The organism is Nonomuraea sp. NPDC049400 (assembly GCF_044466425.1).
Lineage (GTDB): Bacteria > Actinomycetota > Actinomycetes > Streptosporangiales > Streptosporangiaceae > Nonomuraea.
Window position 1 is genome coordinate 1 of record NZ_JBITMP010000029.1, and the last position, 55,104, is coordinate 55,104.

General features: G+C 69.9%; 56 protein-coding genes and 1 pseudogene (1 of these 57 only partly in view). 24 read left to right on the plus strand and 33 right to left on the minus strand.

The features are described 5' to 3' along the window. Positions 1-155: 155 nt before the first annotated feature. The 3 genes from ACIBVN_RS36190 to ACIBVN_RS36200 all read right to left on the minus strand — a co-directional run bounded on the left by ACIBVN_RS36190 (position 156) and on the right by ACIBVN_RS36200 (position 5,406). A complete protein-coding gene (locus ACIBVN_RS36190) occupies positions 156-1,715 on the minus strand; it encodes an ABC transporter permease (protein ID WP_397144300.1) in 1,560 nt (519 codons plus the stop codon). After that, the gene (locus ACIBVN_RS36195; RefSeq protein WP_397144302.1) at positions 1,716-2,609 is read right to left on the minus strand and encodes an ATP-binding cassette domain-containing protein; all 894 of its coding nucleotides are present in this window, start codon (positions 2,607-2,609) and stop codon (positions 1,716-1,718) included. Positions 2,610-2,706: 97 nt separating this feature from the next. Beyond that, positions 2,707-5,406: a LuxR C-terminal-related transcriptional regulator gene (locus ACIBVN_RS36200; RefSeq protein ID WP_397144304.1), complete on the minus strand. Its 2,700-nt coding sequence runs from the start codon at positions 5,404-5,406 to the stop codon at positions 2,707-2,709. Between the two features lie 201 nt (positions 5,407-5,607). On the opposite strand from ACIBVN_RS36200, the gene ACIBVN_RS36205 reads away from it, so the two are divergent. Both ACIBVN_RS36205 and ACIBVN_RS36210 read left to right on the plus strand, forming a co-directional pair. After that, complete coding sequence (locus ACIBVN_RS36205) at positions 5,608-5,901, plus strand: Lrp/AsnC ligand binding domain-containing protein (RefSeq protein WP_397144306.1); 294 nt, start codon at positions 5,608-5,610, stop codon at positions 5,899-5,901. 254 nt (positions 5,902-6,155) lie between these two features. After that, positions 6,156-7,331 (plus strand): pyridoxal phosphate-dependent aminotransferase, encoded by a 1,176-nt coding sequence (locus ACIBVN_RS36210; protein ID WP_397144308.1) that lies wholly within the window; start codon positions 6,156-6,158, stop codon positions 7,329-7,331. A 96-nt stretch (positions 7,332-7,427) separates the two neighbouring features. On the opposite strand, the gene ACIBVN_RS36215 is transcribed toward ACIBVN_RS36210, so the two are convergent. Further along, entirely contained in the window at positions 7,428-8,312 is an 885-nt protein-coding gene (locus ACIBVN_RS36215) for an SDR family oxidoreductase (RefSeq protein ID WP_397144310.1), read from the minus strand. A gap of 2 nt (positions 8,313-8,314) precedes the next feature. Further along, the gene (locus ACIBVN_RS36220; protein ID WP_397144312.1) at positions 8,315-9,211 is read right to left on the minus strand and encodes an EamA family transporter; all 897 of its coding nucleotides are present in this window, start codon (positions 9,209-9,211) and stop codon (positions 8,315-8,317) included. A gap of 90 nt (positions 9,212-9,301) precedes the next feature. Between ACIBVN_RS36220 and ACIBVN_RS36225 the strand changes: the two genes are divergently transcribed. Continuing rightward, positions 9,302-9,826, plus strand: coding sequence for a MarR family winged helix-turn-helix transcriptional regulator (locus ACIBVN_RS36225; RefSeq protein ID WP_397144314.1), 525 nt, complete (start codon positions 9,302-9,304; stop codon positions 9,824-9,826). A gap of 292 nt (positions 9,827-10,118) precedes the next feature. Here the strand turns inward: ACIBVN_RS36225 and ACIBVN_RS36230 are convergent, their stop codons facing one another. After that, the gene (locus tag ACIBVN_RS36230) at positions 10,119-11,339 is read right to left on the minus strand and encodes a cytochrome P450 (protein ID WP_397144316.1); all 1,221 of its coding nucleotides are present in this window, start codon (positions 11,337-11,339) and stop codon (positions 10,119-10,121) included. Positions 11,340-11,530: 191 nt separating this feature from the next. Between ACIBVN_RS36230 and ACIBVN_RS36235 the strand changes: the two genes are divergently transcribed. Beyond that, a complete protein-coding gene (locus ACIBVN_RS36235; protein ID WP_397144318.1) occupies positions 11,531-11,659 on the plus strand; it encodes a hypothetical protein in 129 nt (42 codons plus the stop codon). Here ACIBVN_RS36235 and ACIBVN_RS36240 read toward each other — a convergent pair. Both ACIBVN_RS36240 and ACIBVN_RS36245 read right to left on the minus strand, forming a co-directional pair. Next, positions 11,649-12,041: a nuclear transport factor 2 family protein gene (locus tag ACIBVN_RS36240; protein WP_397144320.1), complete on the minus strand. Its 393-nt coding sequence runs from the start codon at positions 12,039-12,041 to the stop codon at positions 11,649-11,651. The genes ACIBVN_RS36235 and ACIBVN_RS36240 overlap by 11 nt on opposite strands. Positions 12,042-12,158: 117 nt before the next feature. Next, positions 12,159-12,740 carry a TetR/AcrR family transcriptional regulator gene (locus ACIBVN_RS36245; protein WP_397144322.1) on the minus strand — a complete coding sequence of 194 codons (582 nt, stop codon included), beginning with the start codon at positions 12,738-12,740 and terminating at the stop codon, positions 12,159-12,161. A gap of 109 nt (positions 12,741-12,849) precedes the next feature. Between ACIBVN_RS36245 and ACIBVN_RS36250 the strand changes: the two genes are divergently transcribed. Then, positions 12,850-13,929: a Gfo/Idh/MocA family protein gene (locus ACIBVN_RS36250; RefSeq protein ID WP_397144324.1), complete on the plus strand. Its 1,080-nt coding sequence runs from the start codon at positions 12,850-12,852 to the stop codon at positions 13,927-13,929. Between the two features lie 476 nt (positions 13,930-14,405). Continuing rightward, entirely contained in the window at positions 14,406-15,173 is a 768-nt protein-coding gene (locus tag ACIBVN_RS36255) for a maleylpyruvate isomerase family mycothiol-dependent enzyme (RefSeq protein WP_397144326.1), read from the plus strand. Positions 15,174-15,238: 65 nt separating this feature from the next. Here the strand turns inward: ACIBVN_RS36255 and ACIBVN_RS36260 are convergent, their stop codons facing one another. Together ACIBVN_RS36260 and ACIBVN_RS36265 are read right to left on the minus strand one after the other, a co-directional pair. After that, positions 15,239-15,628 (minus strand): PPOX class F420-dependent oxidoreductase, encoded by a 390-nt coding sequence (locus ACIBVN_RS36260; RefSeq protein ID WP_397144328.1) that lies wholly within the window; start codon positions 15,626-15,628, stop codon positions 15,239-15,241. A gap of 240 nt (positions 15,629-15,868) precedes the next feature. Then, a complete protein-coding gene (locus tag ACIBVN_RS36265; protein WP_397144330.1) occupies positions 15,869-17,371 on the minus strand; it encodes an MFS transporter in 1,503 nt (500 codons plus the stop codon). A gap of 116 nt (positions 17,372-17,487) precedes the next feature. Between ACIBVN_RS36265 and ACIBVN_RS36270 the strand changes: the two genes are divergently transcribed. Beyond that, positions 17,488-18,108 (plus strand): TetR/AcrR family transcriptional regulator, encoded by a 621-nt coding sequence (locus tag ACIBVN_RS36270; RefSeq protein ID WP_397144332.1) that lies wholly within the window; start codon positions 17,488-17,490, stop codon positions 18,106-18,108. 148 nt (positions 18,109-18,256) lie between these two features. Here the strand turns inward: ACIBVN_RS36270 and ACIBVN_RS36275 are convergent, their stop codons facing one another. From ACIBVN_RS36275 to ACIBVN_RS36290, 4 genes and pseudogenes are all read right to left on the minus strand, one after another. Beyond that, positions 18,257-19,114 (minus strand): LLM class flavin-dependent oxidoreductase, encoded by an 858-nt coding sequence (locus tag ACIBVN_RS36275; RefSeq protein WP_397144334.1) that lies wholly within the window; start codon positions 19,112-19,114, stop codon positions 18,257-18,259. Between the two features lie 98 nt (positions 19,115-19,212). Then, entirely contained in the window at positions 19,213-19,836 is a 624-nt protein-coding gene (locus ACIBVN_RS36280) for a DsbA family protein (RefSeq protein WP_397144336.1), read from the minus strand. Positions 19,837-19,953: 117 nt separating this feature from the next. Then, positions 19,954-20,274, minus strand: a complete 321-nt coding sequence (locus ACIBVN_RS36285; RefSeq protein WP_397144558.1) for a hypothetical protein — start codon at positions 20,272-20,274, stop codon at positions 19,954-19,956. Positions 20,275-20,341: 67 nt separating this feature from the next. Then, positions 20,342-20,626, minus strand: a pseudogene (locus tag ACIBVN_RS36290) (class I SAM-dependent methyltransferase); the annotation flags it as partial. 470 nt (positions 20,627-21,096) lie between these two features. Between ACIBVN_RS36290 and ACIBVN_RS36295 the strand changes: the two are divergent. Both ACIBVN_RS36295 and ACIBVN_RS36300 read left to right on the plus strand, forming a co-directional pair. Next, entirely contained in the window at positions 21,097-21,996 is a 900-nt protein-coding gene (locus ACIBVN_RS36295) for an alpha/beta fold hydrolase (RefSeq protein WP_397144338.1), read from the plus strand. Next, positions 21,993-22,853: a MerR family transcriptional regulator gene (locus ACIBVN_RS36300; protein ID WP_397144340.1), complete on the plus strand. Its 861-nt coding sequence runs from the start codon at positions 21,993-21,995 to the stop codon at positions 22,851-22,853. The genes ACIBVN_RS36295 and ACIBVN_RS36300 overlap by 4 nt, the downstream gene beginning before the upstream one ends. A 233-nt stretch (positions 22,854-23,086) precedes the next feature. Here the strand turns inward: ACIBVN_RS36300 and ACIBVN_RS36305 are convergent, their stop codons facing one another. After that, positions 23,087-23,617, minus strand: coding sequence for a pyridoxamine 5'-phosphate oxidase family protein (locus tag ACIBVN_RS36305; protein ID WP_397144342.1), 531 nt, complete (start codon positions 23,615-23,617; stop codon positions 23,087-23,089). 146 nt (positions 23,618-23,763) lie between these two features. Then, the gene (locus ACIBVN_RS36310) at positions 23,764-24,660 is read right to left on the minus strand and encodes a maleylpyruvate isomerase N-terminal domain-containing protein (RefSeq protein WP_397144344.1); all 897 of its coding nucleotides are present in this window, start codon (positions 24,658-24,660) and stop codon (positions 23,764-23,766) included. Between the two features lie 129 nt (positions 24,661-24,789). Between ACIBVN_RS36310 and ACIBVN_RS36315 the strand changes: the two genes are divergently transcribed. Beyond that, positions 24,790-25,476, plus strand: coding sequence for a winged helix-turn-helix transcriptional regulator (locus tag ACIBVN_RS36315; protein ID WP_397144346.1), 687 nt, complete (start codon positions 24,790-24,792; stop codon positions 25,474-25,476). A gap of 343 nt (positions 25,477-25,819) precedes the next feature. On the opposite strand, the gene ACIBVN_RS36320 is transcribed toward ACIBVN_RS36315, so the two are convergent. Continuing rightward, positions 25,820-26,515 carry an SDR family NAD(P)-dependent oxidoreductase gene (locus ACIBVN_RS36320; protein ID WP_397144348.1) on the minus strand — a complete coding sequence of 232 codons (696 nt, stop codon included), beginning with the start codon at positions 26,513-26,515 and terminating at the stop codon, positions 25,820-25,822. A 79-nt stretch (positions 26,516-26,594) separates the two neighbouring features. Here ACIBVN_RS36320 and ACIBVN_RS36325 point away from each other — a divergent pair, with 79 nt between their 5' ends. After that, complete coding sequence (locus ACIBVN_RS36325) at positions 26,595-27,011, plus strand: winged helix-turn-helix transcriptional regulator (protein WP_397144350.1); 417 nt, start codon at positions 26,595-26,597, stop codon at positions 27,009-27,011. 174 nt (positions 27,012-27,185) lie between these two features. Here the strand turns inward: ACIBVN_RS36325 and ACIBVN_RS36330 are convergent, their stop codons facing one another. Beyond that, positions 27,186-28,637, minus strand: a complete 1,452-nt coding sequence (locus ACIBVN_RS36330; protein ID WP_397144352.1) for an MFS transporter — start codon at positions 28,635-28,637, stop codon at positions 27,186-27,188. A gap of 99 nt (positions 28,638-28,736) precedes the next feature. On the opposite strand from ACIBVN_RS36330, the gene ACIBVN_RS36335 reads away from it, so the two are divergent. Beyond that, positions 28,737-29,210 carry a MarR family winged helix-turn-helix transcriptional regulator gene (locus tag ACIBVN_RS36335; protein ID WP_397144354.1) on the plus strand — a complete coding sequence of 158 codons (474 nt, stop codon included), beginning with the start codon at positions 28,737-28,739 and terminating at the stop codon, positions 29,208-29,210. Positions 29,211-29,239: 29 nt separating this feature from the next. Here the strand turns inward: ACIBVN_RS36335 and ACIBVN_RS36340 are convergent, their stop codons facing one another. Next, on the minus strand, positions 29,240-29,533 hold the full coding sequence (locus ACIBVN_RS36340) for a hypothetical protein (RefSeq protein WP_397144356.1): 294 nt from the start codon (positions 29,531-29,533) through the stop codon (positions 29,240-29,242). Between the two features lie 291 nt (positions 29,534-29,824). On the opposite strand from ACIBVN_RS36340, the gene ACIBVN_RS36345 reads away from it, so the two are divergent. From ACIBVN_RS36345 to ACIBVN_RS36355, 3 genes are all read left to right on the plus strand, one after another. Beyond that, entirely contained in the window at positions 29,825-30,295 is a 471-nt protein-coding gene (locus tag ACIBVN_RS36345; protein WP_397144358.1) for an ester cyclase, read from the plus strand. A gap of 196 nt (positions 30,296-30,491) precedes the next feature. After that, positions 30,492-31,388, plus strand: coding sequence for a helix-turn-helix transcriptional regulator (locus ACIBVN_RS36350; RefSeq protein ID WP_397144360.1), 897 nt, complete (start codon positions 30,492-30,494; stop codon positions 31,386-31,388). Further along, positions 31,369-32,274, plus strand: a complete 906-nt coding sequence (locus ACIBVN_RS36355) for an arginase family protein (protein ID WP_397144362.1) — start codon at positions 31,369-31,371, stop codon at positions 32,272-32,274. Before ACIBVN_RS36350 ends, ACIBVN_RS36355 begins: the two co-directional genes overlap by 20 nt. Positions 32,275-32,400: 126 nt before the next feature. On the opposite strand, the gene ACIBVN_RS36360 is transcribed toward ACIBVN_RS36355, so the two are convergent. The 7 genes from ACIBVN_RS36360 to ACIBVN_RS36390 all read right to left on the minus strand — a co-directional run bounded on the left by ACIBVN_RS36360 (position 32,401) and on the right by ACIBVN_RS36390 (position 37,270). After that, positions 32,401-33,027 (minus strand): hypothetical protein, encoded by a 627-nt coding sequence (locus tag ACIBVN_RS36360; protein WP_397144364.1) that lies wholly within the window; start codon positions 33,025-33,027, stop codon positions 32,401-32,403. After that, positions 33,024-33,734: an RNA polymerase sigma factor gene (locus ACIBVN_RS36365; protein WP_397144366.1), complete on the minus strand. Its 711-nt coding sequence runs from the start codon at positions 33,732-33,734 to the stop codon at positions 33,024-33,026. Before ACIBVN_RS36365 ends, ACIBVN_RS36360 begins: the two co-directional genes overlap by 4 nt. After that, on the minus strand, positions 33,724-33,960 hold the full coding sequence (locus ACIBVN_RS36370; protein ID WP_397144368.1) for a hypothetical protein: 237 nt from the start codon (positions 33,958-33,960) through the stop codon (positions 33,724-33,726). Before ACIBVN_RS36370 ends, ACIBVN_RS36365 begins: the two co-directional genes overlap by 11 nt. A 197-nt stretch (positions 33,961-34,157) precedes the next feature. After that, positions 34,158-35,582, minus strand: coding sequence for a hypothetical protein (locus ACIBVN_RS36375; RefSeq protein ID WP_397144370.1), 1,425 nt, complete (start codon positions 35,580-35,582; stop codon positions 34,158-34,160). A gap of 130 nt (positions 35,583-35,712) precedes the next feature. Then, a complete protein-coding gene (locus ACIBVN_RS36380; RefSeq protein ID WP_397144372.1) occupies positions 35,713-36,552 on the minus strand; it encodes a hypothetical protein in 840 nt (279 codons plus the stop codon). Further along, positions 36,552-37,106, minus strand: a complete 555-nt coding sequence (locus tag ACIBVN_RS36385) for an RNA polymerase sigma factor (protein WP_397144374.1) — start codon at positions 37,104-37,106, stop codon at positions 36,552-36,554. The genes ACIBVN_RS36380 and ACIBVN_RS36385 overlap by 1 nt, the downstream gene beginning before the upstream one ends. An 11-nt stretch (positions 37,107-37,117) precedes the next feature. Next, the gene (locus ACIBVN_RS36390) at positions 37,118-37,270 is read right to left on the minus strand and encodes a hypothetical protein (RefSeq protein ID WP_397144376.1); all 153 of its coding nucleotides are present in this window, start codon (positions 37,268-37,270) and stop codon (positions 37,118-37,120) included. A gap of 124 nt (positions 37,271-37,394) precedes the next feature. Here ACIBVN_RS36390 and ACIBVN_RS36395 point away from each other — a divergent pair, with 124 nt between their 5' ends. Further along, a complete protein-coding gene (locus ACIBVN_RS36395) occupies positions 37,395-38,540 on the plus strand; it encodes a serine hydrolase domain-containing protein (protein WP_397144378.1) in 1,146 nt (381 codons plus the stop codon). Positions 38,541-38,603: 63 nt separating this feature from the next. Here the strand turns inward: ACIBVN_RS36395 and ACIBVN_RS36400 are convergent, their stop codons facing one another. After that, positions 38,604-39,572: a nucleoside hydrolase gene (locus tag ACIBVN_RS36400; protein WP_397144380.1), complete on the minus strand. Its 969-nt coding sequence runs from the start codon at positions 39,570-39,572 to the stop codon at positions 38,604-38,606. A 242-nt stretch (positions 39,573-39,814) separates the two neighbouring features. Further along, entirely contained in the window at positions 39,815-41,191 is a 1,377-nt protein-coding gene (locus ACIBVN_RS36405) for a serine hydrolase domain-containing protein (protein ID WP_397144550.1), read from the minus strand. 157 nt (positions 41,192-41,348) lie between these two features. On the opposite strand from ACIBVN_RS36405, the gene ACIBVN_RS36410 reads away from it, so the two are divergent. After that, positions 41,349-41,636, plus strand: a complete 288-nt coding sequence (locus tag ACIBVN_RS36410) for an AbrB/MazE/SpoVT family DNA-binding domain-containing protein (RefSeq protein ID WP_397144382.1) — start codon at positions 41,349-41,351, stop codon at positions 41,634-41,636. 11 nt (positions 41,637-41,647) lie between these two features. After that, positions 41,648-42,832, plus strand: coding sequence for a DUF418 domain-containing protein (locus ACIBVN_RS36415; RefSeq protein ID WP_397144384.1), 1,185 nt, complete (start codon positions 41,648-41,650; stop codon positions 42,830-42,832). A 55-nt stretch (positions 42,833-42,887) separates the two neighbouring features. On the opposite strand, the gene ACIBVN_RS36420 is transcribed toward ACIBVN_RS36415, so the two are convergent. Then, positions 42,888-44,345, minus strand: a complete 1,458-nt coding sequence (locus tag ACIBVN_RS36420; RefSeq protein WP_397144386.1) for an MFS transporter — start codon at positions 44,343-44,345, stop codon at positions 42,888-42,890. 69 nt (positions 44,346-44,414) lie between these two features. Between ACIBVN_RS36420 and ACIBVN_RS36425 the strand changes: the two genes are divergently transcribed. Beyond that, positions 44,415-44,867 carry a MerR family transcriptional regulator gene (locus ACIBVN_RS36425; protein WP_397144387.1) on the plus strand — a complete coding sequence of 151 codons (453 nt, stop codon included), beginning with the start codon at positions 44,415-44,417 and terminating at the stop codon, positions 44,865-44,867. 82 nt (positions 44,868-44,949) lie between these two features. Here ACIBVN_RS36425 and ACIBVN_RS36430 read toward each other — a convergent pair whose 3' ends face one another. Then, a complete protein-coding gene (locus tag ACIBVN_RS36430; protein ID WP_397144388.1) occupies positions 44,950-45,945 on the minus strand; it encodes a helix-turn-helix transcriptional regulator in 996 nt (331 codons plus the stop codon). Positions 45,946-46,046: 101 nt separating this feature from the next. On the opposite strand from ACIBVN_RS36430, the gene ACIBVN_RS36435 reads away from it, so the two are divergent. The 5 genes from ACIBVN_RS36435 (at position 46,047) to ACIBVN_RS36455 (ending at position 53,621) form a co-directional block, all read left to right on the plus strand. Further along, the gene (locus ACIBVN_RS36435; protein ID WP_397144390.1) at positions 46,047-46,625 is read left to right on the plus strand and encodes a DinB family protein; all 579 of its coding nucleotides are present in this window, start codon (positions 46,047-46,049) and stop codon (positions 46,623-46,625) included. A 183-nt stretch (positions 46,626-46,808) separates the two neighbouring features. Next, a complete protein-coding gene (locus ACIBVN_RS36440) occupies positions 46,809-48,326 on the plus strand; it encodes an alpha-N-arabinofuranosidase (protein ID WP_397144392.1) in 1,518 nt (505 codons plus the stop codon). Beyond that, positions 48,323-50,593 (plus strand): alpha-L-arabinofuranosidase C-terminal domain-containing protein, encoded by a 2,271-nt coding sequence (locus ACIBVN_RS36445; RefSeq protein WP_397144394.1) that lies wholly within the window; start codon positions 48,323-48,325, stop codon positions 50,591-50,593. Before ACIBVN_RS36440 ends, ACIBVN_RS36445 begins: the two co-directional genes overlap by 4 nt. Beyond that, complete coding sequence (locus tag ACIBVN_RS36450) at positions 50,590-52,617, plus strand: TIM-barrel domain-containing protein (protein WP_397144396.1); 2,028 nt, start codon at positions 50,590-50,592, stop codon at positions 52,615-52,617. The genes ACIBVN_RS36445 and ACIBVN_RS36450 overlap by 4 nt, the downstream gene beginning before the upstream one ends. 8 nt (positions 52,618-52,625) lie before the next feature. Next, positions 52,626-53,621 (plus strand): LacI family DNA-binding transcriptional regulator, encoded by a 996-nt coding sequence (locus ACIBVN_RS36455; protein ID WP_397144398.1) that lies wholly within the window; start codon positions 52,626-52,628, stop codon positions 53,619-53,621. A 199-nt stretch (positions 53,622-53,820) separates the two neighbouring features. Here the strand turns inward: ACIBVN_RS36455 and ACIBVN_RS36460 are convergent, their stop codons facing one another. The 3 genes from ACIBVN_RS36460 to ACIBVN_RS36470 form a co-directional block, all read right to left on the minus strand. Next, entirely contained in the window at positions 53,821-54,477 is a 657-nt protein-coding gene (locus tag ACIBVN_RS36460) for an HAD family phosphatase (RefSeq protein ID WP_349457589.1), read from the minus strand. After that, the gene (locus ACIBVN_RS36465) at positions 54,474-54,677 is read right to left on the minus strand and encodes a hypothetical protein (protein ID WP_397144400.1); all 204 of its coding nucleotides are present in this window, start codon (positions 54,675-54,677) and stop codon (positions 54,474-54,476) included. The genes ACIBVN_RS36460 and ACIBVN_RS36465 overlap by 4 nt, the downstream gene beginning before the upstream one ends. Positions 54,678-54,761: 84 nt before the next feature. After that, positions 54,762-55,104 carry the end of a pyridoxal phosphate-dependent decarboxylase family protein gene (locus ACIBVN_RS36470; protein WP_397144402.1) on the minus strand. 857 nt of this gene lie beyond the right edge of the window, so only the last 343 of its 1,200 coding nucleotides appear in the window; the start codon falls outside the window, past its right edge; the stop codon is at positions 54,762-54,764.

Below are 55,104 nucleotides of genomic sequence, written 5' to 3' on the forward strand. Positions count from 1 at the left end.
CGAGGTTGGTGATCAGGCCGGTGAGATATCCGCCCGCGAAGCCGGTGCGGCGCCCGCCCTCGCGGGGCGGGCGGGTGGAGACGGTGGTGAGCGCGCAGCCCGCGGGCATGTACGCGATCCCGCCCGATGACCGAATCATCGGGCGGGATCGCGGCTCAGGTGAGGTTCCTGCGCTTCAGTACGGCGAGGCCGGCGGCGGTGAGAACCGCGGTGAGGCCGGTCATGATCGCGGTGGGCGTGGCGGTGAAGGGTTCGCCGGAGACGACCATGGGCAGGTTGGGGTACGGCACGAAGTACTTGGCGATCCAGTAGTCGATGCCGAAGATCGGTCCGAGCACCTCGCCGAAGAGGTTGACGAACAGGAACGCCGCCCACGAGATCGCCGCCGCCCCCTTGGGGAACAGGCCGAAGGCCAGGATGCCGACCCCGGCCATGACCCACGTCGCGGGGATCTGGACGAGAGCGCCCGCGAGCACCTTGCCGGGCGAGCCGGCGACCAGGCCCATGGTCAGCCCTGCGACCAGCAGGATCAACGCGCTGCCCGCCAGCGCGAACAGCAGGTGGCCGGCGGCCCAGCGCAGGCGGTGGACGGGGGCGGACAGCAGGAGCTCGGCTCGGCCGGAGGTCTCCTCGGTGCGCAGCCGCAGCAGTGTCAGCAGCGGGTAGAGGGCCGAGACGTAGCCGAGGCTGAGCACGATCAGCCACAGGTAGGCGTCGGTCATGGTGGCCTCGGGCGAGGCGGTGTAACGGCGGAAGAACTCCTGCACCGCGGCCCCCTGGCGGGCGACCTCCTCGATGGAGGCGGCCAGGGCGCCGAAGACCAGGCCGGCGACCGCGTACCCGATGGTCCAGCCGCCGAGCAGGCCCCGCTGCAGGCGCCAGGCCACGCTCAGCGAGCTGCGCAGCCGTACCGATCCGGCCGGGCCCGGGCGCTCCGGGATCAGGCCGTGGCCGAGGTCGCGCCGTACGCGCAGCCGGCACGCCAGGGCGATCGCGGCGGCGGAGCAGGCCAGGCTCAGCAGCAGCACGGCCAGGTCGTTGGCGCCGTACGGTTTGACCAGGTGTGACCAGCCCTGCGGGGATAGCCACTTGAGCACGGTGAGGCCGCTGCCGTCGGAGACGAAGCGCAGCGTGTAGCTGAGGCCCAGGCCCAGCCCGGCGACCCCGATCGCGGTGCGCGCGGTCTGGGTGAGCTGGGCGGCCAGGGCGCCGATCGCGGCGAAGACCAGGCCGGCTGCCGCGATGGCGGCGCCGAAGGCGAGGGAGCCGGCACCGTCGGCGCCTGCCTTGACCATGGCGGCGGCCGTGATCAGACCGGCCAGTACGGCGGAGCCGCAGGCGACGGCGAGTGCGGCGGTCAGCGGTGCGAGGCGGCCGATGGCGCCGGCGCCGACCAGTTCGCCGCGGCCGGATTCCTCATCGCCCCGGGTGTGCCGGATGACGGTGAGGATCATGATCAGGCCGAGGATGGTGTAGATGGCGTCGGCGTTCTTCCAGACCGCCATGCCGGCGAGCGTGGGCGAGAAGACCTCGCCGGCGAAGGCGGTCAGCGCCCTGTTGGCCGCCATTTCCTGCGCAAAAGACGAAATGTCGGGAATCTCGGCGTAGCGGGTCAGCTGCCCGGCAGCCAGCGTGGCGAGAAGCAGCAGCCAGGCCGGGGCGATGAAGCGCTCGCGGCGCAGAATGAGCTTGGTCAGGATCCAGGCGCCGTTCATCTACTTCACTGCCTCGGACTCGTAGTGGCGAAGGAACAGGTCTTCCAGCGAGGGCGGCTGGCAGGTCAGGTTGCGCACGCCGACCCGGACCAACTCGGCGAGCGCCGCGTCGAGCCGCGTCTGGTCGACCTCGAACTCGATCCGGTTGCCGTCCACCCGCACGTTGTGGAGGTCGGGCATGCGAGCCAGGCCGTTCGGCTCGTGGGCCAGGTCGGCGGTGACCCGGGTGCGCACCAGGCCGCGCAGTTGCGTGAGGGTCCCGGACTCCACCGTCCGCCCCCGGCGGATGATCGTCACCTGGTCACACAGTGCCTCGACCTCGGACAGGATGTGGCTGGACAGCAGGACGGTACGGCCGCGCTGTTTCTCCTCGGCCACGCAGTGCTGGAAGATCGCCTCCATCAGCGGATCGAGCCCGGAGGTCGGCTCGTCGAGGATGAGCAGCTCGGCGTCGGAGGCGAAGGCGGCGATCAGGGCGACCTTCTGCCGATTGCCCTTGGAGTAGGTCCTGGCCCGCTTGCGCGGGTCCAGCTCGAAGCGCTCCAGCAACTCGGCCCGGCGGCTCGCGTTCAGGCCGCCGCGCAGCTTGCCGAGCAGGTCGATCACCTCGCCGCCGGTCAGCGACGGCCACAGGCTCACGTCGCCCGGCACGTACGCCAGCCGCCGGTGCAGCTCCGTCGCCTCGCGCCAGGGATCCCCGCCCAGCAGTGTGGCCGTGCCGGAGTCCGCCCGCAGCAGGCCCAGCAGGGTCCTGATCGTGGTCGACTTGCCGGCTCCGTTCGGCCCCAGGAAGCCGTGCACCTCCCCGGCTCGCACGGTCAGGTCCAGCCCGTCCAGAGCCCGGGCCCGGCCGAAGGACTTGACCAGTCCCGCCACCTCGATGGCCAGCTCCATCGCTTCCACACTCCTCGTCTTGCGTTGTTGTCGCAGGACAAGAAGGTAGAAGCGCGGATCTTGCCGGGGTATCGGGCATGTGCCCTAATTGGCGTCCCTAGAGGGGCAGCCGGGCGAGCTCCGTCCGGGTCGAGATGCCCAGCTTCGGAAATGCGCGGTAGAGGTGGTGCCCGACCGTCTTGGGGCTGAGGAACAGCTGGGCGGCGATCTCCTTGTTCGTCGCGCCGGTCGCGGCCAGCCGTACGACCTGCAGCTCTTGGGGTGTGAGCTGGGCGAGCAGGTCAGGCGCGGCCGGCGCGGAGCTCTCGCCGGCCGCCCTCAGCTCGGCGCGGGTGTGGTCGGCCCACGGGGTCGCGCCGAGACGCTCGAACCGCCCCAGCGCCTCGCGCAGGTGCCCGCGCGCCTCGGTCTTGCGCCGCTCGCGCCGCAGCCACTCGCCGTACAGCAGTTCGGTGCGAGCCCGCTGGAACGGCCGCGCCTCGCCCTCCAGCTCCAGCGCCTTCTCGTAGATCGCTCCGTCGCCGGTCAGCAGCGCGCGGCACCGCAGCACGAGCCCGTCCTCCCACGGGAGCCGTACGGTAGCCGCCCACCGCTCCAGCCGGGCCAGCGGCTCACGGGCGCGCTCCGGGCGGCCCAGCCGTACCGCCGCCTCCACCTGGTCGGGTGCGAAGTGTACGGCGGGCCCCACATGCACGATCGGCCCGCGGGTTGCTGCTTCCAAACGATCCAGCACCGCCTCGTGACGGCCCCGCCCGAGGTCGAGCAGCGCCAGGGCCCACTCGCACCAGGCGGCCATGAGCGCGTTGGCGTGCGCGGGGAAGAGGCGAAGGTTGCGTTCGGCGAGCTCCCTGCAGCGTTCGTCGTCGCCGCTGACGGCGGCCAGGTACGCCAGGAGAGCCTCGGCGTGTGCCACTCGGCTGGGCTGGCCGGTGTCCTCGGCGATCCGCAGCGCCTCGGCGGCCGACCCGGCCGCGTCGCGATACCGAGCCAGGTTGATCTCTGCGGTCGCCAGCGTGCAGAGTACGGCGGGGAGCCGGCCGATCATTCCGCCGCTACGGCATGCCTCCGCCAGCCCCGCCATGATGTCGCGCGTGTCGTCGAAGTCGCCGGTCAACAGGGCCTGGAGCGCCACGTTGAGCTGGAGCGCGGGCGGCCCGGACCGGCCATGGGCGACGTGCTCGCGCAGCAGCGTCACATTCTCGGCAGCCTCGTCCGAATACAGTTTCAGCGCACCGCCGATGGAGTCGACCAGTTTCTGCCTGAGCGGATCGGGCGGCAGTTCGCACAGCAACCGGTAGGTCTCCGCGACACGTCCAGGATCGCCGGCCGACCAGGAGGCCCGCGCCGCGTCGGTCAGCATCGCGGCGGCCGCGTCGGCATCGAGCGGCGCGACCTGCTTGGCCGCCGACACCAGGACCTCGTGCACCGTACGCAAGGAGCCGTGCTCGAACTCCACGCGGCCCCGCACGGCGGCGATCCGGGCCAGCTCGCGCGGGTCCCCGGTGAGCCTGAGCGCCTGTCCGGCCAGATGCCTGGCACGGTCGGGCTGCCCCGCGTCCACCGCGGTCTCGGCGGCCGTCACCAGCCGCCGTACCCGCGCCCCGTCCTCGGGCGTGAGCCGCGCCGCCCGCTCCAGCGCCGCCACGGCGGCGGCGTGACCGGAGCGCTCCCTGGCCCGTACGGCTGCTGCCTCCAACGCCGCGGCGACCTCCTCATCCGGACCCGTCGTCGCCGCCGCCCGGTGCCAGGCGGCACGGTCCGGATCGTCGGCCAGCGCAGCCGCGAGCGCGGCGTGCGCGGCCAGGCGCTCGGTGAACGGCGAGCCCCGGTAAGCGGCCGCCCGGATCAGCGGATGCCGGAAGGCGACCGACTGATCCGAGACCGTGACCAGCCCTTCGCTCTCGGCGGCCACCAGCGCCTCGGCCGCCACCCCGAGCTCCGCCATGCCGCGCAGCGTCGCCGCCAGCGCGCCGCTCTCCTCCGCCGCCGCGACGAGCAACGCCGTACGGGTCGGCGCGGGCAGCTTGCCGATGCGCCGCTGATAGGCGTCCTGCAGCCGGGTGGGCAGCGGCAGCGGCCCCAGGTCGTCCATCTCGGCCCGCGGCAGCTCGCACAGGGCCAGCGGGTTCCCGTCCGCCTGCGCGAGCACGCGATCCCGTACGTGGCCAGGAAGATCGGGAGCGTACTCGGCCAGCAGCTCACGCGAGGCCACCGGATCCAACCGCTTGAGCACCACCTCGGGCACGCCGGGAAGCACGAACCCCTCCCGCGCCGCGAACAGCAGGAACACCCCCTCCGCCGCCAGGCGCCGGGCCACGAACGCCAACGCCTCGGCCGACGGGCGGTCAAGCCACTGGGCATCGTCCACCAGGCACAGCACCGGCCCTTCCGCGGCCACCTCCGCCAGCAGCGACAGCGTGGCCAGCCCCACCAGGAACCGGTTGTCGCCACCCGGCGCGGTCAACCCGAACGCCGTACGCAACGCCTCAGACTGAACCGCGGGCAGCGCGGGCAGACACCGCATCGCGCCTGACAGCAACATCTGCAGCGCCGCGAACGGCAACTCCGCTTCGCTCTCCACGCCGGTGCAGGTCAACACCTGGAAACCCGGGGTGGCGCCGGCCCATCGCAGAAGCGCGGACTTCCCCCCGCCCGGCTCTCCCAAGACGATCGCGGCCCCACCCCGCCCTGCCGCGGCATCGGCAAGCAACCGCCCAAGCTCCGCCGTCTCCCGGTCCCGCCCGTACAACATCAGGTCCTCCACGGTCACTAGGGATGCCGGGGAGAATCGTGCCATCGTCCAGCGGAACCATGACCCCCGCCCCTCCCAGCGCCCGCATTTCGCGCGCGGATGTGGGGGCGGGAACCCGTGTCCCGCCGCGGTCCCCGTCCCGGACTGACCCTCGACCGGATCGCCGATGCCGCGATCGAGATCGCGGACGCCGAAGGCTCCTGAACGGTATCGAGGCCCTCATCGCCCGACGCGAGAAAGGGCTGAATGGTGATCGAGGTCAAGCGCGCCGCCGACTTGGGCGAGAGTCACCGCAGGGCGATCGCCGGGATCTTCGTCGACGCCTTCGAACAGGCGGTCGCCGCCGTCCCTCACGTCCTGCAGGCTCAACGGCTCTTCGGCGACCCCGACCTGCTGCGCGTCATCACCCGCGACCTGCCCGCCTTCCAGCAGCTCGACGACGACCGTCTGGCCACCCTCCCCGGCGTCCAGCGCCTCAGCTCCACCCTCGTCATGAAGAGCGACGTCGACAACCGGCGAGCGCGTCCCCGCACAAGATGATCCCCCAAAACAATCAGGACAAGACGGGAGAGTTAGGAACACTGTCGGGCGAAATACGCATAAGCTTCCCTCCCGTTACGGCGAACGGAGGAAGGACCGATCCCGCTCTGCGCTTCATGGCCGCCGCCAGACTGCTCCTGCTGCAGGCAGCACGGCCGGGGGAGCAGCGTGCGTGACACGCTTCCACCGGAGCAATCAAGGAGAGCCATGGCAGACGACATGAACCCACGCGCGAGCGAGCTGGAGGTCGTGGCGTGAGGATTTCGCAGCGTGCGCGGGCTGTCGCCCCGTTCTTCGCCATGGAGTTCGGCAAGCACGCCGCGATGCTGGAGTCCCAGGGACACCACGTCGTCAAGCTCAGCATCGGTGAGCCGGACTTCGGCGCGCCCCCGGCCGTCCTGAACGCGCTGCGCGAGGTCATGGACGGAAGGCCGATGCCGTACACGGCGGCACTCGGGCTGCCCGAGTTGAGGCAGGCGATCGCGCGGTTCTATCGGAACGAGCACGGCGTCGAGGTCGACCCTTCCCGGGTCATCGTGACCGCGGGAGCCTCGGCCGCCCTGGTGCTGGCCACCGCCGCACTCGTCAACCCGGGCGACGAGGTGCTCATCGGAGACCCGTCATATCCCTGCAACCGGCAGATCGTCGAAAGCTTCGGCGCCCACGTCACGCTCATCCCCGCCACCGCCGAGACCCGCTTTCAACTGGACGCGGCCTCGGTGAAGCAGAGCTGGACGGACAGGACTCGCGGGGTCATGATCGCTACCCCGTCGAACCCGACCGGCACCTCGGCCCCGGCCGACGAACTCGCGGCGATCAGCGAACTCGCACGCGAGCGGGACGCATGGCGCATCGTCGACGAGATCTACCTCAACCTGAGCGACCACGACGACCAGGGCCGCCCACCTCGCAGCGTGCTGTCGTTCGACCCCGACGCCATCGTCATCAACAGCTTCTCCAAGTACTTCGGCATGACCGGTTGGAGACTCGGCTGGTGCGTCGTTCCGGAGATCCTCGTTCCCGCGATGGAGCGCCTGGCCCAGAACTACTTCCTCTGCGCGTCCGCCCCCGCGCAGCATGCCGCTCTGGCCTGCTTCTCCGCTGAGTCCCTCGCGGTCTGTGAGGCCCGCCGCGCCGAGCTGGCCGAGCGGCGCGCACTCGTCCTTGAGGGCCTGGCGCGGATCGGACTGCCGGTCCCCGTCCCGCCCGACGGCGCGTTCTACGTGTACTTCGACGTCAGCCGCACCGGGCTCACCTCCTGGCAGTTCTGCGAGCGAGCGCTGCAGGAGGCGCACGTCGCCCTCACCCCGGGCAGAGACTTCGGCGTCCACACCGCCGAGACACACGTCCGACTCTCGTACGCGGCGTCAACGGATGAACTTCGCGAAGGGATCGACCGGCTTGGGAGGTTCATGGCCACCCTTCGATGAGCGCAGAGTGGCGAGCCGCGCCCGGCCGGAGGCTGCCGGTTCTGTGCAGACGAAGAGCTGCCCGCACGGCTCGGCCCGTGTGCGCCTGTGTCGGGTTCAGTTGTCGTCGGCCGAGGTGAAGGCTGCGGCGTGGTCGCGGACGAAGTCGGCGATGTCGCGCGGAGGGCGGCCGAGAAGGCCGGCGACCGTATCGGTGGTGAAGTCCCCCCAGCCGGAGACATACGCCTGCGCGTACTCCTCGAGCATGTCGGCGATCCATTGCGGAACGCCGTAGCCGAGCAGTGTCTTGCGCTTGGCGTCGTCGCTGACCGGCAGGTACGTGACGGACCTGCCGAGAGCCAGACTCAATTGGCCGGCGACCTCGTCGAACGTCAGCGAGCGCGGGCCGGTGAGAGTGTACGTCTGGCCGTGGTGGCGGTCCGGGTCGTCGAGGAGCACCCGGGCAGCGCACTCGGCGATGTCGCGTACGTCGATCATGCCGAGCCGCGCCGAGCCCATGTTCAGCGAGAACGTACCGGTGGCGGAGATGTCGCCCGACTCGTTCAGCAGGTTCTGCATGAACCAGTGTGGACGCAGGATCGTCCAGCGCATGCCGCACCGTTCGGTCTCCCGGTCGGACAGCGCGTGCAGCCTGCCGCTGCGGTTCGGCGCGTCGTGTTCCGCGCCGACGACGGACAGGCGAACGATGCGCTCCACGCCGGCTTGGCGTGCGGCCCACACGGCGTTCATGTTGTTCTCCGCCGCGCGCGGGCCGTTCGGGGTGAGCAGCCACACGTCGTGCACGCCCTCGAAGGCGGGCGGCAGCGACCGGGCGTCATCGAGGTCACCGACGAAGACCTCGGCGCCGTGCCGGCGCGGGCCGTCCGCTTTGGACTCTTCGCGGACGAGCGCACGAAGGTCCACAACGGTCCCTCGCAGCGCATTCATCAGTGCGGTGGACACGGTTCCGGTGGCTCCGGTGATCAGTACGGTGCGCGACATGCTCATTCTCCTTTGGCGGTGACGGGAACACGGACAAGATTGCGAACGAGGCCGGGCGGCAACTGCGCGGCGGCGATGGCGGTCAGCGCGAGCACGAACCCGACACCCTGCCACTGCGTCAGGGATTCGCCGAGGAACAGCCAGCCCAGGATCGTGGCGACGATGGGGGAGAGCAGGGCGAGGAACGACACGGCGACCACAGGCAGCTTGCCGATGCCCTGGAACCAGACCAGGTAGGAAAGCAGGGCGCCGACCACGGACAGCCACGTGTAGCCGCCGATCGCACGAAGATCCAGTCCGGGCGGGAGTCCCTCGAACGCGAGCGCGAGCGGGAGGAGCACGAGACCGCCCGCGGTGAGCTGCCAGCCGGCGATGGTCGCTGCGCCGGCGCCCTCCGGACGTCCCCAGCGTTTGGTCAGGACGATCCCGCCGGCCATCACGCCGGCAGCCGCGATGCCGGCCAGGATGCCGAGCAGGTCGAACGTGAGCCGCCCGCGCAGGACGATCAACCCGACGCCCACCACGCCGACCAGGCCCCAGCCCAGCCGCCAGCGTGTGGGCCTCTCGTTGAGCAGCAGGAACGCCAGGCCGACGACGATCAACGGCTGGACGGCGGTGAGGGTCGCCGCGATGCCACCCGGCAAGCGGTAGGCGGCGACGAACAGCAGCGCGAAGAGTGCGCCGATGTTGAGGGTGCCGAGCAGCAACGAGCGCCACAGCCATTTGCCGTGCGGCACCTTGCGCGTGATGGCGAGCAGGATCAGCCCCGCCGGCAGCGCGCGGATCACGCCGGACACCAACGGGTGACCGGACGGGAGGAACTCGGTGGTGACCAGGTACGTGGTGCCCCAACTGGCCGGCGCGAGCGCGGTGAGCGCGGTACGCGACAGTATGTTCATGAAGACCTCTCAACGTTGAAATGTTCAACGCTGCAGACGGTACGACAAGTGGTACCTTAACGTCAAACAGTTCAACGCTGAGGAGTTCTTATGGTGCGAGATGCCGTCGACCTCATCGTGGAGCAGTGGGCTCACGCCCGCCCGGACCTCGATGCGTCCCCCATGGGGGTTCTCGGCCGCCTCTCCCGGGTGACCCGGATCGCCGAGCGCGAGCTCAAAGCGCTCTTCAGCGAGTTCGGGCTGGAACGGGGCGAGTTCGACGTTCTCGCCACCCTCCGGCGCGCCGGCTCACCCGACGGCATGACCGCAGGCATGCTGGCCCACCACTCGATGGTGACCTCGGGCGCCGTCACCAACCGGCTCGACCGGCTCGTCGCCAAGGGCTACGTCACGCGCGACGTCGACCCCGCCAACCGGCGTACCGTCGTCGTCGCCCTCACGCCCGCCGGCCGCGAGCTCATCGACCGCGCCGTCGCGGCTCACCTCGAGAACGAACGACGCATCCTCGCCGGGCTCGACCGGCACCAGCAGGACGACCTCGCCGCAACCCTGCGCACCCTGCTGCTCAGCCTCGGCGACGAGGCGAGCGACGACAGCGCAGCTGACGACGCCTGAGCCTCCGGAGTCCTTCGCCGTACCCGAGCAGTGGTGATCACGAGCAGCACCGCGTCGCGACCTTCTGCCCGGGCGAAATCGTGGCCGCGCTGATCGAGGGCGTCACCTCGCGACGGCAACTGGGCAACCCTCTGCGTACCTAGTTCGGTAACGGGGAACGTCCGCAGGTTTGATCGTCCCCGTGACCACCGGCGAGCACGCCGAGCGGTTCACAGGGCGTCTTGTTCCCGTCCGGCTCTGCTGACGCCGGCGGCCCGCCCGTCCCGGAAGGAGGGCGGGCCGCGGGCACTGATCAGCCGAAGCGCAGCGGTAGCGCGTCCGGGCCCTGGATTCCGATGGGGCCTTGCCAGGTGATCGTGCCCACAACGGAGGGCGGGCCCAGCCGTGCGGCGAGAATGGGGAGCGCCTCACCGATCTCGACGCGGGCGAGAGCCGAGCCCAGGCAGTGGTGCGGGCCCGCGCCGAACTGCAGCGGGGGATTGTCCCTGACGGCCGTGATGTCGAATTGATCGGCGTTCTTGTACGCACGCGGGTCGCGCTGGGCGACGTTCACGCACATCACGAGGAACGTGCCGCGCTCGATGTGCAGTCCCTCGTAGTCGAAGTCCTCGGCGGCGAACCGGTAGATGGTGCCCGCCGAGGGAAGCCAGCGCATCACCTCTTCGACGGCTTGTGCCGCCAGCTCCGGCCGCTGCCCCAGCAGGGTCCACTGGTCGGGGTGCTCGGAGAAGGCGACCATGGCGTTGGCGAGCTGGTACCGGGTGTTGTCCTGGGCGCCGAACACGAGCGTGACCAGGAGGTTGCGCAGCTCGTCCTTGCTGACGCGGCCGTCGTCGGCGTGGTAGGCCGCGACCAGGGCGGAGCTGAGGTCGTCGGTGGGCCTGGCCGACTTCTCCTCGATGAGGAAGTCGGCGTAGCCGTTCAGGCCGCGTACCGCGGCTTCCACCCTGGCGACGACATCGCCCCCGGCTGCGAGGCTGAAGATCAGGCCGATGTCTCTGGTCCAGGTGCCGAAGACGTCGTAGTCCTCGGGCGGTACGCCGAGCAACCGGCACATGACCGCCAGCGGCAGCCGGGCGGCGAAGCCCTCGACGAACTCGCACGCCTTGTCCGACGCCAGGCCCTCGGCCAGTTGCTCGACCTGCGCCCGGATGAACGGGCGCAAATTCTCCACCGTGCGTGCGGTGAACGCCTTGCTCATCAGACGGCGCAGGCGGCGGTGATCCTCTCCGTCGTGGTTGACGATCATCGGTACGAACCACTCATAAATCGGACCGTCGAAGATCCCGTTCGTCTCCAGGTACCGCTTGCCGTTGTGGTCGAGCCTCCGGTCGCGTAAGAGGTTGTTGGCGTGCTCATATCGCAGCACGAGCAGGCCCAAGGGGCTTGTCGCGTACCAGCTTTCCGCTTGGGCCGCGAAGACCTCGGGCGCGCCGAAGTCGAAGGCCGGATCCAGGACATCGAGGAATGGCACGTTCTGGGGAGTGGGTTCCTGGCCCACGGATGTCGACATGTCATCCTCCTGTTGAGATGGGCGTACCGTCCACACTCTCCCGGCATCGCAGCGAAAAGAAGTAACGCGCTACGCATTCTTTTGAGTCATGGCCATCCGTGACCGCTCGGGCCACGGCTGGGGTGCGGGAGGACTCGGTAGTGTGATCTGTCGCATCCGCCCTGGGAGGTCCTCTGGACGCGGTGCAGGTCATGACGTTCATGGCGTACGGGATGCTGCTCGACAGCAGCGCCGCGCTGGAGCTTGCGGAACTCGACGTCGTCACCGCGGCGCCCCAGGAACATGAACGACATGTGCTCGAGCGGGGGATCAAGCCTTGATCGCGGTGCCCTGAGCGGAGACGAGGCGCCAGGCGCCGTGGGCGTCGGCGGCGTAAACGTGGGTGTAGCGGCTTCCGGCGCTGAACGTGGCGCCGTCGGGGTTGGTGAAGTTCATGCCGGTACGCCCGACGACGATGCCCACTGTGCCGATGACCCGGACGATCGCCTCGTCCGGGAACGAGTTGATCCGCGGGAACCGGAGGGAGCCGGAGGCCACCAGGTCGAGCAGGATCCTCCTGTCGGCGACGGCCCCGTCCTCGACCCCGACCAGGACGAAGTCGTCCGCCAGCAGTTCCTCCAGAACGGCGAGATCGCTTGCCACCAGGGCGTCGAAGAAGCTCTGGTCGTGCTTGAGGAGGGTGACCCGGTCCAAACTGCTCATGTTGCGACGGTAGACGTTGACGTCGGTGACAAGGTCAAGTCACACCCATCCCACAGCAACGACGGACATCGTCGAAAGCTCCGATGCAGCCCCTGCGGCAGTTGCCGAGCGCTGGGTTCAGTCCGGAAGGAGGGTGCGCAGGGCGAGGTCGGCGATCTCGCGGAGTTCCTCGTGCGGGCGGCCCGCGGCCGCTTGGACTGCGATGCCGTCGGTGATCGTGTGGACGAGCCGGGCGAGGGTGGCCGGGTCGTGGCCGGCGGGCAGGTCGGGAGCCTGCTCAAAGCGCCGCCGCAGAGCCGCCTCCCCAGCCATGCGGCAGGCCAGGGCCAGTTCGCGGACGGAGGCGGCATCGGGGCCGCACGCGTGGACGGTGCTCACACTCAAGCAGCCCTGGGGCGTGTGCGCGCCGGCGGTCAGCTCGACAGCCCCATGGATGAGGCGCTCGATGACCTCCCGGACGGTGGTGGCCTCCAGTGCGTCGCCCGCGAACGCCCCCGGACCCGTGACATAGCGGTCGAGGGCCTTGGCGAACAGCTGCTCCTTGTTGCCGAACACCGCGTAGAGGCTCGGCTTGTTGATGCCCATCACCGCGGTCAGGTCCGACAGGGAGGTGCCCTCGTAGCCCTGCCGCCAGAACAGCTCAAGGGCGCGGTCGAGCGCGACGCCGGGATCGAAGGCACGGGGGCGTCCTCCGGGCATGCCGTTCCTCCTCACAGTTTTATACCTATCGGTACGTTACCTCTTGATTCCGTGAACCCGCCTGCCCTATTTTCATACCGTGCGGTACATAACTAGAGGGGTCGGTGACGTGATCAGGACCGGAGTGGTGGGAGCAAGCGGGTGGGCCAGGCATTCCCATCTGCCCGCTTTGACGGCGCTGGCCGAGTACGAGGTCACCGCGGTGGCGACGACACGCCAGGAGAGCGCGGAGCGAGTGGCGGCCGATTACGGCGTGCCGCTGGCGTTCGCCGATCCGGGCCTGCTCATCGCCCACGACCAGGTGGACCTCGTCGTGGTGTCGGTGAAGGCACCCGAGCATGCCAAGCTGATCAGGGCCGCCCTGGAGGCGGGCAAGCACGTACTGTCCGAGTGGCCGTTGACCGTGGACCCCGCCGAGGCGGCCGAACTGGCCGATCTCGCCTCGGCCGCCCGAGTGGTGCACGCCGTGTGCCTGCAGGGCTGCCACTCGCCGGACGTGCGGTTCGTCGCCGACCTGGTCGCCGACGGCAGGATCGGCCGCCTGGAGTCAGCGATCATGGTGGCCTCCGGCGGCCCGCTCGGCGGCGCGACCATCGCTTCCGAACTCGCATGGAGCACTGAACCCGCGGGCGGCACATCGGTGCTGACGATCATGGCGGGGCATTTCCTGCCGACGCTGGAGCAGATGGCGGGCCGGCTGGTGGAGGTCACGGCACGACTTCCCCGCCTCCACGACCAGGTCGCCGTCGCCGGAACCGGGCAGACCGTCGCCAACCGGGTGCCCAGCCAGGTGCTGCTCCATGGGCTCCTCGACAGCGGCGCCACCACCTCGGTCGTGGTGCACGGGGGCAGCCAAACCCCCGACGGGTTCTTCGTCAAGCTCGTGGGCTCCGAGGACACGCTGACCGTCACGCAACCCCGACCGGGCGCCTACATGCACTGGACCGACTGGGACATCCGATCCGGCAGCGGCGAGCGCGTGGCCGTCCCCGACGCGTACCGGACCGTCCCCTTCGACCCGGCGGCCGGACCGGTGGCCAACGTGGCGGCGCTCTACCAGCAGTTCGCCCGGGCACTCGCCGAGGGGCGCCCCGCCTACCCGGACTTCCACGCCGCCGCGCGTCATCACCGGGTACTCGCGGCGATCGAACGCACCGCGGCCAGTGGCGGCACGGAGCAGATCTCATGATCGGCCCCGCTCGGCGCGGCGCTTGGGCTCGCGAGGATGGTGCGGCCGCCCGGCTCGACCCACCGATGCGCGATCGGCAGGTATGTGACTGAGCGCGGCTTCGGGTCGTTGGTCGCGGCGTCGAAGCCGAAGACCGCGCCGTCGAGGCTGACGCCCTTCTCGTCGCCTTCCCACAGCAGCGCCGCAGCACGTCGATGGCCTCGTCGGTACGTCGTCCGCGTGCGCTGAAGTCGACTCCCGTCGCTTCGGCTTCGCCGGGCAGCGCGCCCAACCCCACGGTGAGCAGCCGCATCCGTCCCTTGGACCGACTGCTTCCGCACGACGCGCGTGCCAGTGGCGCTTGACCTTGACGCCGGTGTCAAGGGATAACCTCGCTGGCTGACACGAATGCGAGACCGGCGATGGATCCTGGAACAAGCCGCTTGACCGGCGTCGGGATCCAGACCGGCGATTGGGGAGAGGTGCCGTCAGCTCTCGTGACTCGTCTGACATATGAGCAGTACTGCGATGCGATCGAAGCCGTGGACGCGCGCTTCGTCGAACTGATGGCGGGTTCCGATCTGGAGACGCCGGTGCCCACCTGTCCTGGCTGGACGCTCGCTGACCTGACCACGCATCACGGCACCACCCACCGATGGATGGAGCACCTGGTACGCCATCGCGTGACCGAGCGCGTCTGGTCCCGAGACGTACCGCTCGACCTGCCTCAGGACACGGCGGCCTACCCGGCCTGGCTGGCCGAAAGTGCGGAACTGTCGCTGCGCACGCTCCGAAGCGCCGACCCCGATGCCCCGAACTGGACTCACGGGGCCGACCAGCATGTGCGGTTCTTCCCGCGCCGTCTGCTGTGTGAGGCGATCATCCACCTCACCGATGCCGAGCTCGCTCTGGGACGCACTCCACACATCACCCCTGACATCGCCGCCGACGGGATCGATGAGTTCCTTGAGAATCTGCCGTACTACCCGTGGATCGCTGAACCCGTGAGCCGGCTGAACCGCGATGGTGAGACGCTGCGGTTCTCCTCCACCGACACCGATGACGGATGGCTGATCACGCTCGGGGACGGCTGCACCTGGGAAACCGGTGTCGGCGACGCTCATGCGACGGTCGCCGTACACGGGTCCTCCGGCGATCTGCTGCTGCTGATCTACGGGCGGCTCCGACCCGGCGACGCCGAGCGCTTCATCGTCACCGGGGACGGCGAACTGCTCAGCTCGTGGCTGGGTGCCACGGCGTTGTGAGATCGAGGTTGAATCGTACGCGCTGCGCGGCTCCTGCTCAGGTAGCCCCTTGTCCGCGCAAGCTTTCACACCTTGCGGCTCGACCGAGGCCCGTCCAACCCCCAAGAGATGATTTTGATGGGAGTGATCGTGATGATCTCCCGCGAGAAATACGGCACCGGCGGCTCGTGGTCGGTCAGGGCCACCGCCGAGCCACGGATCTCGATGCCGCGCACCACCCACGGCTCCAGCGAGGCCAGGTCGTCGACGGCGAACGACACAGTGCTGCCCTGCTGGACATTCCTGAACTTCTTGGACGCCCCCAGCGCGTGCCCGCCGATGGTGATCGTGCCCGAGGCGGCGTCCACGAAGAACCCCACAGGGTTGTTCTGGACTTTGCCGGTCGGAGAGACAGTGGCCAGACGGCCAAGGTGCTGACCGGTCAGATAGTCGAGTTCTGCCTGCGTGAAGATCATGAAGCAAGTGTGCAACCTTGACACCGACGTCATTCAAACCCGGCCGGGACAACTTCCGAGGACACGGGGCGACGGTCGGCCCAAGTGGCGCGGCGCCCGCCTCCACCCCGCTGCCCGCCGGCCAGGAGCAGTTGCTCGCCGAGTACGCCGCAGCCGGCGAGGCAGCCGATCGGCTGCCGCACCGGTCGAAAGCGCGTCAAGACGACAACACAGCGAGATCAGTGACCCCGAGACGCCTGGTCAGGCGACCTTGGTGGGCAGTGGAGAATCGTCGGGGGCGCGGGTCGCGGCGATGTCTCGGCGTGGCGGGGCCAGTGCGGCGGCGATGGCCACCGCGCCGACCGCGCACACAACGGCTGTTCCGTACAGCGCGATGTGCAAGGCATGGGTGAATCCGGCGGCCAATGCGGCCGGGTCGCCGCCGGACAGGTTTCCCGCGGCGACCTTGGCGGCCAGTTCGGGAGAGCCGACGCGGGTGCCGATCAGGCTGACCAGGACCGCACCGAACACGGCGATGACGATGGCCTCGCTGCCGATGCGCATGGTGTTGAGGAACCCGGTGGCCATTCCGGCGCGCTCGGGCTCGACCAGGCTCATCGCCGTTCCGTCACCCACGCCGAACGACACCCCGGCGCCCAGGCCGATCAGCAACAGCGGCCCGGCGATGACGGCGACGGGGGTGGCGGGTCCGATCACGGTGAGCCACGCGTTACCGGCGGCGAACATCGCCAGGGACGCCGTGATCAGCACACGGGCCGACACGCCCCGGTTGACCAGCCCTCCGGCCAGCGGCGGGGCCAGCAGTACCGGTCCGGTCATCAGCAGTAGCACCGTCCCGGCGCGCTGGGCGGACAGGCCGCCCGCGCCGACCAGATAGGTGGGCAGGTACGTCAGCAGCGTCACGAAGCCGAAGGTCGTCACCACCGGCACCATGCACAGCGCCAGGAACCGGCGGTTGCGCACCAGCGACAGATCCAGCAGCGGGGCGGCCGACCGCGCCTGCAGGACGACGAAGACCGCCAGCAGCCCCACCCCGGCGGCCAGCAGCGCCAGCACGCCGAGACTCGACCAGCCCCAGTCCGGGCCCTGGACGGCACCCAGGACCAGCGCGCCCAGCCCGGCGACGAACACCACCGCACCCATCATGTCCAGCCGGGGACACTGCCGGGCACGCGACTCGGCGACAAATCCGACACCAGTCAGCGCCACGACCACCAGGACCGCGTGCAATCCGAAGGCGGCACGCCAGCCCAGCGCGCTGACCAGCCAGCCCGACAGGGTCGGCCCGACCGCCAGACCGAGCCCGGCGGCACTGCCGAGCGCCGCGAACGCGCGGGTGCGCGCTGCGCCGTCAAAGGTGGTGGCCAGGATCGCGCCGCCGCTGGCGAACACTCCGGCCGCGCCGATGCCCGACACGGCGCGAGCAATGTCCAGCAGGGCGATGCCGGGGGCGGCTGCTGCGGCCAGCGAGCCGATGGCGAACAGCCCCGCGCCGGCCGCGAAGGTGCGGCGGCGTCCCACCAGGTCGGCCGTGGACCCGGTGACCAGCATGAACGAGGCGAACGTCAGGTTGTAGGCGTTCATGACCCATTGCAGCGACGCGCCTGCGGTGTGCAGGTCGGCGCCGATGTCGGGCAACGCCACGGCCGCTCCGGAGATGGACATCGGTACGGCGGCGAAGGCCAGCAGCACGATTGCCAGCGTGATCGCCGGACGGGAGCGTGCAGTGGGATCGGTTGTCACGAGTTCGGGGCCCTTCGGAGGATGTTCGACAGCCACAATCGGCCACCAAAGGGACATTGCCACTGAGTGGCATTATCTGTCAAAGCGCAACAGCCTCTGGGTGGTAACCTCGTGATGTGAGTGATGATCTGCGTGACCTGCCGCTACGCGAACGCAAGAAGATGCGCACTCGCCGAGCCCTGGCCGAGACCGCACTCCGCCTGTTCACCGAACGTGGATACGACGCCACCACGCTGGACGATCTGTGCGATGCCGTGGAGGTGTCCAAGCGCACCTTCTTCCGCAATTACCGTTCCAAGGAGGATGTGGCGCTCGCCGCCGACAGCGACCTGTGGTCGGCCTATCTGGACTACGTGGCCGCCCAGGAGATGAACGGCCCGCTGATCGAGGCGCTCCGCGTGGCGTTGGACACCACCTTGAGCACCATGGACCCCGACTGGGATCGCCGCTTCCTGGCCGCCCGCGAGTTGTCCGAAGCCGTCCCCGCGCTGCAGGCGCACAGCCTGGGCTACTGCCAGGACACCACCCGGGCCCTGGTCAAGGTGGTGAGTGGCCGGTCCGGGACCGACGTCGAGGAGGTGCGCCTCCGTCTGACCGTGGAGATCTTCGTGGCCGCCTGGCGCACGGCCTCCCTGCGCTGGACGGCGCAGGGCGGCCACGGTGGCCGCGACACGTTGACCAAACTGGTCGAGGAGACCTTCGCCGAGATCCCCGCCGCGCTCGCGTCCTCCGCCTAGCGATCCCTCGTCATCTCGGCAAGGGCTCCGACCACACCGGTCTCAACGCCAGAGACGTACGCCACCGCGACGAGAAGTGGGGCGTCCAAACCGTTGCAGCACGGGCGAGGCGGCCATCAGCCGGAAACCTCGCCCGTCTCGATCTTTGCTACAGCCCGATCACATCGGCCAGGAGGTCCACCTGCCCGGGATCGGGATCGTTCCCCATGAAGATCAGCTCATCACAGCCGATCCGATCGAACTCGGCGATCGCGGCGGTGATCTGCTCCGGTGCGGTGTATGCGATGGAGATGCCGTACTGCGCGTACTCCTCGCCGGCAAAGGCGTAGTACGAGCCGATGGCATCAGAGATCGTTGCCTCGGCATCAGGCCCGAGCGCGTACATCACCGACGCCACCAGGCGCGGAGAGCCGGCTCGGCCGGTTTCGGCCCACGCCTGCTGGATGTGGGGGGCGAAGTCCTGCACGTCCTGGACGGTCGCGTCTCCGGCGATCCATCCGGTCCCGTGGGAGGCGATGCGGCGCAGGGTCGCCTTCGAGTTGCCGCCGAACAACAGAGGCGGTCCGCCGGGTGTGGCCGGCCGAGGGCCGACGGGGTCACCGGGTGCCGAGGACCCCGCGAGCCGATCCAGGAGCTGGTCGAACTGCTTTCCTCTGGTGCTGTAGTCGACCTCGCTGAGGACGAAGTCGTCTTCCCGGGCGCCCGGGGCGAGCCCCAGCTGCAGGCGGCCGGGACCGGCGAGCTGGTCCAGCGTGGTGACGGCCTTGGCGAACAGCGCATGGTTGGCGCGCAAGGGCGCGAGAAGCACGCTGGTCAGCAGCCGGATGCGCGAGGTGGCGCCGGCGGCGGCAGCCAGGGTGATCAGCGGCTCCGGGGTCGACCAGGCCAGGCGGTCGCTGACGCTGAGAGTGGAGAAGCCGCGCGCCTCCGCGCGGCGTGCCCACTCCACCAGGGCCGTGCCGTCGGTCCACCTGCCATGGCCGGGCAACCCGATACCGATGTCCATCGCGAGTGCGATTCCTTTCCCCGAAGATAAGTCGTGTACGGAGGTGTGACCGGATCGGCGTCAGCCGACCCGGTCAGGCGTGGCCGGTACGTGCCGGGCTAGCCGGTCGGGCCGGGCTCCAGTAGCCGGTGCAGGTCGGCGACGGGCTGGACTCCGGAGATCGGCGGCAGGCCGTCGATCACCAGGCTTGGGACGCCCGTGATGCCGTGCTCGGCCGCGCGGCGGCGGTCCGCCCGTACCTGTTCGGCGTAGTCGTCACCGGTCAGCACGGCGTGCACCTCATCGGTGTCCAGGCCGGCTTCGCCGCCCAGGCGCTGAAGGACCTGAAGGTCCGCCACGTTCAGCCCCTGGGTGTGGTACGCGTGCAGCAGCAGCTCCATCATCTGATCGGCTCGGCCACGGTCGGCGGCCAGTTTGACCAGCCGGTGCGCGTCGAAGGTGTTCACCGGCCGGGCCAGATGCAGATTCAGCTCCAGGCCCTCCGCAGAGCCCAGCGCCCGGATCCGGGCGATCCGGGCAGGCGCCTGGTCGCCCCACCATCCGGCCATCGCCTCGGCGGCGGTCGGGCCGGGGATCCGGCCTTCCTCCGGTGCGAGCTCGTAACTGCGCCAGACGATCTCTACGCTGTCGCGGTCGGCGTGCATCGCCAAGGCTGCCGACAGGCGTCTTTTGCCGATGTAGCACCACGGGCACAGCACATCGGCGTATATCTCCAGCTTCATGAAGTCCTTTGAAAGTGATTGTGGTTGTTGCGCCACAGGTGTTCGCCTCAACCCGCATCGCGCACAAGCTCCTCACGCTCGAGTGCGGGGCAGGTCCCGGTTGCCCATCCTGCAATCTCAACTGCGGTTGAGGTCAACCACGGGCCGCCTGGCGACCAGCACCTCGGCCGACAGTTCCTGTTCCCACCGGCCTGCCGGGTTGTCGGCGAGCAGCGCCTGCCGCAGCTTCCTGACGAAGGCGGGCAGCCGGTCGCCGAGCCGGGCGGGCGAGCTGTAGGAGTAGGAGAGCTGGAGCCCGATCAGCCCGTCCACGTCCCAGGTCAGCCGCCGCGTGACAACCCGGGAATCCAGGTGGCAGAACGGCGAGGCGACCAGCACGACCGCGCCGCCCCGCGGCAACAACTCGTCCAGCTGCGCCAGGACCGCCCTGCGGTCCATCCAGTGGAATCACCACATGATCGAACGCCGGCAGCGCCCGCAGCGCGATCGAGTCGCCGTGCAACCAGGCGATGTTGGTGACGCCCTTGGCCAGGCGCCTGCCCTCGGCGAGCATCGCCCGCGCCGGGTCCACGGCGAGCACCGCCTTAACCCGACGGGCCAGCGGGATGGCGATCGTGCCCGGGCCGCAGCCGAGGTCCACCCGGCTGTCCGCCCCGAGCGTTGCCGCCAGGTGCTCGATCACCGCCTGACCGTAGCCCGGACGGTATCTGGCGTAGTACGGCGCAGCGCCCCCGAACAGGTCCTCCACGGGTGGACCATAGACAAGCTCAGCAGGGGTGGATGCGGGCATCCCGTACGCCCGTCTCCGTGCGCGGGCGGCGCGCACTGCCCGGCGGGCCTGCGGGGTCCGCCCTTGGGGCACTCCGTCGCCGTGGACCAGGAGTTCGCGCTCGTCGATGCCGGTGCCGAGCTGGCCCGACCAGGACGGTCAGGACGACCGCATCGGCCGGGGCTCGGGGGCACGTACGGGGGGTGCCGATGCGCGATGCGGCCCACGACCGGCACGTGCGGTTCATGGGGGAGGGGCACGGCATGATGATCGCGGGCCCGCGGCACGTCCCCGAATGCCGTACGGCATCGCCAGGACCAGCGAGCGGACCTTCCTGGTGCTTGCGTCACTGCGCCGGTCGCGGGACTTTCGTTTCGTGCAAGCCGGCGGGGAGGATGGTTCGGCAGCGTCCCGGGACGCTACGGATCGGTGTTGCCCGCGGGAGGAGGACCGTTGACCCTGACGCAGGGTCAACCTCTCAGCATGGTGGCATGACGAAGAAGCCAGTGCGGTTGGGGGTCGGCGGGCAGCGCAAGTCGTACGGCGACCACGACGACGATGGCGAGCGGGCTGAGAGAGGCGGCAGGACGATGCGGCACTTCATGGTTCACCACGACGGCGTCACGATCCCGGTGTCCCGCGGTGGCCGGGGACGACCGCTGGTCCTGTGCCCTGGGTTGAACTCGACGCAGGCCGACCTGCACGAGCTGGCCGAGCTGCTGCGGCGCGACCACGATGTGATGACCTTCGACCTGCGGGGCCATGGTCTCGCCTCGGCCGCCGACCGGTACTCCTTCGAGGCGTTCCTCGGTGATCTGGTCGCCGTGATGGCGGAGCTGGGACGCCTCGACCTGGATGCGGCGCCCGTGCTTGTGGGCTACTCGTTGGGCGCGGACCTGGCCGTGCGCTATGCCTCCGAGCATCCTGGTGCTGTCGCCGGACTGGTTCTCATCGATGGGGCGAATCCGGTGCCCGAACCGTTCATCACCGAGGACGTTCTGCCGGAGTTCCGTGCAATGTGGGAGGACTTGGCGAGGCAGCAGGAGGCTGAGCGGGTCAGCGCGCGCCAGGTGTTGCTCACCGCTCAGGAGATTCTCGAGCTGAATGTCGAGATCGATGTCGTTCGGTCCGGGATCCTTGACTGGTACCGGAAGATCGAGCGGCCCATCAGCGTGATCATGTCGACCTCGATGGCCGGCGTCGGCGGCGAAGGGCATGCGCCGCGGTTCAATCAGAACTGGCGTGCCGGCGTCGAGCGGCTTGTCCGCGAGCAGCCGCACATCGCCATGTCCTGGCTCGACGCCGACCACCGGCTGGTCTTCACCCACGCCCCGGAGATCGCCCAGATCATCCGGAGTGTACAAGGCCCAGTGGGCCAGGCGACTTCTTGAGCAACTCCTGGGAGGCCGGTCCGATGCTGACCATCGGCGAGCTGGCGTCGTACGCCGGAGTGACGGTGCGCGCGGTGCGGCACTATCACGCCAAGGGGCTGCTGCCGGAGCCGGAGCGGGACCGCTCCGGCTACCGCCGGTACGACGCCGGCGCCGTGGTCGAGCTGATCAGGATCCGGACCCTCGCCGAGGCCGGGGTCCCGCTGGCGCGGGTGCGGGAGCTGCTGCAGGCCGACGCGGAGGAGTTCGCCGCGGCGGTCGCGGACATCGACCGGCGGCTGCGGGCGGAGATCCGGGAGCGGCAGCGGCACCGCGAGCGGATCGCCCGGCTTGCCGCAGGGGACAGCCTGGCGCTGCCACCGGAGGTGGTCGAGTTTCTCGACCGGCTGCGGGCGCTCGGCGTCGACGAGCGGATCGTCCAGGTCGAACGCGACGGCTGGATCCCGCTGGCCGCGCACTCACCCGAGTGGGTCCCGGAGTGGGTGGCACGCAAGCGGGAGCAGCTCGCCGACCCGCAGCTCGTCGACTTCTATCTCACCCTGGGCCGGGCCCTCGACCGGACCGACGACGACCCGCGGCTGGTCGAGCTGGCCGACAAGCTGGCCGCGTACATCACGCGGATGGCCGACGAGCAGGGCGATGACTACGTCGACGATGCCGACATCGAGCCACCGTTCGTCAAGCTGATGGACACACTGGCGTTCGACGCCGCGCCACCCGCCCGCCGGCTGATCGAGCTGCTGAAGCAGCGAGGCTGGACCGGCTGGACCAAACTCGAGCGCGTGGACCCACCGCGAGGTGCGCCCAGAATACGGCCGGAAGACACCGCGGCGGGGCGCTCCCCGCGTCAGCGGTGACCGCGGGAGTGGATGATCGTCCGGGGCCCCACCTTCGCCCTCCCCAAGTTCCAGGCAGCCTCGGAGCGCTCGGCAAGCTCACCCAGAGACGCATGAGCAAGCCCGCCTGCGGGGCCCGCCGCCACAGGTGGTGCGGGCCCCGTACGGAACGGCGGAGGCCGCCGCCTCCGCTCCCTCCATGGCAGGAGGGTCAGCGCGAAGCGCATCCGTTCCGATGGAGTCCCTGCTGCGGGTCAGGACTGGGACGCCGCAGTGAGCTTCGCGATGTCGGGGGCGTAGACGGCCATCCAGTGCGGATGCAGCCGGTAGTAGACCACCTCGTTGTCCCAGTCGAAGGAGTCGTCGCCGTAGAAGTCCTTGAAGTAGGCGCGCAGGTCTGGCCAGTCCGGGGCCGGCTCGCCGTCCTGGGGGTTGAGGATCTCCACTGTGCCGTGCGTGAACACGCCCAGATCCTCACCACGCATGTACGCGGCGCTGACGGCGGGGCGGGCGGCGAGATGGCGGGCCTTGGCTGCGCCGCGCGCCGTGCCGAAGTGCCACTTTCCGTGCAGGAAGTGCCCGTCCACACCGCTGATCCGCGGCTCGCCCTTCGCCGTCACGGTGGACAGGGCGAGAGTGCACATGCCGGTCAGGATCTGGGTGAGCTGCTCCGCGGTCAGTGTGCGCTCGGTGTTGATGATCGAGCGGAGGTGCGAGGTGGAGCGGGAGAGTGAGGTATCGAGGAGAGCCTGGAGCTCTTTGAGCTCTTCTGGCGTTTCGCGCATTGAGGTCCTTGTCCATCCGTTGGGCCCGGTCCACGTCAGCCGTCGACGCCGACCGATGAGACCATGCTCGACCCAAAACCCGACACCTTGTGTCCTATTTCTTTCTCCGTCTGGGCTCATCAACCTCGGGACGGAGCGGAGGGCCGCTACGGGGGACTGATGACGGTGAGCATGCGGGCGAGCTTCCACGGCCGGCGACCCCAGGCGGTGAGCTTTCCCTCGAGAAGTGGCTTCGCTATCCCTTGTCGGCCGATGAACACCAGCATGAGTGCCGCGGGGTCGGCGGACAGGTGGGCGTCGACGCCGCGTGCGCCGCCCGAGTCGAGCGTCAGCGAACCGCGGTCGAAGACCATCAACGTGCGTCCGCCTCCGCGTAGGCGCAGGTCGAAGCGGGCTTGGAAGGATGCGGCCCGCTCCTGGTGCACCAGGGCCGTGGGTGGCAGAGCGGCGATGAGTGGAAGCACGCCGCCCTCGATCGCGAGCAGAGCGTGGTGACGCTGGATCGGCCACGGGCGTCCGGTGGCCACAGCGATGTCATGGCCGTGGATCAGGCATTCCTCCAGCAGGTGACATGCCACCGCTGACGGCGGCAGTCGGACGCCTTGCAGCCACGTGACGGTGCCTGCATGCGGACGCGAGGCGATGTCGTCGAATTCCTGTGCCAGCCTGCCGAGGCGATCGGCGAGCACGCCGGGGTCCCGTTCGTCGTCCCGGGCCAGCATCCTGGCGTTGACCTGGGACATTCCCGCCGTCGTCACCGTGGCATCGGGGACCGGTCTTCCGGCGATGGCGTCGGTGTCGAAGCGGAGAACGTGAGCCAGGTGAGCTGCGACATCGCCCACCGTCCACGTGCCGACCGCACCGGCTCCGGGGCCGGGGACGCTCCGCATCAGTGTGACCAGGCGGGGAATGACCTCCCGCAATGCCGCACGAGCCTGGGCCAGGGTGTCGGACCCGCCGCCGCGCGTCGCGGCCGGGACCGTGCCGGCGCCTTCTCGCGCGGCAGGGTCTGGGCCTCGTGTGGAGGAGGAGGCGTCCGTCATCGATTCACTCCTGCGGCATGAGTGCTTGTGGCGGTGGCCGTTCCATGGCCCGGACGGGGTGGCCGCACCCCTGCCTGGCGCGACACGCTGGATATTGTCAGGTGAGCTTGAGAATGTAAAGTGATCGCCATGAGTCGGAGCTACGGCCAGTACTGCGGCCTCGCCCGAGCGCTCGATGTCGTGGGTGACCGGTGGAATCTGCTCATCGTCCGCCAGCTCCTCATCGCTCCCGCGCGCTACCGCGAGCTGCTCGACGGGCTCGGCGGCGTGGCCACGAACCTGCTCGCCGACCGCCTGCGCGACCTGGAGACCGCCGGGGTGGTCGAGCGGCGGCTGGCCGATGAGGGCAACGCCATCGTGTACGCGCTCACCCCCTGGGGTGCCGGGCTGCGGGAGCCGGTGGAGAGCCTCGTCCGCTGGTCCACGCCGCTCATGGCGCGCGGGCCAGGCGGCGACCGCGTCCAGTCCGAATGGCTCGTCGTTGGGCTCGGCGCCCTGTTCGCCGGGCGGGCCGCATCCCGGCCGTCAACGGTGGGGGTCGCGGTCGGCGGCCAAGTGCTCCAGCTGCGGGCGACACGCTCAGGCATCGAGGTCACCCTGCATGATGGCGGGGCTCTTGATGCCGTCGTGCGTGCCGACGCCCCGACCGTTCTCGGGCTGGCAGCGGGCGCGTTCGCCCTCGACGACGCCGGCGGGCTCGTCGACATCGAAGGCGATGAAGCCGCGGCACGAGCCCTTTTCGACTCCGGGCGCTCCGATGCCGAAGGCTCCACGCGCCGGGCATCTTCCGGCGATCGGCCAAGCGATCGGCGCTGAACACGGCCGCACGCCACCCCGGGCAGGGGGTTCAGTGAGCGGGTCCAGGCAGGCTCCGGTGAGTGGGCTACTGGTGTGGTGGCGTGCGGGAGTCCAGCGCACTCTGGCACCGTCCGGCTGAGTGCGTGGGCGTCGGCACCATGGCGAGAACGGAGATCGACCGCGTAGACGAGCAGGGCGAGCACCTCGGCGGCGGGGGCGCGGCGCCGGGACCAGCTGGTCCCGTGATTCGGCGATGCTGAGTGCGCCGGTCAGCGCGTCGCACAGCCGCTCAACGGCGGGCACCCCGCACGCTGCCGCCACGTAATGCGGGGCGTCCCAGGCGGGGACCCGCCGCAGCGGGTCAGAAGCCGATCCTGGTCTCGAAGGTGTCGCGGGCCTGGGCGAGCTGGTACCAGCGGTCGGCGATGGCGTCGGGGTCGCCTTCGCCTCCGCCGGGGATGATCGGTACGCCCACGCACACGTGGCCGACGTAGACGCCTTCGGCGGCCAGGTCGCCCTGGATGGAGCTCGCCCAGTGCCGCAGGCCCGCCTGGGCGATGCCGGCGTTGCCGAGCAGCGGGATCGGGATGATCGCCGAGGCGCCCGTGGTGAACAGCAGCGCCCCGTCACCTTCCTTGCGCATCGCGGGCAGCACCGCCGCCGCGGCGGTCAGCGCACCTCCGACGATCAGGTCGACCTGGGCGCGGGCCGATTCCGGCGTGGTCTCCAGCGCCGCGGTGAACCCCATCGCCGCAGTGTCGGGGATCGAGCCGGCGCTGTGGTCCCAAGCCGGGGCCGGGCTGTAGGACAGCACTCCGATCCGGCCGAGGTCGGCCGCGGCGGCTTCCAGTGCGGCGGTCAGACCGGCGCTGTCGGTGACGTCGGCCGGGTAGACCCCGGCGGTGATCCCCTCGGCCGCCAGGGAGTCGGCGATCGGCTGGAGCTTGGCACGGCTACGGGAGATCAGCGCGACCGGGTGCCCGGCGGCGCCGAACCGGCGGGCGATCGCCCGGCCCAGGCCCGGCCCGGCACCGACGACGGCGATGGTGGAAGGCATGCAGCTACCCCGCATTCGTTACGATCTGTAAGTAGCTTCACGATAGGGAACCGTTCCGACCCGTACAAAAGGCACATTGATGTTCGCAAGCCAAGATCCAGACCCGCGCATGGCGGCGGCCCGGATCCCGCCGCACCCCTGCGCGGCCTGGCCCGACAACGGCCACGGCATCCGCGACACCCTCGACCGCGTCGGCGACAAATGGTCCATCCTCGTCATCGGCATCCTCGCCGCCGGGCCCCGGCGCTTCGGCGCCCTGTACAACCAGGTCCCCGGCATCTCCCAGCGGATGCTCACCCTCACCCTGCGCCACCTCGAACGCGACGGCCTGGTCACCCGCACCTCCTACCCCGAGATGCCGCCCCGCGTCGAATACCAGCTCACCCCGCTCGGCGAAGGCATGCGCGAGACCGCCTACGCCTTCGTGCAATGGGCCACCGACCACAACGACGAGATCGAAGCCGCCCGCCACCGCTACGACGCCCGTCAGCGCTGACACCCGGCGCCGCTGTTCCACACCACTGTGACGCCCTACGGGCCGGTGCGGCTGCGCCGTGACCGCCGGCAGGTGCAGCTGGGACCGGCCAATCCTGCTTGACGGTGACGCCCGAGCAGGTCGCGGGCGTGGCGGACCTGCTCGGGCGTCACCGCTGCCGCTTGACCGCAGGACTCAGCCGTTGGCGGGCCTGCGGGGCAGCAGGAAGCTGACCGCGATGGTGAGTGCCAGCAGGGCGAGGCTGACCCAGATCGTGACGCTGAAGGCCGTACCGTACCCGCGCGTGGCTTCGCCGGAATGCTCGGCCAGCAGCGGGAAGAAGATCGTGCCGATGACGGCGACGCCGGCCGAGGCGGCGACTTGGGCGACCGTGTTGAACAGGCCAGAGCCCGACCCCGCATGCTCGGCGGGGACGTTCTCCAAGGTCAGCTGGGCCAGTGGGGCGACGGTCAGGCCCATGCCCGCGCCGCCGACGAGGACGCCGGGCAGGAAGGCGAGCCATCCGGTGTCCGGCGTGGCGGTGGTCGCGGTCAGGGCCAGAAGGGCGAACCCCGCGGCCAGGACGAGCAGCCCGAGTTGCACGGTCAGCCGGCCCAGCCGGGGGAGCAGCACCGCCGCGCCGAGACCGGCGGCGATGGTGGTGGCGATCGGCCAGGGCAGGATCGTCATGCCGGCCTCCAGGGGGGCCATGCCGAGGCCGGACTGTAGCAGTTGCATGAAGGTGAAGAAGAAGCCCATCACCGGCACGAAGAACAGGAACTGCACCAGCAGCCCGCCCCCGACTGAGCGCACGCTGAAGAGGGACACCTCCACCAGAGGAGAGCTGCCGCGGTGCGCCAGCCGTCGCTGGTGGCGGTGGAAACCGGCCAGCACGGCCAGGCCGGCCCCCAGGCAGAGGTACGTCCAGACCGGCCAGGGGCGCTCCTCGCTGCCCGCGATGAGGGGGTAGAGGATCAGCAGCAGGCCCGCGGCGCAGATGAGCATGCCCGCCAGGTCCAGGCGTGGCCGCGCGGCGCCGTGCCCCTGGGGGAGGACGCGGGCGGCCACGATCAGGGCCAGGATCCCGACGGGAACGTTGAGCCAGAACACACTGCGCCAGCCGAGGTCGTACCAGTCCGCCTCCAGCAGCGCGGCGCCGAGGATCGGCCCGACCGCCGCCGCCAGACCGGACAGGGACGAGAAGGCGGCCATCGCGCCGCCGCGCTCGTGCGGCGCGTACATGAGCTGGATCTGCGAGAGAACCTGAGGAACCATCGCCGCGGCGAAGACACCCTGGACGACGCGGGCCGCCACCAGCGCCTCTGCCGTCGGGGCGGCGCCGCACAGCGCCGAGGCGGCGATGAACCCGGCGATGCCGATCAGGAAGATGCGACGGTAACCGTACAGGTCGCCGAGCCTGGCGCCGGTGATGATTCCGAGTGCGAAGGCGAGCGTGTAACCCGCGAGCATCCACTGCAGTTGGGCGGGCGAGGCGCCGAGTTCGGCCCTGATGGAGGGCACGGTGACGTTGACGATGGTGACGTCGAGCAGGTCCATGAAGCTGGCCAGCAAGATCACGATCAGGGCGACCGTACGTCTGCGGCCGTTGGTGGCAGGGGTGGTCAGGTTGGATGTCTCAGTGGACACCGACGCCCTCCGATGTGCGAGAGAATGAGACGGATTGCCTTAGCTGCGAAGTATCTTAGAAGCTAAGTATCTTAGTTGCGAAGATAATGAGAGGTGAGTGTGGGCGTCAAACCGCACAACGAGGAGGAAGGCGCGCTCGCCGATCAGATCGTGCAAGCCATGACCGATCTGGCCGGCGCGCTGGGACGACTGAACGACCTGGTCGCACAACGGGTGGGGGTCGGACCCACAGACCTGCTGTGCCTGCACGCCCTCAACAGGGAGGGGCCCAGCACCGCGGGTGCGCTGAGTGCTCGCCTCGGCCGCACGACCGGCGCCATCACCCAAATGATCGACCGCCTCCAGAAGGCGGGGTACGTCAAGCGCCGACCGCATCCGGAAGATCGCCGCAGCGTGATGGTCGAGGCCGTTCCCGAAGCGCTCGGCAAGGTCGCCGCGCTCTACGCCGGGCTGGACGCGAGCAGCCGCCAACTGATGAGCGAGTTCACCGCGGAACAACTCGCGGCCATTCACGCCTTTCTTGTCGCCAGCCACCAGGATGTCGTCCATGAGTCCGACCTGTTGACCGGGTGAGCGTTGCGATCGTGCCCTTCCACCTCGTCTCACCTCGTCGGAGATGAGGCGGCCGCGGGCATCCGACGCCGCATCGCCGTTTCACCGGAGGGAGACGTCGCGGACCGACGGCGCACATCGCCGGCGATGTCCGGTAAGGCGGGCATGCCGAGGTGGATGGTGGTCGCGCGGCGGGTTCGTTCGTCGAGCTGGGCGAGTTTGGCTTCGATGGCGGCCAGGTAGATCGCGCTCGTGCCGCACGCGGCATCCCGTTGTGCGGGCGTGGCCGCCGGGCCGGAGACGTACGAGGTTGCGGTCGTCCGCTCCGGGCGCCTGCTTCTCACTACGGAGCTGCGTAATGACCTGTGCCGAGGGCACCACGACCTGAGAGCAGCGTGCCGGGAGAAGGCCGTGCCGTCCACTCAGGGAACGTAGCCCGGCGGACCCTGGGACCGGCTGGGCCAGGTTCGAGGGCCGAGAGCTCATTTTTCGCATCAAGACTGGAGGTGCGCTGTCCGGCAGCCCATGGGACTGCGGGCCGCGTACCTTCCCGGGGCATCCCCACTGGAGGCCCCTGCGCCGTCCCCGCCGGCTCCCCGGGCATCTGCCATAACCTCAAATCAGCGAGGGACGACATGAACGACACCACCATCCAGCGCAACATGGACGCCGCCCGGCTGCTGCTCGAGGACGCGATGCCGAACGGTCGCTTCGACGTCATCCGCGAGCTGGTCGCGCCGGAGGCTGTCACCCGCCGGGCCGGCTTCGCGAACCTGTTCCAGGCGACCGGGGATGCGATCCCGGCCAACGGAAACTTCCTGGAGTGGATCGAGGCGGGCTGGAAGCCGCTGTCCGAGTCCCTGAGCGATCAGACGTCGGAGGCCCGTGACATCGTGGGCCACGGCAACACCGTCCTGCTCCAGTTCCACATGACCGCGCTGCACTCCGGCACGTTCGCCGGCGCCCCGGCCACGGGCAAGCGGGTTGAGTGGGACGAGAACGCCGTGCTGCGTTTCAACGACGAGGGCAAGATCGTCGACTTGTGGTTCATGTGCGAGGAGCTGAGCCTCGCCCAGCAGATCGGCTACAAGCTGCAGCTGAGCTGAGTCACGATCCGGCGCGTCCGCAGCGGTCCTGCGGCGGTGACATGTGAGCCCCGCCGGCAGTGCGCGTCCGGCCTGCTCACGCGGCTGGTGGATCGGGACGACCGAGTCACGGGGGATGCTGACGCGGGCCGAACCTAGGACGGACTGGTCCACCCTGGCGTGCACCCACCCAGGTCCCGCGCGTCATCCTGGAGGTATGGAGCACAACGCTGAGCTGGGGAAATTCCTCCGTTCCCGCCGTTCCCAGCTGCGCCCCGCGGACGCCGGGCTGCCCACGGGCGTCGGCGCGCGCCGCGTACCTGGGCTGCGCCGGGAGGAGGTGGCCCAGCTCGCCGGTGTCAGCACCGACTACTACGCCCGGCTGGAGCAGGGCCGCCATCCGCACGTCTCCGAGGCCGTGCTCGACGCTGTCGCCCGCGCGCTGCGCCTCGACGACGTCGAACGCGACTACCTGCACGAACTCGCCCGCACCACGGGCGGCTCCCGCAGAAGCCGCGCCAAAGCCGCGATGCGCGTACCGCGCGTGCGGCCCGCCGTCCACCAGATGCTCGACGTGCTCGACGACGTCTCCCCGGTCCTCGTCGTCAACCACCGTCGTGACGTCCTGGCCACGAACCACCTGGCCCGTGCCCTGATCACCGACTTCGACGCGCTGCCGCACCGCGAGCGCAACCTGGCCCGTTTCGTCCTGCTCGACCCGGCTGCCCGCGAGCTGTACCGCGATTGGGAGGAAGTCGCGCAAATCTTCGTCGCCAACCTGCGCCTGGCCGCCGGAAGCCACCCCGACGACCGGCAACTGAACGAGCTGATCGGAGAGTTCTTCGTCAAGGTGCCGGAGTTCAGCGCCTGGTGGGACAGTCACCGCGTCCAGCAGTGCGCCTACGGCGACCAGCGGTTCAGGCATCCCGTCGTCGGCGACCTCACCCTGCACCACGAGACCCTCGCCTTGCCCGCCGACCCGGACCAGGAGCTCTGCCTCTACTCGGCCGAGCCCGGCACGGCCTCCGCCGAGGCCCTGCGTCTGCTCGCCAGCTGGACAGCTCCCACAGAGGCGGAAAGGATCCTTCCCACCGATGCCCAGCACCACCACTGACACCACTCCGCACGGAGCCCACCTCCGGCTGCTCTGGCCCGAGTGGCAGGGGGCCGGTGCCGACATGGTCGGGCACCTCGCCCCGGAGTTCCCGCTCGATGCGGCCCGCCGGGCCTACACCGTCGGCACCACCGTCCTGCAGGCCGTGCTGCCGCAGAACGGCGGGCCGGTCGCCACCGTCCCCGTCCCCATGGGCGACCCCGGTGGCGAACTGCGGGACGGCATCGAGTCCAAGACCGTGCTCACCCAGCAGCTCAGCGACGCCCTGAAGATCATCAAGGAGCAGGACCCGGCCCGCATCACCACCTTCGGCGGCACCTGCACCGTCAGCGTCGCCCGGTTCACCTCGCTCGCCGCCCGCTACGAGGACGACCTCGCGGTCGTCTGGATCGACTCTCACCCCGACGTCGACACCGGGGCGACCGACTACAACGGCTACCACGCCATGGCCGTCTCCATGATCACCGGCCACCGCGACCCCGAGATGTCCAGGCTGCTCCCGGCCACCGTCCCGGCCGACCGGGTCGCGCTCGTCGGCCTGCACGACTGGACCGAGGACGCCTACCAGCACGTCGGGGAATGGGGCCTGACCTCCTTCAGTCCCGCTGACCTGCGTACCTCCACCCAGCCGCTGCTCGACTGGCTCGCCTCCACCGGCTGCTCCCGCCTCGCGATCCACCTTGACGTCGACGCCGTAGACGCCAACGAGGGTGCCCTCGGCCTCGGCAAGGTCCCCGACGGCCTCACCGGCGCCGAGGTCAACCGGATCGCCCGCGACCTCCAGGGCGCGGCCGACGTCGTGGCCACCACGGTCGCCGAGTTCTTTCCCCGCGACGTCCTCCATGTCCAGCAGGTCCTGCGCGGCTTCCCCCTCATCGGCGGCTGAGCAGCGTGGCGAGGCGCGTGACCGACTGTCGGGCTCGATCCGGGTGCGCGTGAGCACCTGGACGCCGCACTGGAGGACGTGCAGCAGTTGGTGGCCCAAGATGGCCACGACGATCCGGCTCGGGGTTCAGCACGTCACCAGGTTGTCTCCGTCGTCATACATGTGATCGACGTCGCGCCGAAGACGAGCCAGTGTGCTGCGGATCTCCTCGCACGGTGACATCGATACAAGAGACGGCCCCCACACCAAAGGCCGCGGTTCGGTGTGGAGCTCCTGGTCCAGCTGGTCGATCAGCTCCAGTGCGGTCTGCTTGTCCATGCTGCGCTCGGCCAGTTCGCGACGCATCCGGGCGAGCATCGATCGCACGCGATCTCGATTGAGGGAGGTTGGCGGGTCGGCGTGCGTCTGGCTGACCTGGCACGAATTGGTGATCATCCTGATGTTCAGCCAATGATCGATGCTGCCCTCCAGGCACGACAACCTGCTCAGCACGGGAAGGAGCGCCGAGACGTTGTCCATGTACTCCGAGTTGAGGTCGTGTGGGCACGGCGAGGGGGTGGTCCTGCCCGAAGTCAGCTCTTTGGGCCCCGACGATGCCGGCCGCCACGGCTGCGCCTGGAGAGGGCGTGCCGCGCGCATCACCTGCTCGCGGCCTGCTTCCACGTCAGTAGTTTCGTCGACGACCTCCTTGATCTCATCGTTGAGGGCGCCGAGGATCGCGTCGAGTTCGGCGTCGGACATCTGGCGCGTCATGCGCCACCCCCTCCGGAAAGCTTCTGCTTGAGAGCGGTTCGAGCACGTGTGAGGTTCTGCCGGACAGCAGCTGGGGTGGTCTGTAGGTGGGTTGCGATCTCGTCGGTGCCGTACCCGTCCAGGTGCCAGGCCAAGACCATGCGCTGGAGCCTGGGCAGGGTGGCGATGTGGTCCATCACCCGCCGCTTTTCGTCACTGAACTCCAGCATCGCGTCGGGCCGCAGCAGCTGGCTGCGATGACCGGCCGGCAGCAGCTGTTCGCCGTCGGGAAGGTCGCCGGCCGGATCTTCGTGGGATCGCTTCAGGTCCTTGGACCGCCACAGCTTGCGGGTGGCCACCGTCCGAAGCCAGGCACGGGGATTGCTGATCGTCTCCCAGGTGCGGATCGCGTCCTCGAAGGAGGCCTGCACGAGGTCGGCGGCCAGGTGCGCGTCGGCGCCGGCCTTCAGCAAGAAGCCCAGCAGAGGCTTGGCCTCCTGGTCGTAGAAAGCGGCGATCTCGGCCATCACGACTACCTTGCGTGTGGAGAGGCTCTCCAGCAAGGCATCAACGTGCACTGGCCCATCAGCGAGTGAGGCGGCGATCTCGGCCTCATCCTCGCCTCTCCCTTGCGGGTGGTCCCGCACCAACTCTGCCGTGGGGACTGCGGCCTCCGCTGCGGGCCGCGCCCATTTCACCTCGTAGATGTAGAGCTGCTCAGACGTCACGCCGCGGCTCCGGCGAGCGGGCCAGTTCCACCTTCACCAGCGCTCCGTCGGCCGCACGGACGGTCAGCCGGCTGCCCGCCGGCAGCGCCCTGAGCATGTCCGGCGTCGCGCTGGCCTCATGCGCGCAGGCCATACTCGGCCGGGCCCGGCCACGCAGCCACAGCGCCAAGGCGCGGCTCGCGTACAGGGCAACCAACACGGCGGCTCCCGCAAGGGTGATCTCCACGGGCATTCCTCCTTCGATCCGGTCCGACCCTGGCATGCACCGGGGTACGTCAGGGAGTGCCACGAGCCGGCGCATCTGTGACATGCCGATCCGGTCGTGTCGCCAGGAGGCAGACGATGTAGGTCACCGGGGTCGGGGGTGCGGGCGACGGCCTGCAGCGTTGACCTGTCTCAGCTTTGAGTGAGTGGGTTGGGCGGTCATCTTGCGGAGCTCCTGTCGTGGTGCTGCCTGAAGGGCGTTCTTCGTCCAGATTTCTCACGAAGGGGATGCTCTCCCGCCCGGAAAGCGAGGGCGGCGGCCAGGCAGGCGACGGGTATGACGGGCAGCACGTACCGGTGGTCGAAGTCCAGGACCGCGACCGGGCCGATCAGCAGGCCTGTCGCCACGGCGCACGGCAGCAGCGCCACGCGGGGTCGCCGGACCGCGGCGACCGCGCCGAGCAGGAGGATCAGGCCCAGGAACGGGCCGCGCAGGTAGGCGGCGTACTGGTAGGCGATGAGGAAGTCCGCGTACGGAGAGACCGACGACAGGCCGCGGATGTCCGGGTCGTACTCCCGTTTCACCTTGTCGATCAGCGGCTGGTCGGGCAGTTCCCAGTGCCCGCTCCTGAAGCCGAACGCCGGGGTGGTGCGGTCGGGGTGCGGGATCGGCGTCCAGGAGAAGGCGATGGCGGTGTCGCGTACGACGTCGCCCAGGTAGTCCAGCGGCTGGGCGAGGATCGCCTGGATCGCGAACGAGCGAGCCAGGTCGTTATGCGCGAAGCGGTCGCCGGGCAGCAGGTTGAGCGAGGCTCCAGGTGCCCACACGTACTCGGAGGCCGCGTCCACCTTCGTCCCGTTGGGGCACAGGCGCGCCAGATCGGGCGGCGGCTGGATGCGGGCGCAGTCGGCGAACGTCATCGTGCGCGCCCACAGGGCGACGCCGTCGGCGCCGCTGATGGCGAAACGGCCGTGGTGCTGGGCGTACCAGGCGGCGTAGCCGGCCAGAGGCAGGACACCGGCGAGGACCAGCGCGGCCAGTGGCCGCCATCCCACGCGCCGCACGGCCAGCACGAGCACAACGAGCAGCAGCAGCGGCAGCGCGATCGTCCTGGTCAGCGCGGCCGCGGCGAACAGCAGGCCCGCTCCGGCGGCGGCGCGCACGGACAACCGCGGCGACCACATCAGCACGGCCAGCCCGGCCACGACAAGGAAGATGAACTGCGTGTCGGACAGCACGGCATGCCCGAGTCGCAGGAAGGAGGCGTCGAACAGCAGCGGCACCGTCGCCGACGCCGCCACCCACCCGGGCGCCGACCTGCGGCGCAGCACCGCGTACAGCAGTATCCCGGTGCTCAGGCTGATGACGTGCTGGACGGCCGCGACCAGTTCCACGCTTTGGAACGGCAGCAGCGCCCGCAGCAGCAGCGGGTAGCCGATCGGGTGGAATGTCGCCGACGGAGCCGGGTGCACAGCGGTGTCAAGGTAGGTGAAGGAGTCGTACCAGTAGAGCGTGACCGGACGGTAGCCGAGCATCGTCACCACCCGCAACGCCGTAGCCAAGAGCAGCAACGCGGCGAAGAAGCGGTGGTGGGGGAGGGCGCGGCGCTGCGAGGGCAGGGCCACGCGGGTGTCGGTGAGCACGCGAAATCCGATCGTCGGGCATGACAGGGGCATGACGGGGTCCGCGCATGCCGAAGACAACGCATGGCGGTGAGGGGCGCGCGCTCAGCCGCGCGCGCCCCGGGTGGAAGCTCTCAGTGCCGAGCCGGGATCAGCAGCGGGAGCGCGGCACCGAGCTGCGCCGGGTGCCGGGCTCGGCGCCGACCAGCAGGAGGGCCTGGCCGTCGGCGCTCATGACGCCGTCGTGCACGTACCAGCCGCCGGGGGCCGAAGGGCCCGAAGGCTTGCCGTTGTTGGAGATGTACGACGGCGTGACACCGCGCTCGCGCAGCAGGGCCGCGACCTCGGCGACGCTCTTGTTGACGTAGTCCACGCAGTGCAGGGGCTCGCCGGGCATGGCGATGCCGGGCGGCATCTTGTACCGCTCGCCGGGCAGGGCCTGCCTGCCGAGCGTGATCTCGGCCTTCTTGTCGAAGTCGACCGGCACCTTCACCCCGATGGGGCAGCCCAGAAACCGCTCGCACGGGCCCGGGGAGCCGATCGTGGTGATCGGGCCCTCAACCGGCACCATCCTGCCGGACCTGAGCCGGTCCATGTCGTTGATCAAGAACATCTGGCCCGCCAGGCTCGCGGAGGTCGGCACCACGTCGAGCGTGATGTCCAGGCCCCTGGCCCGCAGCTCCCGCTGGTACACCTCGGGATCGGCCAGCAGGTCCTGCACCGTGATCACGTAGTGGTCGTCCACCAGTACGATGTCGAGCGCGGCGGAGGCGGGCGCCTGAGCGACGCCGAAGGACAGCAGGGCCGCCAGCGTCGCCAGCACCGGCACGGCCGCCCACCTGCGCGGGTGCGGAAGGGTGAACCAACTGCGGCGGCGGCGAGCGGGGACGGGGACCGAGGTGATCTCCTCGAGCAGCTCCCTGGCGATCGGCGTCGTGCCGGGGCCGGGATCGGGCGCGATGCCGGCCACCAGGCGGTCGATCTCGTGCATCACATTGCCCCCTTCGCCATCGCGACGGCACGCAAGCCGATGCGGGCCATGTCGACGCCGGCCGCCTCCAGGTGTCTGGCCAGCCGTTTGCGGGCCCGATGCAGCCGCAGCCGGGCGTTGGCCCGCAGGCAGCCCAGGACGGTGGCGATCTCGTCGGCGCTCAGCCCCTCCCAGCCGGCCAGCGCGAGGATCTCCCGGTCGTCGGGGCTCAGCCGCGCGAACGCCTCCTGGACACCCGCCAGGCTCTCGCCGGCCTCGGTGTGCTCCGCCCACACGGCGAGCTGGTGACCGAGCCGCTCCACCAGCTCGCTGCGGCGCGACTCGGCGCGGCGGCCGTTGGCCAGCACCCGGCGGGCCACGCCGAACAGCCACAGGCGCGCGCCCGCACCCTCCGGGATGTCATCCAGCCGGCGCCAGGCCGTGGCGAACGTCTCAGCGAGGGCATCGGCGGCATCCTCGTGGGAGTCGGTACGCCGCCGGACATAGGCAAGGATGTCGGCATAGTTGGCAACGTAAATCACCTCGAAGCGCTGCTTGCGGTCACGGTGGCTCACGCTGCCTTCTCTCATCCGAACGGTCCGACACCCCGTACATGTCCGGACCCGCCAGAGAGTTTCACCCTGATTTCCGGCGAATTTTGGATGTTCCGCATATCGGTAACCGCGATCTTCAGGATCTCGTGCGGAAGCCCGTACACCTCCAGCGCCACCATCGCCATGGCCACCAGGTTAGGAGGACCCGCTTACAGGGGACAGCGCCGCCTGTCGTAGCGCTGTAAGCGCGCTGTCATCGCCGATCGGCATCGTCGAGACCGTCAACGACGGCTCTGTGAAAGGCACGACATGACAGGCAACGGGCACGACAAGACGCAGCGGCTGCTCGAATGGGCGGTGGCCGAGCTCGAGATCCCCGGCATCGTCGCCGAGGTCAAGGACGCGGACGGCACCTGGTTCGGCACCGCCGGAGTGGCCGACCTGACGACCGGGGCCAGGCGCGGACCGGGGGAGTACCTGCCCATCGGCAGCGGCGGCAAGGCCTTCACCGCCGCCGCGGTCCTCACCCTGGAGGCCGAGGGCCGGCTGGACCTCGAGGACCCCGTGAACAAGTGGCTTCCCGGTGTGCTGAACGCCGGTGGCTACGACGGCGACAGGATCACCATCAGGCACCTGCTCGGCAACACCGGCGGCCTGTTCGCCACAGGTCTCGCGCCGGAACTGGTGTCCGGCTACGCCAGCCGATCACGGTTCGCCGAGCACCGCTTCGACGTCTGGACCCTCGAGGACCTGCTGAGGCTGGCGGTGTCCCAGCCGCCGGTCGGACAGCCCGGCGAGCGCTTCGTCTACGCCAACGGCGGCTTCTCCATCGCCCGCGCGATCATCGAGAAAGTCACCGGCAACACCTACGCCGACGAGATCGAGCGCACGGTCATCCGGCCACTCGGCCTGACCGCCACCTACGTGCGCCCCGAAGGGGACGCGGGATACCGCGGCCCGCACCCGCGCGCGTACTCCACCCAGTTCTACAAGGACGGCGTCGACCCGGCGGCCGTCACCCCGGACAACTGGGAGTCGATGATGGAGGAACCCGGACTCGAACCCCTCGACGTCACCGAGTTCAACACCTCCTGGGACCCCGGAAACCTCGTCTCGACCACCGGCGACATGATCCGATTCGTCAACGCCGTGGCCGGCGGCGGCCTGCTGCCACCCGCGCAGCACCGCAAGATGTGGACCACGGTCTCCACCGAGGGCGCCGGCTGGCTGTCGCACACCCGCTACGGCCTCGGCCTGTTCGAGCTCGACAAGGCGGCGACCGGCGGCCGGACGGTGTGCGGGGTGGCCGGCAGCTACTGGGGACACATGTTCTGCGCGCTGGGCACCCCCGACGGTGAGCACACCGTTGCCTTCCACACCAACACCGAGGCCAAGAGCTTTGACCTCCTCTTCAAGCTCGCTGAAGCGGAGCTCGGCATCACGATCGGCGCGTAGGCGCGGGCCGCGTACTTCCTCCGGGCCGCCGATCGTGCGCGATGGGGTGGAAGCGAAGGTGGTTCAGGCCGGTGCGCCGCCGTCGTGAGAGGTGAGGACGTCGAGCAGTAGCTCCGCCAGGAGCTTGGCGTCTGCTCCGAAGGCGACGTCGGCGTTGGGCCGCCGAGTCGTGCCGAGCCGGGTGTCCATCACGGTCCGGCCGACCGTGAGGGACCCGGCGGTCTCGACGGCGACGTGCACGCTGCGGGTGGTGATGACCTGGGGCTGGACGAGGTAGGCGGTGCAGACCACGTCGTGCACCGGTGCGGCGTCGGCGGCGGTCACGACGCCCTGGTAGGCGGAGATCCGCCGCGAGATGAACCGGGAGGCGGCGATCCCGGCGGGCGTCCCCGACTCCTCCAGCCTCAGGCAGGTGTCCCTGGTGATCAGGGCCTGGTATGTGGCGTCGAGCGGCACGAGGGTGAGACGGGTGAACCCCGCGGACAGGACCATGCTCGCGGCCTCAGGGTCGGCCCAGATGTTGAACTCGGCCGATGCGGTCACATTGGTCACCGCATGGCCGCCGCCCATGACCACCAGTTCGTCGACCGCTTCCGTCAGGGAGGGGTCGATGGCGAGTACGGTGGCGATGTTGCTCAGCGGTCCGACCGGCACCAGAGTGATCTGTTCGGTTGTCGCCCGGAGCGTCTCGACCAGGAACTCGACGGCCCCGGTGTCCCGGCGTGCGCTGCGCGCCGGTGGGAGCGGCAGGGCGCTGCCGTGCGGGTCGTCGCCTGAGTCCCGCTCGAAGTGCTTGCCGGAGGGGAAGCCGAGCCGCGTGATGGGACGGCTGAGTCCCGCGAAGACCGGGATGTGGGAGCTGCCGATCCAGTCGAGCACCCGCAGCGTGTTGTCGGTGGTGTTCTCCAGCGGCACGTTGCCGTTGACGGTGGTGACGCCGATCAGGTCGAGCTCCGGATGCAACGCCGCGAACATGATCGCTACTGCGTCGTCGGTCCCGGTGTCGACGTCGAGGATGACCTTCCGGCTCATGAGTACGCCTTCCCTTCCATGGTGGTGTGCAGGCCGTCGCCGACGAGTCGGTGACGGGGGGTCTCGGGGGATACGAGGGGGCAAATGCGGCGATGATCATAGCCAAGCCACAGCCGATGGCGACTGCGTAGCTGCCGGGGGCGATGACCAGACCGGGCCGCCGGCGTCGTTCCGGATTCCCGAGTGGAAGGGCGGACGGAGGGGCGGCCCGCTCGGGACCGCCCCTTTCCCGTGCCGATCGATCAGGAGGCGCCCGTGACCCGGCTGAACAGCCGGCCGGCGAGGTCCACGCCCACGACCGTGCCGCTGTCGTCGCGGGTGAAGAAGCCGCGCTGCCCCTTCAGCCCGCCCTCGGTGATGATGTACTCGTCGCCGTCACCGGGCAGGAAGCCGACGGCGGCCGGCGGATAGTCCGGGGGCATGTCGTCCTGCGACGCCTGGCGGATCTCCGGCTTGATCCCGACCTCGAGGGTGAGCCGGGTGCCATCGGTGGCGAGGTCGAGGTTCATCGCATCGATCTCGTAGCGGCCGGCGACCTCCCGTGCCCGCGTCTGGTCGTACGGGATCGGCTCGGGGTCCCGCTCGACCACGCCGAGGTAGTGCTCCAGTGCCCAGCGCACGACGGCCTGGTTGAAGGGGTAGCCGTCCGGGCCGGCGTTGGCCAGTGAGACGACGGCGAAGTCGCGTTCGGGCACGATGAGCAGCTCGGCGAACTGGCCGTTGCCGGATCCGCCGTGCCCGATGGTGCGCACCCCGTCCACCTCGCGCAGGAACCAGCAGATGCCGAAGGCGTCGCCCAGCGTGCTGGCCCGCAGCTCGATCGTCGGCTCCTGCATGCGCCGCAGCACCTCGGCGGGCAGCACGCCCTCTGCGGCGCCAAGGTGGAAGCGGGCCCAGGCCAGCAGGTCGCTGACGGAGGAGACGATGCCGCCGCCGGGATTGTTGCCGCGCATGCCGGCCCGCCACGACTTCCACGGCTGCGCCGAGCGCAGCGCGCCGTCCTCGCCGCGGTTGTGACCGACGGCGAAGCGCCGGACCATGATGTCGTCCGGCTCGAAGAAGGTGTTCGACAGCCCGGCCGGTTCCAGGACCAGCGAGGAGATGGCCTTCTCGAAGCTCAGGCCGGTGACGTTCTCGATGATCCGGCCGGCCAGGTTGTAGCCGGCCTGGCTGTAGGAGGCCCGGGCGCCGGGCGGCGCGATCAGCGCCAGGTCGGCCATCTTCGCCACGAACGCGGCCAGGGAGCCGTCCCCGTCCTCGGTGTCGATCAGGTTCCAGTCCAGCCCGGCGGTGTGGTTGAGCAGGTTCAGTACGGTGATCTGCGCGGCGGCGGTCTCGTCGGCGAGCACGAGTTCCGGCACGTAGCGGCGCACTGGCGCGTCCAAGTCCACCTTGCCCGCCGCGACCAGGCGCATCAGCGCGGTCGCGGTGAAGGTCTTGGTCACCGAGGCCAGATGGAACAGCGTCTTGTCATCGACCGGCAACGGGTTGTCGAGGCTCGTCATGCCATGAGAGGCAACGAACTCCTGGCCGCCGGCCAGCACCCCGACGGCGACACCGGGGATGTCGAACTCCCGGGCCGTCACCTCGACGAACTCGGACAGTTTCTCCTGCGACATCGTGTCCACCCCTTCGAATCTGGTTTCCAGGTCGTGCACGAATGACGATGGCCGGCGCCGCTGATACGTGCCTGACAGGGCGCTGTCACGCGCCCTCAGCCTTGGGTATGAAATACATGATATGTTTTGTATAGCGTAGTGTGAGAGAGGTGGGCAGATGGCTGCTGATGACGGTGTGGCCTCCTATGGCCCTGGAGGCAGGGGTTTCTACGGCGCGGTGACGGTGAGCGAGCGGGGGCAGATCGTGATTCCGGCGCAGGCGCGCCGTGATCTCGGAATCGCGCCCGGCGACAAGCTCCTCGTGCTCGGCGACCCCGAGCAGGGGCTTGCGCTCATGTCGATCCAGCATCTGATGCGAACCCTGAAAGGCTCCTCGGCGCTCCTCGAGCAGATCCAACAGCACGTTCAGGGGGGCACCGATGCGGCCGACCCAGAGGGTCGTTGAGGAGATCCGACTTGAAGACGTCCCCCCAGGAAGACGCTCCACCGCACAGCTCATTACCCGGCACCGCCGCGCGGGCACTGGCTCCAGACCTGGCCCGGGGCGTCATGCTGCTGGCCATAGCCGTCGCGCACGCGCCGCTGTTCGTGGTCAGCGTCGATCGTGGCTCCGCCGCGGCCAACGAGATCGCCGGTTTCTTGCATCTGCTCTTCGTCCACAACCACGCGCGGCCGATGTTCGCCTTCCTGTTCGGCTACGCGATGGTGCAACTGCTGGATCGTCAGACGCGGCGCGGCAGTGACTGGGTGGCGATCCGCAAGCTGCAGCGCCGCCGGGGATGGTGGCTGGTCGCGATCGGCTCCGTCCACATGGCGCTGCTGGTCCCCATCGACATCCTCGCGGTGTACGGCATGGCCGCCGTCCTGCTCACCGGCATGCTGCGTGCCAAGGACTCGGCGCTCTTGTGGACGGCGGGGATCAGCCTGCTACCCGCCACCCTGACGGTCGGGCTCGGCATGTGGATCGCGATGTCGCAAGGCGCCTCCACCTACACCCAGGGCAGCATCGCCGCGGATGAGAGGGGTTTCGTGGAGATGTTCGCCGCCCGGCTCGGGGCTTGGCCCTTCGAGTTGGGGATCGGCGTCATCTCGGTCGTCCCCGCAGTGCTGCTCGGCATGTGGGCAGCGCGGCGACGCGTCCTGGACGAGCCTGCCCGCAACCGTCACCTCCTGGTCCGCACCGCTGTGATCACCACGATCCTGTCCGTGGCGGGTGCCGTTCCGGCCGCCCTCATCCAAGCCGGGTTCTGGGCTCGGCCGTCGGCAGCGGCACTGTGGGCCGCTGCGCTCGCCCAGCCGCTCACCGGATACCTCGGCGGGATCGGCATGGCCGCCGTCATCGGGCTGGTCGCGATCGTGGCCGTCCGGCGGCGGAAACTCCTGACCACGGCTGTCGAAGCGCTCGGCCAGCGCTCGATGAGCCTGTACCTCTTCCAGTCCATTGCGTTCATCGCGGTCTTCCACCCGTACGGGCTCGGACTCCAGGACCGTCTTGGGCTCACGGGAGCCGTGGGCGTGGCCGCAGCGACATGGCTGGTCTCGCTCGGCATCGCCGAGGTCATGCGGCGTGCCGGACACCGCGGCCCGGCGGAGATCCTGCTGCGCCGGCTGGCCTACCGCCGGCCGAAGCGATCCGCCTGACCGAGCCACCCCCTTCGACTGCGGCTACGCCGAACCGCAGCCCTCGTCGGAGGCGTCAGCGGCGTACGCGTGGCCCAGCTGATCCGGGCCTGGCGGAGACACCGGCGCCGCTCAATGCGGCTGCCCGCGCGGCGGTGTGCGAGGCCCAGCGTCCGGTGCTGAGCAGCCCCAGCGCCATGATGCCCGCGCCGAGCCCGAGCACCAGCCACCACACGCCATGCGCCGCGCTGGTGAACGCCGTCCCGCCGCGGGCCGAGGCCGACCGCACGATCGTTCCGGAGATCGCGACACCCAGGGTGGTGCCGGTCTGCCGCCCGACGGAGGCCAACGAGGCGGCCACCCCTGCCATCGAGACGGGCATTCCGGAGACCGCCGAGTTGGTGATCGGCGGGTTGACGGTGCCCAGGGCGACGCCGAACAGCAGATAGATCGCGAGCACAGCCGGCACCGGGGTGGCAGGACCGAGCGAGAGCGACGCGCCACCGCCCACTGCCAGCGCCGCCCCGGAGACCACCAGCGGCAGCCGGGGACCGCGCCCGCCGACCAGCCGCCCGGTGAGCGGGGAGAGCACCACGATCAGCGCCCCGACTGGGAGCAGGCACAACCCGGCAGTCAGCGCCGACATGCCGCGCACGTCCTGCAGGTACAGGGTGGTCACGAACAGGAACGCGCCGAACCCGCACAAGGCGAAGAGCGCCATCAGGATCGCCGAGCTGAACGGCAGGCTGCGAAACAGGCGCAGCTCCAGCAGGGGGTCGACGCGGCGCGGTTCATAGGCGAGGATGCCCAGCACGCCGAGCACGGCGACGGCGAGCAGGCCGAGGATGACCGGCGAGGTCCAGCCCAACCGGCCGGACTCGATGATCGCGTAGACGACGCTGCCCAGCACCAGGATCACGAGGGTCTGGCCCACCGGGTCGAACCGGCGCGCCCGGTCGGCACGGGATTCGGGCACGAACAGCGCGGTGCACACGAGCGCGGCGATCACGATCGGCACGTTGATCCAGAAAATGGAGCGCCAGCCGAAGCCGTCGACCAGAGCGCCGCCGAGGATCGGCCCCAGCCCCAGCGACAGGCCGGACATCGCGCCGAACACGCCGATGGCCCTGGCCCGCTCGGCCCGGTCAGTGAACGTGGTGGCGACGATCGCCATCGCCACCGGGTTCAGCATCGTGCCGCCGACGGCCTGCAGCGCACGCGCCGCGATCAGCCAGCCGATGCTCGGCGCCAGACTGCACAGCAGCGAGCCGAGCCCGAAGGCGGCGAGGCCGACCTGGAAGACGCGCCGGCGGCCGACCCGGTCGGCGGTGGACCCGGCCAGCAACAGGAAACAGGCCAGCACCAGGGTGTACGCGTCGACCGTCCACTGCAGGTCGGTCACCGAGGCATGCAGGTCCCGGGGAATCGCCGGCAAGGCGACGTTGACGATGGAGATGTCCATCACCACGACGACGATGCTGGCGCAGCAGATCGCGAGCACCAGGAATCGTCGGCGTGGGCTGAGCTCGGGCATGCGGATCCAATCGGTGGGCAGCTGCTGAGGTTTCTCTCGATGACTGATCCCGACGCTAGAATTTAGAGCGTGCTCGAAGTCAAGTCGCCGCCGCGACCCAAGCCCGCCGGCTCCGAGCCTGAGACGGGCGTGAGCATCGCCGAGGCCGCTCGCCGCACCGGAGTCAGCGTGCACACCCTGCGTTACTACGAACGCGCCGGCCTGGTCGTCACCCCCGTCGACCGCACCCACAGCGGCCGGCGGCGCTACCACGAGGAAGACCTGACCTGGATCACCGTCTGCACCAGGCTGCGGGCCACCGGCATGCCCATCAAGACCATCCGCCGCTACGCCGAACTCGTATCGGCCGGACACGGCAACGAGCAGGAACGGCTCGCTCTCATGGCGGCCCACCGCGCCGACGTGCTGGCCAAGCTCGCTGAGCTGCAGGAGAACCTGGAGCTCATCGACCACAAGATCGACGTCTATCGAGGCCGGCTCGCCGCCGGCGACGCCGACCGGCTGTGGGCGCCCATTCGATGACCAGGCACTGACAGCACCGGATGGGCTCGCGGTGCGAGAAAGCTCATCAGTCGGCTGACTGCGGTGCCGGGCAGGCGCGGGCTCATTGGATCGGGGGGAGCGTGGTGGTTGCGGCGTCGGCGTAGCGGCGGGCCAGGCGCGCGAAGGCGTCCTTGAGTTCGGCCGGTCCGACGACTTCGATGTCGGCGTCGAACCTGCCGATGGTGGCGGCCAGGCCAGGCCACGACCACGAGCTCAGGACGAGGCGGCAGCGGTCGGGGCCGAGCTCCTCGACGACTCCGTCGCGGGCGAAGCGGGACACGGCGGCGGCGGGTAGGTCGAGGATCACCTCACCGCGGCAGGGCCAGTTGCCGGAGCCGTCGAAGCCCCGGAATTTGCCCGCCACGAAGGCGGCCACGTCACCTCCGGGCAGCTCGCGCGGGGTGAAACGAGGCCCTGTAGGGGTGCGCGGGGTGATCCGATCGGCCCTGAAGGTACGCCAGTCCTCACGGTCGAGGTCCCAGGCGACGAGATACCAGCGCCCGCCCCACGTGACGAGGTGATGGGGCTGCACCCGGCGCGGTGGGACCTGCCCGCCGTCGTCGCCTGCCGCTGGCGTGTAGTCGAAGCGCAGCACCTCGCGGCCGTGGACGGCGGCGCTGAGTGCCAGGAGCACGCTGCTGTCCACCTGCGGGGCCGATCGGATCGCGGGCCGCTCGACGGCGGTGACCTGGAGGGTGTCGATCCGGTGGCGCAGCCGTACGGGCATGACCTGCCGGACGGTGTTCAGCGCGCGCGCCGCTGCTTCCTCGATGCCGGCGCCCGCGGTGGTGGCGACCTGGAGTGCGATGGCCAGCGCGACGGCCTGCTCGTCGTCGAACAGCAACGGGGGCAGGTCCGTGCCGGCGTCGAGCCGGTAGCCACCATCCGGCCCCTTGAAGGCCACTATCGGATAGCCGAGCTCGCGCAGGCGGTCGACATCGCGGCGCACGGTGCGCGGGCTGACGTCCAGCCGCTCGGCCAGCAGCGCCCCCGGCCAGTCCCTGCGCACCTGGAGCAGCGAGAGCAACGACAACAGTCGCGCTGAAGTCTTCGGCATGACCCCCATATTGCCCGGAGAAGCGGACACTCCCTGGCCGCTTCTCCTGCGACAGTTGTCGTGTGCCACTCAACGACGACAATCCGAAGGGCCCAAACGCCGTGACCGCTGCCACCACGCCTCCCTCCACCCTCGACGCCGAACGGGGCGACCTGCTCACCGCGCTCGCGACCGCGCGATCCGCACTGACCGCCACCGTCCGCGGGCTCAGCGACGAGCAGCTCGGCGAGCGCCCGACGGCCAGCGCGCTGTGCCTGGGCGGGCTGATCAAGCACGTCGCGTCCATGGAGGAAGATTGGCTGCGCTTCGTGGTCGAGGGCCCGTCGGCGATGCGCCACGACCTGCCCGACGGTGTCACGTGGGCCGACCTCGCGGCCGGCACCGCACGCGAGATCCCGCAGTGGATGATCGACCACCAGAACGACTTCCGGATGCTGCCCGGCGAGACGCTGGCCGGGATCCTTGCCCGTTACGAGCAGGTCGCCGCCCGCAGCGAGGAGATCATCGCGGCCGTCCCCGACCTGTCGGCGACGCATCCGCTGCCGGAGGCACCCTGGCACGAGCCGGGAGCGGTGCGCAGCGTGCGCTCGGTGCTGATGCATGTCATCGCCGAGACCGCCCAGCATGCCGGGCACGCCGACATCCTGCGCGAAACGCTCGACGGGCAGAAATCCACCTGAGGGGTGACGGGGCCCTGCGGCATGAGCCGATGACCGAGCTCGCGCGGGCGTGGGCCGGCGGACCCCCTTGACAAGTCCTTATGTATCGATAAAGCTTCCAGCACTTTATCGATACATGGTGTTCTCGGTCGCTTGTGCCCTCTCCTGGGCACGCAGGAGAGCACTACGAACGAAGGATTGTCCATGAGCGATGTTGTCGTGCCCGCCATCATCAATGTCGACGTCGAGGGCCCGCTGATCAGCCGCCATCTGTACGGTCATTTCGCCGAGCACCTGGGCCGATGCATCTATGGCGGGTTCTACGTGGGCGAGGACAGCGACATCCCGAACGCCGGTGGCATCCGGCTGGACGTCGTGGAGGCGCTGCGCGCGCTGAACATCCCGAACCTGCGCTGGCCGGGCGGCTGTTTCGCCGACGAGTACCACTGGATGGACGGCATCGGGCCGAAGGACCAGCGTCCCGCGATGGTCAACACGCACTGGGGCAACGTCGAGGAGAACAACCACTTCGGCACGCACGAATTCATGGCCCTGTGCGAGCTGCTCGGCGCCGAGCCGTACATCAGCGGCAACGTCGGGTCGGGCACGGTCAAGGAGATGAGCGACTGGGTGGAGTACCTCACCCGTGAGGGCGACTCCCCGATGGTGCGGTTGCGCAAGGCCAACGGGCGCGAGGAGCCCTGGCGGGTGCGGTTCTGGGGGCTGGGCAACGAGGCGTGGGGCTGTGGCGGCCACATGACCGCCGAGCAGTACGCCCACGACGCGCGCCGGTACGGCACGTACTGCCGCGACCACGGCGACAACAAGCTGTACCGCATCGCCGCCGGCGCCAACAGCGACGACTACGCCTGGACCGAGACGCTCATGAAGCAGCTCGGCGACCTGGGCTGCGCCTACCGGCCCCAGCCGTTCTACCAGGCGCTCTCCCTGCACTACTACACGATCCCCGGAACGTGGCAGGACAAGGGCGATGCCACGGTGTTCGACACCGACGACTACTACCGGACGATGGCCCAGGCAGTGCGGATCGATGAGCTGATCAGCGGCCACTCCAACGTCATGGACTGCTACGACCCGGGCAAGAACGTGGGCCTTGTCGTGGACGAGTGGGGAACGTGGTGGAACGTCGAGCCCGGCACCAACCCCGGCTTCCTCTACCAGCAGAACACCCTGCGCGACGCGCTGGTGGCGAGCGTGCACTTCGACATCTTCCACCGCCACGCCGACCGGCTGGTGATGGCCAACATCGCCCAGACGGTGAACGTGCTCCAAGCCATGATCCTCACCGACCCCGACTCCGGCGCGCTCGTGCTCACGCCGACGTACCACGTGTTCGAGATGAACAAGGGTCACCAGGACGCGGCCTCGCTGCGGGTCGACCTCCCCGGGGGCGTGCCCACGCGTGAGGCGTTGAAGACGGTCTCGATCTCGGCCAGCCGTAAGGACGGGCGCGTACTCATCTCGCTCTCCAACCTGGACGCGTCCGAGGCGGTGGACGTGGACCTGGACCTGCGCGGTGGCGCCGTGGCCGACGTGCGTTCCCGCGTCCTCACCGCCGAGAAGCCGCAGACCCACAACACGCCCGAGGCGCCGCACGCCGTCGCGCCCCGCCCCCACGAGCAGGTCACGCCCATCGCCTCCGGGCTGCGGGTGCACCTGCCCGCACACTCCTTCGTCACCGTGGAGGGACGCCTCGCATGAGCGCGCCCGAGCGGATCACCATCGACGTCGGCGCCCACCAGGGCGTCGACGTCGCCCCCGAGTTGTGGGGGCTGTTCATCGAGGACCTCAACGACGCGCTCGACGGGGGTCTGAACGCCGAACGCGTCCGCAACGGCGACTTCGAGTTCAGCGCGGCCGACCGTGACGGGTGGGACGCGCTGACCGCGTGGCACCCTGACGTGGCCGGGCAGGTCGAGTTCCGCACCGACGATCCCATCCATCCGAACAACGCCCACTACCTGCGCCTGACCGGGCCGGTGGCAGTGGTCAACGACGGCTGGGACGGCATCGCCGTGACCGGAGGGCAGGCTTTCCGGCTCTCGTTCTTCGCCCGCGCCGCGGGGGAGCCGGTCCGTCTGGTCGTCGCCGTCGATGACCTCGCCAGTACGGGGGTCACGGTGCGGCCCGGCGGCTGGCACCGGTACGAGGCGACCCTCGTCGCGGTCGCGGACGGCCAGGGCAGGCTGCGCGTCGAGATACCCGAGAGCGGCACCGTCGATCTCGATCACGTCTCGCTGCGACCGGCCGGTCCCGACGGCGAGCCGCTGACCTTCCGGCCCGACCTGCTCGAAGCCCTCAAGGACCTGGCGCCGAGCTTCATCCGCTTCCCCGGCGGCTGTCTCGCCCACGGGCTCGGGCTGGACAACGTCTATCACTGGAAGACCACCATCGGCCCGCGCCACGAGCGCGTCCAGCTGCCCAACCTGTGGGGGTACCACCAGTCACGGCAGATCGGCTACGTGGAGTACTTCGAGCTCTGCCAGGCCACCGGAGCCACCCCGATCCCCGTCGTCGCGGCCGGGGTGTGCTGCCAGAACACCCCCGGCGGCCCCCAGGCGATCGGCGACGACGGGATGAACGCCTACATCCAGGACGTGCTCGACCTCATCGAGTTCGCCAACGGCTCGCCCGACACGCCCTGGGGCGCCCGCCGAGCCGAACTCGGCCATCCCGAACCGTTCGATCTGCGCTATCTCGGGCTGGGCAACGAGGACGAGATCACCGACGACTTCCGCGACCGCTACGCGCGCATCGAAGACGCCGTGCGCGAGCACCACCCGGAGATCTGCGTGATCGGCACGTCCGGGCCGCAGTTCTTCGGCCGGGACTACGAGGCGGGTTGGGCCTTCGCGCGCGCCCGCGGCACCGCCATGGTCGACGAGCACGGCTACCGCAACCCGCGCTGGTTCCACCAGAACGTCGACCGTTACCTCGCCTACGAGCCCGGTCCTCAGGTCTACGTGGGCGAGTACGCCGCACGCAGCAACACCATACGATCCGCCCTGGCCGAGGCCGCCTACATGATCGGCCTGGAGCGGAGCCCCGGCGTGGTGCGGCTGGCGTCGTACGCGCCCCTCCTGGCCAGGGTCGGGCACGCCCAGTGGACTCCCGACCTGATCTACTTCACCGCCACCGAGGTGCTGCCCTCGGCCTCGTACCACGTACAGGCGATGTTCGCCGGCGAACGCGGGAGCAGGCTCCACCCCGTCACGCTCGGCGGCGTCGAGCCGGAGCCCGTGACGCTGCCGAAGACCGGCTCGGTACGGCTGACCTCGCGCGGCGCGGACGTCGACTACGCCGACATCGTGCTCGACGGCGTAGTACGGCAGGGCGTGCGCACCGGTCCGGGCGGAGAGCCCGTGGAACTCGGCGACATCGACCCCGCCGCGGCGACCCTCGAGCTCACCGCCACCAGACGGGCGGGCGACGAGGGGTTCGTCGTCGAACTCGGCGGTGAGAGCTACCTGCAGGTGCACGTCGGGTCCTGGCAGAACAGATCCACGGTCGTGCTCCGCGGCGACGACGGCATCACGAACGACGACCACGGGCCGCTGCACTGGCACGGCGTGCCGACCGGCGTGCCGGTGCGCGTCAAGGTACGCCTGGCGGGCGCGCGCGTACGCGTGTGGGTCGACGGCGAACTGCGGCACGACTACGAGCAGGACCTGCGTCCCGAGCACCGGGTGCTCGCCGGCGCGACCTCGCGGACGGCGGCCGACGGCAGCACCGAGTACGTGATCCGCGCCGTGAACGCCCACCCCACCGCCCGCGTGGCGTCGATACGGCTCGCCGAGCCGCTCGAGCCGGCGGTCGCCACGGTGACGACGCTCGCCGGCGCGGGCCCGGACGAGGGCCGGCCCTTCGCCGCATCACCTGTCACACCGGTCGTCACCACGGCCGCAGCGGACACGCTGGACCTGCCGCCCTGGTCGTTCGTCACGGCGGTCATCAGGAGGATTCCTTGATCATCAAGACCACCCCGGATGAGATCCTGCAGGTCGAACCCTGGGGCCCGCACGCCTTCCGGGTCCGCTCCGCGCCGGACGCCATCAGGAACGACCTGCCCGGCACGCTCACCACCCCACCCGCCGGGGCACGCCCGGAGCAGCGGGACAGCGCCATCGTGAACGGCCGGATCACCGCGGAGGTGGAGGCCGGACGCCTCCGCTTCGTCCACACCGAGACCGGCAGAGAGCTGCTCGCCGAGAAGCAGCCCTACGTCTGGCACCGGGGGCCGCGCGTCCACGCCCCGCTCGGAGACGGCAGCCACCGCATCGAGCAGCACTTCCGCGCCTACGACGACGAACGCGTCTACGGACTGGGCCAGCACCAGCACGGCCTGCTGGACCAGAAGGGCTGCGTGATCGACCTCGTCCAGCGCAACACCACCACGACCATCCCGTTCCTGTTCTCCTCCCGCGGATACGGGCTGCTGTGGAACAACCCCGCGATGGGCAGGGTGGAACTGGCCCATGACGCCACCCGCTGGGTTGCTGACTCCGCGTACCAGATCGACTACTGGATCACGGCAGGCGACTCGCCCGCCCAGATCATGGCGAGCTACGCCGACGCCACCGGCCACGCCCCGCTCATCCCGGAATGGGCGGCCGGGTTCTGGCAGAGCAAGCTGCGCTACCGGACGCAAGCCGAACTCCTCGCCGTGGCCAGACGCTACAAGGAGCTGGGCCTGCCGCTGTCGGCGATCGTCGCCGACTACTTCCACTGGGAGCGCATGGGGGACTGGCGCTTCGACCCGGAGTTCTGGCCCGACCCGCAGGCCATGGTCAAGGAGCTCGACCAGCTCGGCGTCAAGCTGGTGGTGTCGGTCTGGCCGACCGTGGAAGCCGACAGCGACAACTACCCCGAGCTGCGCACGGCCGGGCATCTGGTGGGCAGCGTGGAGGGCGGCCTGCTCACTCAGAGCTGGCCGGCCAAGGGACGGGGCGAGAGCTTCGTCCCCTCCGCCTACTACGACGCGACCGTCCCCGACGCCCGGCGCAAACTCTGGCGGGAGCTGCGTGAGCACTACTTCGACCTGGGCGTCGAGGGGTTCTGGCTGGACGCAGGCGAGCCCGATCTGACCCCGCGCAGGGCGGAGCAGGCGCTGTACGGGGCCGGACCGGGACGGCAGGTCGGCAACATGTACGGCCACTACCACGCCCGCGGCATCCACGACGGCCTGACCGAGGCAGGCGTCGAACGGCCGCTGTCACTCGTCCGCTCGTGCTGGGCGGGCAGCCAGCGGTACGGCATCGCCCTGTGGTCCGGCGACATCCGGCCGACCTGGGACGCGCTGGCCATTCAGGTCCGCACCGGGCTGAACGTCGCGCTCAGCGGCATCCCCTGGTGGAACACCGACATCGGAGGCTTCCACGGCGGCGACCCCGCCTCGGAGGAGTATCGGGAGCTGATGATCCGCTGGTTCCAGTTCGGTACGTTCTGCCCGGTCATGCGCCTGCACGGGGTACGCGAGCCGTCCGGCCCGTTCACCGCCGAGCAGACCGGGGCGGACAACGAGGTCTGGTCCTACGGCGAGCGCGCCTACGAGATCCTCCGCGAGCACTTGTTCCTGCGCGAACGGCTCAAGCCGTACCTGATGAGGCTCGCCGAAGCCGCACACGAGCGGGGGGAGCCCGTGCTGCGCCCGCTGCTGTTCGACTTCCCCGGCGACGAACGGGCCTGGGCCGTGGACGACCAGTTCATGCTCGGCCCGGACCTGCTGGTCGCGCCCGTGCTGGCCCCCGCGGCGGCCGGCCGGAGTGTCTACCTGCCCCAGGGCACGCGCTGGGTGGAGCTCGCCACCGGCGAGATCCACGACAGCGGCACCATCGAGGCCGCCACGCCGCTGGAACGCCTCCCCGTGTTCGTCCGCGAGGGCAGCCGTCCGCTGGTGAGCATGCCCGCCCATGAGAGCGCAGTAGGCTCGAGGCAGCGGCGACCGCAGTCGGACGCGGTCGGATCGCATCCGACCGGAGGAGGCAGGACCTGAGGAGCGGCATGGTCACCATGAGCGACGTCGCCAAGCTGTCCGGGGTGTCGAAGATGACGGTCTCCAACGTCATCAACGGCCGGGCCGGAGTCAGCGACCAGGTCCGCCGCCGGGTGCTGGAGGCGATCCGCCAATCGGGCTACCGCGTCAACGTCTCCGCCCGGACTCTCAGATCCGGGCGGACCGGCGTCATCGGGCTGGCGGTGCCCGAGATCGACCGGCCATACTTCGGCCACCTCGCCGCCCACGTGATCGACCAGGCGAGGGCGTACGGATTCCACGTCGCGATCGAGCAGACCGGCGCGGCCGCGGTCGGGGAGATCGACGCGATCAACCATTCGTACACCCTGCACTTCGACGGGCTGATCCTCAGCGCGGTCGGAGTCGACCCCCAGGATTCACGGCTGACCGGCGACTACCCGATCGTGATGCTCGGCGAGCAGAACTTCGGGGCGAAATTCGACCACGTCGCCATGCCCAACGAAGCGGGAACGAAGGCGGCGACCAGCCATCTGATCGACCGCGGATGCCGCAGGATCGCGATCGTGACGGGCAACGCCCTCGACCGCGTGAACGTGGTCACGCGGCGTTACCAGGGCTACCTCGCCGCGTTCGCCGAACGTGGGCTCGAGCCCGACCCGGCGCTGCTGTTCGCCCTCGACGGGATGACGCTCGAATGTGGCCGCGACGCGGCCCACCGCCTTGTCGACGCTGGTCACGAGGTCGACGGCGTGGTCGCGGTGAGCGACACCGTCGCCCAGGGAGTCCTCCGCGGCCTCGCCGATCGCGGCCTGCGGGTCCCCGACGACGTCCGGCTCATCGGCTTCGACGACATCCCCGAGTCGGCGTACATGGTCCCCTCGCTGTCCACCGTGGCCCCGGACCATCAGTGGATGGCCGCCAAGGCCGTCGAGCTGGTGACCGCGCGCATCCAGGACCCGTCGCGCCCGACCCGCGAGTACATCGCGCCTTTCGACCTGATGGTTCGCGAGTCCACCCGCTGAGTCAGTACCCCCGCACCTGGGGCCAGGCCAGCTCGAAACCGTCGGCGACCAGCTCGGTCTGGAACCGTTCGAGCGCGGCGGGGTCCTCGTGGACCTGCGCCGGTTCGAGCCGGTGCCGCAGGAAAGCCGCCAGACAGCTCTCTCGGAGCTCAGCGGGGGTGTTCAGTTGCTGACTGGTGTGGATGTCTGTGGCCTCGGTTCAACGGTCGTGGTCGAGGTGGCCGAGGATCCCGGTCAGGTGTGTGATGAGGGATGTGGCTCCGGTGAGCCTGCTCGCAGGGGTCAGGGCGATGTAGCCGACGACGGGCATGCCGGCGGCTTTCGCGGCGCGGACGCCGTTGGGGCTGTCCTCGACGACCAGGCAGTCGCGCGGGTCGCTGCCAAACGAGGCCGCGGCGTGGAGGAAGAGATCGGGGGCGGGCTTGCCGACGCCGCCGACGTCCTGGGCGCTGAAGACCACCCCGGGCGGCAGCAGGGGGCGCAGGCCCGTCCGGTCGAGGGTGAGGTCGATCCAGGCGTGGTCGGAGGAGGATGCCAGGCAGTAGGGGATGCCGCGGCGCCGCAGCTCGGTCAGGACGGTGGAAGCGCCCTGGACGGCGGCCAACCCTTGCCTGAAGGCGGTGAACACCCGCTCGTGGCAGCGGGCGGTGAAGTCGGCGGGGAGCGTGCCGCCGTAGCGGTCGGCGACAACCGTGTGGACGGTGCGGGCGGCGTTGCCGAGGAAGTATCGGTAGGACTCTTCCAAAGTGAAGGGGAAGCCCAGTTCCGTTAGGTATTCGGACAGCACGCGGTGTGCGGTGGGTTCGCTGTCGACGAGGACGCCGTCGTTGTCGAAGATGACCAGCTTGGGTTTCATGGGTTCTCCGTTCGGGTGAACGTCAGGACGAGGGCGATCGCGAGGAATGCGGCGCCGAGGAGGCGGGTCGCGCCCCAGCCACCGACCGCGTAGACAGAGGGGCCGACGGCCGCGCCGACGACGCCGCCGAGGGCGTAGACGGTCATGTAGACCGAGGCGAGGCGGGCGGGGGCGTCGTCGATGCCGTAGACGACGCTCATGTTGAGCAGGTGGACGGGGCGGCCGATTGAACAGCAGGCTAGGTTTCGCTCGCCCGCTGCGATTGATGGCCAGGCAGCGGGTGCTTACGCTGCGATCTCCGCGGCTGCCATGCGGGTCTCGTTGAGCAGGATGGATAGGTCCTCCGTAGTGGTGGCGGGGTTGAGGAAGCACGCGCGCAGCGCTTCCATGCCGCCGATCCGGGTGCCGGTCAGAAAGGCGCGCCCGCGCTGCTGGACGGCGGCCGGGATCGCGCGGTTGAGGTCATCGACTCGGCCGTCGCGGTTGCCCAGGCGATACCTGAACGCGACGATCGACGTGGTGACCGGGGCCAGCAGCTCGAAGTCGTCCGCCGCCTCGATCATTGCGGCCAGCGCGTGGGCGAGCCGTACCGTCTGGTTGACGAGCCGGACAATCCCGTCCCGGCCG

Coding starts and splice junctions, on each gene's coding strand:
- ACIBVN_RS36235 (WP_397144318.1), top strand. CDS start 11,531: ATGACGTTCATGGCGTACGGGATGCTGCTCGACAGCAGCGCCGCGCTG.
- ACIBVN_RS36360 (WP_397144364.1), bottom strand. CDS start 33,027: ATGACGCGCCAGATGTCCGACGCCGAACTCGACGCGATCCTCGGCGCC.
- ACIBVN_RS36305 (WP_397144342.1), bottom strand. CDS start 23,617: ATGCGCGAAACGCCAGAAGAGCTCAAAGAGCTCCAGGCTCTCCTCGAT.
- ACIBVN_RS36230 (WP_397144316.1), bottom strand. CDS start 11,339: ATGTCGACATCCGTGGGCCAGGAACCCACTCCCCAGAACGTGCCATTC.
- ACIBVN_RS36310 (WP_397144344.1), bottom strand. CDS start 24,660: ATGACGGACGCCTCCTCCTCCACACGAGGCCCAGACCCTGCCGCGCGA.
- ACIBVN_RS36350 (WP_397144360.1), top strand. CDS start 30,492: ATGGAGCACAACGCTGAGCTGGGGAAATTCCTCCGTTCCCGCCGTTCC.
- ACIBVN_RS36315 (WP_397144346.1), top strand. CDS start 24,790: ATGAGTCGGAGCTACGGCCAGTACTGCGGCCTCGCCCGAGCGCTCGAT.
- ACIBVN_RS36225 (WP_397144314.1), top strand. CDS start 9,302: ATGGTGCGAGATGCCGTCGACCTCATCGTGGAGCAGTGGGCTCACGCC.
- ACIBVN_RS36395 (WP_397144378.1), top strand. CDS start 37,395: ATGACAGGCAACGGGCACGACAAGACGCAGCGGCTGCTCGAATGGGCG.
- ACIBVN_RS36405 (WP_397144550.1), bottom strand. CDS start 41,191: ATGTCGCAGGAGAAACTGTCCGAGTTCGTCGAGGTGACGGCCCGGGAG.
- ACIBVN_RS36390 (WP_397144376.1), bottom strand. CDS start 37,270: ATGGCGATGGTGGCGCTGGAGGTGTACGGGCTTCCGCACGAGATCCTG.
- ACIBVN_RS36275 (WP_397144334.1), bottom strand. CDS start 19,114: ATGGACATCGGTATCGGGTTGCCCGGCCATGGCAGGTGGACCGACGGC.
- ACIBVN_RS36215 (WP_397144310.1), bottom strand. CDS start 8,312: ATGTCGCGCACCGTACTGATCACCGGAGCCACCGGAACCGTGTCCACC.
- ACIBVN_RS36325 (WP_397144350.1), top strand. CDS start 26,595: ATGTTCGCAAGCCAAGATCCAGACCCGCGCATGGCGGCGGCCCGGATC.
- ACIBVN_RS36400 (WP_397144380.1), bottom strand. CDS start 39,572: ATGAGCCGGAAGGTCATCCTCGACGTCGACACCGGGACCGACGACGCA.
- ACIBVN_RS36245 (WP_397144322.1), bottom strand. CDS start 12,740: ATGCCCGGAGGACGCCCCCGTGCCTTCGATCCCGGCGTCGCGCTCGAC.
- ACIBVN_RS36420 (WP_397144386.1), bottom strand. CDS start 44,345: ATGCCCGAGCTCAGCCCACGCCGACGATTCCTGGTGCTCGCGATCTGC.
- ACIBVN_RS36240 (WP_397144320.1), bottom strand. CDS start 12,041: ATGAGCAGTTTGGACCGGGTCACCCTCCTCAAGCACGACCAGAGCTTC.
- ACIBVN_RS36430 (WP_397144388.1), bottom strand. CDS start 45,945: ATGCCGAAGACTTCAGCGCGACTGTTGTCGTTGCTCTCGCTGCTCCAG.
- ACIBVN_RS36285 (WP_397144558.1), bottom strand. CDS start 20,274: ATGGACCGCAGGGCGGTCCTGGCGCAGCTGGACGAGTTGTTGCCGCGG.
- ACIBVN_RS36200 (WP_397144304.1), bottom strand. CDS start 5,406: ATGGCACGATTCTCCCCGGCATCCCTAGTGACCGTGGAGGACCTGATG.
- ACIBVN_RS36345 (WP_397144358.1), top strand. CDS start 29,825: ATGAACGACACCACCATCCAGCGCAACATGGACGCCGCCCGGCTGCTG.
- ACIBVN_RS36355 (WP_397144362.1), top strand. CDS start 31,369: ATGCCCAGCACCACCACTGACACCACTCCGCACGGAGCCCACCTCCGG.
- ACIBVN_RS36205 (WP_397144306.1), top strand. CDS start 5,608: ATGGTGATCGAGGTCAAGCGCGCCGCCGACTTGGGCGAGAGTCACCGC.
- ACIBVN_RS36195 (WP_397144302.1), bottom strand. CDS start 2,609: ATGGAGCTGGCCATCGAGGTGGCGGGACTGGTCAAGTCCTTCGGCCGG.
- ACIBVN_RS36465 (WP_397144400.1), bottom strand. CDS start 54,677: ATGAGCGTCGTCTACGGCATCGACGACGCCCCCGCCCGCCTCGCCTCG.
- ACIBVN_RS36440 (WP_397144392.1), top strand. CDS start 46,809: ATGAGCGATGTTGTCGTGCCCGCCATCATCAATGTCGACGTCGAGGGC.
- ACIBVN_RS36460 (WP_349457589.1), bottom strand. CDS start 54,477: ATGAAACCCAAGCTGGTCATCTTCGACAACGACGGCGTCCTCGTCGAC.
- ACIBVN_RS36320 (WP_397144348.1), bottom strand. CDS start 26,515: ATGCCTTCCACCATCGCCGTCGTCGGTGCCGGGCCGGGCCTGGGCCGG.
- ACIBVN_RS36220 (WP_397144312.1), bottom strand. CDS start 9,211: ATGAACATACTGTCGCGTACCGCGCTCACCGCGCTCGCGCCGGCCAGT.
- ACIBVN_RS36380 (WP_397144372.1), bottom strand. CDS start 36,552: ATGCACGAGATCGACCGCCTGGTGGCCGGCATCGCGCCCGATCCCGGC.
- ACIBVN_RS36445 (WP_397144394.1), top strand. CDS start 48,323: ATGAGCGCGCCCGAGCGGATCACCATCGACGTCGGCGCCCACCAGGGC.
- ACIBVN_RS36410 (WP_397144382.1), top strand. CDS start 41,349: ATGGCTGCTGATGACGGTGTGGCCTCCTATGGCCCTGGAGGCAGGGGT.
- ACIBVN_RS36455 (WP_397144398.1), top strand. CDS start 52,626: ATGGTCACCATGAGCGACGTCGCCAAGCTGTCCGGGGTGTCGAAGATG.
- ACIBVN_RS36260 (WP_397144328.1), bottom strand. CDS start 15,628: ATGATCTTCACGCAGGCAGAACTCGACTATCTGACCGGTCAGCACCTT.
- ACIBVN_RS36295 (WP_397144338.1), top strand. CDS start 21,097: ATGACGAAGAAGCCAGTGCGGTTGGGGGTCGGCGGGCAGCGCAAGTCG.
- ACIBVN_RS36190 (WP_397144300.1), bottom strand. CDS start 1,715: ATGAACGGCGCCTGGATCCTGACCAAGCTCATTCTGCGCCGCGAGCGC.
- ACIBVN_RS36280 (WP_397144336.1), bottom strand. CDS start 19,836: ATGAAGCTGGAGATATACGCCGATGTGCTGTGCCCGTGGTGCTACATC.